Origin of the sequence: Azonexus caeni (assembly GCF_048146105.1) — a bacterium.
Lineage (GTDB): Bacteria > Pseudomonadota > Gammaproteobacteria > Burkholderiales > Rhodocyclaceae > Azonexus > Azonexus aromaticus_B.
Window position 1 is genome coordinate 57,146 of sequence record NZ_JBKJAD010000011.1, and the last position, 54,554, is coordinate 111,699.

Here is a 54,554-nt window from a genome sequence, read left to right on the forward strand (position 1 = left end):
GTTGAACTGTCACAGAATTGCCTGAATTTGTGCTTCTGGTTGCTGGCAAGTCTCTTGCTTAATAGCGTTTCGGATTAACCGAGATTTACGATTGTGAACGACCAGGCATCTTCCCCCGGCTTTCTTCCCGTACTGCGCAAACGCCGCGAATCGGCCTGGAACAGGATCGACAGCGAGCGCGTCTTGCAGGTGCTGGTCCACAACCTCGAAGGCATGGTCTTCCGCTGCGCCATCGACGAGCATTGGACGATGCATTTCGTCAGCGACGGCAGCCGCGAGTTGACCGGCTACTGCCCGGATGAACTCGAGTACAACAAGGTGGTGTCGTACGAGGCGATCACCCATCCGGAGGATCGTCTGCCGGTGCGTCAGCGCATCGTCGAAGCGATGAACGGCGTCGCCCGTTACCGGGTGCAATACCGGATCGTGCACCGCGATGGTTCGGAGAAATGGGTACTCGAACGCGGCGCCATCGTGCTCGACGAAGAGGGGCGCCGGGTGCTCGAAGGCTTCGTCGAAGACATCACCGACCAGGTTCTCAGCCAGCGCCAGTTGAGCGATGCCGAGCAGCGTTACCGCAGCATCTTCGAGGATTCCGTGGTCGGCATGTTCCAGACCTCGATCGACGGCCGCTACATCGCCGCCAACCGCGCGCTGGCGCAGCTTTATGGTTACGCCGGGGCGGCCGAACTGATCGCCGGTCTGTCCGACATCGCAGGCGATCTCTATGTCGAATCAGGGCGTCGCGACGAGTTCGAGACGCTGATGCGCGAGCACGGCCGCGTCAGCGATTTCGAATCCGAGGTCTATCGGCGCGACGGCAGCCGCATCTGGATTTCCGAGCACGCCCACGTCGTCCGCAGCCCCGGCGGCGAGCCGCTGTATTACGAGGGTACGGTCGAGGACATCACCGCCCAGTACCACTATCGCCAGCAACTGGAGTACCAGGCGACGCATGATCCGCTGACCGGCCTGCCCAACCGCAACCTGTTGCAGGACCGCCTGCAGCAGGTGGTGCGTCTGGCCAGCCGGCGTGGCACCAAGGGCAGCCTGGCCTTTGTCGATGTCGATAACTTCAAGCTGGTCAACGACAGTCTCGGCCATGGCGCCGGCGACAAGCTGCTGGTCGAAGTCGCTCGTCGCCTCAAATCCTGCTTGCGCGATTCGGATACCGTCGCTCGCTACGGCGGCGACGAGTTCGTCCTCATCCTCGGCGACTACGACGGCCTTGCCGAGACCCTGCACATCCTGCACCGCATCCAGGACGCCATCGCCGAGCCGATCACCCTGGACGGCCAGGAGGTCCGCGTCAATTGCAGCATCGGCGTCAGCATCTTCCCCGACGACGGCGTCGACCTCGATGTCCTGCTGCGCCACGCCGACGCCGCGATGCACCATGCCAAGAAGCTGGGCAAGGGGCAGTTCCAGTTCTACACCGAAACCCTCAACGTTGAGGCCCGCGAACGCCTGGCGCTGGATTCGGCCTTGCGCCGGGCGATCGAGGAGGAGGCGCTGAGCGTGGTTTATCAGCCGAAGGTCAATGCCCGCGGTCGCGCCTGCGGCTTCGAGGCATTGGTGCGCTGGGAGAGCGCCGAATTCGGCAGCGTTTCGCCGGTACGTTTCATTCCGCTGGCCGAGGAAAATGGCCTGATCGGCCAGCTCACCTGGTTCGTCCTGCGCCAGGCCTGCCATCAGGCCGCCGCCTGGCGTGCCGCCGGCCACCCCGACTTGCGCATCGCCGTCAATATTTCGCCCAGCCTGTTCCGCGAAAAGGATCTTGCCGCGCTGGTCGGCGCCGTCCTTGAGGAAGCCGGGCTGCCGGCCGCCAACCTCGAGCTGGAGATTACCGAGGGCATGCTGATGGGCGACGTTCAGCGCAGCCTGGCGGTGCTTGGCGAACTGAAGGCGATGGGCGTCGATATCGCGGTGGATGACTTCGGTACCGGCTATTCCTCGCTCGCTTACCTGAAGCGTTTCCCGATCGACATTCTCAAGGTGGACCGCTCCTTCGTCCTCGAATGCGACAGCGGCAACGGCGGTCTTGCCATCACCCGCGCCATCGTCTCGCTGGCGCACAGCCTCAACCTGCGCGTCGTCGCCGAAGGGGTCGAGCAACAGACCCAGCTCGCCGTGCTCAATGCGCTCGGTTGCGAGGAATTCCAGGGCTACTATTTCGCGCGGCCGATGCCGGCCGGGCAGGTTGCCGCTTATCTGGCAGGGCGCTGAAAAAAATACCGGAATCCCGCGACGAAGTGCGAGATTCCGGCAAAGGCCGGCGTAGCGGAGCACCGGCCGGGGGTTCAGCCCTTACTCAGGCTGAGGATGCTCGATTTACGGTATTCCTCGTTGGGGAAGACGCGACCGCTCAGCATGGTCTCGAAAATATGATCGAAGACGACACCGGGCTGTCCCTTCTTGAGCCCGGAGCGGAAGTAGGAATGGCCCTTGGGCGGGTCGTAGAGCGTATTCACGTCGTCGCAGTCGATGGCATACACATTCTTCGGCGTCCGCTCCAGGTCTTCCGGGCCGGAGTGGCCGAGCCGGCGCGAAGCTTCTCCATTCTTGACGTTGCTCACCTTGCTGGCGCGTAGCGCCAGATCGTCGGAAGCGTAATACACCACCACGTTGCGCGAGGCGTGGCTGATCAGTTCGCCTGGCTGGCCCTTGTGCAGCGATTCGTTGACGATGTCGGCGGCGGCCATGAAGGTGTTGCGAAAAAGTAGCGGCAGGCCCTGCGGCTGGTCGTAGCGACGCCAGTTTTCCAGCGTCTGGCGCAGTACCCGGTTGCCCATCGAATGGGCGAGCAGGTTGATGCGTTTCAGGCAGGGATCGTCTTCCGGATTGAACTCCTCGGAGTTCCGCCATTCCATGAACTTCTGCATTACCCGGGCAAAGGTGAAGGCGCTCTGATCGGCCGCCTTCTGGTCGTCCCAGTAATCCTTGATGATGCCGAGGTCGGCGTCGCACGGCCAGACCAGCGGCAGAACCAGGACTTCCCCCGCTTTTTTCTTGTCGCACAACTTCTGCAATTCCTCGGTTGCCGCGAAGACGTCCTCGGGCAGGTTGGCGAAGCCGTGGATATACACCAGTACCTGCCTTACCTTCGCCGCCTTCAGCGTCTTGAGCAGGTTCATGCTGCCGATTTCCTCGTACTTGCCCTTCTTGTGCCGGACGCAGCAGAAGAAGCTGCGGCTCGACGAGTTGTTCTTGAGGTCGAAGACGAAATTCTTGTTCAGCTCGGGTTCCGTGTTGACCGTCGGCATGCGGCTGGTGATGAACAGCATGAGGCTCCTCCTGTGGGTGTCGACGTGGCGCCTCAGCGGGCGATTGCTGTCAAGCTTAGTAGTTCAATGGAATATGTCAATCGGTTTGTCTGCTGTCAGTGCAGGCAAAAATGCTGCCTTCCTGGCGCGGCCCGGGGTGGCTCAGAAGCGCCGGATCAGCAACTGTCGCCCGTCGAGTTCGCTGTCGCGGATCGCCTCGAAACCATGGTCCCTGAAGCGCCGGGGTTTGGCGGCTGAAACAAGGAGGCGGCCGGATTTGAAATTGCCGGTCACCCAGTCCACCCGCGCCCTGATCATCGCCCGTCCCAGTCCTCGGCCGCGCTTTTCGGGCGCTACCGCCGACAGGTAGAGGATGTGGGTTCGGCTGGCCCAGTCGGCGGCCTTGACGCCGCCGAAGGCGAGCACTTGTCCGTCCGCTTCGGCGACGAAGAACTTGCGGTAGAACACCGGGTCTGCCGTCTGCAGTTCCAGTCGCAGGCGTTCGGCTCCGTAACGCAGCGGATCGCCGAAGGCATCGACGAGCAGCGCGATGCTGGCGTCGAGTTGCGCTGGACAGTCGGTATCCAGGGGCGTGATGCGGATTCCGGCGAGGTCGCCGGCGACCAGGTCAGGACTCGGCAAGTTGTCGCAGGCGCCAGTTGTGTTCCGCAGCGCGCCGGGCAGTTTCGCGGTTGAGCGCCGTCTGTTGCCGACCGAAGGCGTCGCGTTCGCCGTGGTCGCGGCGGGCGGCTTCGATGCTGCGCAGGCAACGCCAGCGGTAGCCGTGACGGGTCCGGAACAGGCGCATCTCGTTCTTGGCATGATGCACACGGCAGCAGTAGCAGAACAGCATTTCTGTCATCACAACCTCGCGGGAAAGGTCTCGTTGCCAGAACAGCTTGCCGGTGGCGTGTTACGGCAGGATGAAGGCGGCGCGCGTGGGCGCCGCCAGCTGCCGACAGGGTGCCTCAACGGGCGGCGGCGCCGTCCTTGATCGCCGCCAGCTTGACGTACAACGTGCTGCGGGCGATGCCCAGGGCGCGCGCGGCGCGCGAGAGGTTGCCGTTGGCGCGGCTGATGGCGAGCTGGATCGCCTCCTGCTCGAGGTCCTCCAGCCGTCCGGGCAAGGCGGGCAGGGCGGCGGCGGGCGGTGCGGCCAGCATGTCGGCGGCGATGTGCGGCGGCAGCAGGCTGTCGTCGATGGCCTCACCCTCGCTCAGGGCGAACATCGCTTCGAAGACGTTCTGCAGTTCGCGGATGTTGCCCGGCCAGCGGTAGCGCAACAGGGCTTCGCGGGCGCCCGGCGAAAGCTGTTTCGGCGGGCAACCGTACTTGCCGGCCAGGCGTTCGTTGAGATGGGCGATCACCGCCTCGATGTCGCCCGGGCGCTCGCGCAGGGCGGGCAGTTTCAGGCTGACCACGCACAGGCGGTGGAAGAGGTCCTCGCGGAAGCGCCCGGCCTCGACTTCGGCCAGCAGGTCCCGGTTGGTGGCGGCGACGATGCGTACCGCAACCTTGCGTTCGCGGGTGTCGCCGAGGCGGACGACGATGCCGTCCTGCAGCACGCGCAGCAGGTGCGGTTGCATGTCGAGCGGCATTTCGCCGATTTCGTCGAGGAACAGGGTGCCGCCGTCGGCCTGCTCGAACTTGCCGGGCAGGCCGCCCTTGCGCGCGCCGGTGAAGGCGCCCTCGCTGTAGCCGAACAGCTCGCTGGCCAGCAGTTCGCGGGTCAGGGCGCCGCAATTGACGGCGACGAAGGGCCCGCCCGGACGGCTGCCCGAGCGATGCACGGCGCGGGCGAACAATTCCTTGCCGGCGCCGGTTTCGCCGAGCAGCAGCACCGGCAGGTCGAGCGGGGCGATGCGCCGGGCGCGGCTCTTGGCCATGCGCAGGCTCTCGCTGCTGCCGATGATTTCGGCGAAGGGATCGGTTTCCTCCGGTGCAGCCGCCGGTTTTACGCTGCTCGGTGCCGGCGGCCGGCGCGCGGCGCCGAGCGGGATCACCAGCAGGGTGCCGAGTTCGCCGTCTTCGTCGCGGATCAGGCGCTGCCATTCCGGGCGCAGCCACTCCGGGCGCTGCTGGCGGCGGTCGAGTTCGGGCTGCGCCAGGTTCAGCCCCGGTACCTGGCCACCGATCTCGAAAGGCAGGCGGACGCCGTGCTGTTCGCGGGCGCTCTGGACGCTGCCGGTCGTTTTGACCACCCGGCCGCGATGATCGAAGAGGACGACGCAGTCGCTCGCGTAGCGGGAAAAGTCGTCGATCGCCCGGGCCAGCAGGCGGCCGTGCAGCAGGCCGTCGTGGCGCGCCAGTTCGCCTTCGATCTGCTTGGCGGCGGCCATCACCAGGGCCAGGGTATGGCCGTGGAAACTTTCCTTGACGCCGGAGACGTCGACCACGCCGAGCAGGGTGCGCGCCAGCGGGTCGAGGATGGGCGCTGCGGCGCAGGTCCAGCGCTTGACGTCCATGCAGAAATGCTCGCTGGCGTAGATCTGCACCGGGGCGGCGGTGGCGATCGCGGTGCCGATGGCGTTGGTGCCGATCACCGCTTCGCTCCAGCAACCGCCGGTCGCCAGGTTGATGTCCTCGCCGGCGCTACGGGCTCGGGTTTCGCCGTTGAGGTCGATGATGGTGCCGCTCTGGTCGCACAGCATGATCAGGGTGCCGCATTCGCGCAGGATGTCGCGCAAGCCGTCGAGTACCGGGCGTGCCGCCGCGCACAGGTCGCGGTTCTGCCATTGCAACTGGCGCAGGCGTTCGCTGGCGGCGCCCGGCGCGCTGCGCAGCGCCGGGTCGACGGCTTCCGAGCGGCAGCGCTGCCAGGAATCGAGAACCACGTCGCGCACGCCGCCGCCGGACCACGGCCGATCTTGCAGGAAACGTTCCCAGGCGGTGGCGACGACGTTCTCGTCGCCAATCCGGGGAACCAGTGAGCCGCATTGGGAAAAAGGCATGGGGCGTCGATCTCGTTGGCTGTTGGTTTTTTGATTAGGTGAAGCGATAAACCATTGCGTAACCCTAGTCGGCTTGTCGGGATATGTCAATAAATTCCTTATGGATCAATGGCTTGTGCGGCGCAGCACGGGGCCGGAAAAGTGTCCGGATTCCGGACAGCGGCGTCCGTTCGTCGTGAAAACGGACAGTGGCGGACAGTCGGCGCGGGGGGCTGGGCGGCATCCAGTCGGTGCTTTCAAGCCACTGATTCGCAAACGGATTTTCGCCTGGCGGATGGCCGTGTGCAGGGCCTGGCCCGGCCCTTGCCATAAGGGAAGCGTGGGGAAGCCCCCCATGCACACACCAAATACAGGAGGCAACATGCAACAACAATCCACCGTCCAGGTGATGGGAATCGATGCCGGCGGCACGATGACTGACACCTTCTTTGTCCGTGCCGACGGCCGTTTCGTCGTCGGTAAGGCGCAAAGCAATCCGGGCGACGAGTCGCTCGCCATCTTCAACTCGTCGCAGGACGCGCTGGCGCACTGGAACCGCAGCGTCGACGACGTCTACCCGGAACTGGCGACCTGCGTCTATTCCGGCACCGCGATGTTGAACCGCATCCTGATGCGCAAGGGGCTCGACGTCGGCCTGATCTGCAACAAGGGTTTCGAGCAGATTCACTCGATGGGCCGCGCCCTGCAGAGCTACCTCGGCTACGCGCTGGAAGATCGCATCCACCTCAACACCCACCGCTACGACGAGCCGCTGGTGCCGGTTTCGCGCACCCGCGGCGTCACCGAGCGCACCGACGTGCAGGGCAAGGTAGTCATTCCGCTGCGCGAGGACGAAGTGCGCCAGGCCGTCCGCGAACTGGTCGAGGCCGGCTCGCAAGCGATCGTCATCTGCCTGCTCCAGTCGCACAAGAACGAAAGCAGCGAGCAGCGTGCCCGCGACGTGGCGAGGGACGAACTGCAGAAGCTCAAGGTCGACATCCCGGTCTTCGCCTCGGTGGATTACTACCCGTCGCGCAAGGAAAGCCACCGGATGAACACCACCATCCTCGAAGCCTACGGCGCCGAACCGTCGCGCCAGACGCTGAAGAAGGTCAGCGACCGCTTCAAGAAGCACGGTGCCAAGTTCGACCTGCGGGTGATGGCCACGCACGGCGGCACGATCAGCTGGAAGGCCAAGGAACTGGCGCGCACCATCGTCTCCGGGCCGATTGGCGGCGTCATCGGCTCCAAGCTCTTGGGCGAGGCGCTCGGCGACGAGAACATCGCCTGTTCCGACATCGGCGGCACCAGCTTCGACGTGGCGCTGATCACCAAGGGCAACTTCGCGATCAAGTCCGACCCCGACATGGCCCGCCTGGTGCTGTCGCTGCCGCTGGTCGCCATGGATTCGGTCGGCGCCGGTGCCGGCAGCTTCGTTCGCCTCGATCCGTACAGCAAGTCGATCAAGCTCGGCCCGGATTCCGCCGGTTATCGCGTCGGTACCTGCTGGCCGGAAAGCGGGCTGGACACGGTTTCCGTCTCCGACTGCCACGTCGTGCTCGGCTACCTGAACCCGGAAAACTTCCTGGGCGGCGCGATCAAGCTCGACGTGCAGCGCGCCCGCGACCACATCAAGGCGCAGATCGCCGACCCACTCGGCCTGTCGGTCGAAGACGCGGCGGCCGGCGTCATCGAACTGCTCGACCTGACCCTGTCCGAATACCTGCGCGCCAACATCAGCGCCAAGGGCTACAACCCGGCCGAGTTCACCTGCTTCTCCTACGGCGGCGCCGGCCCGGTGCATACCTACGGCTACACCGAGGGCGTCGGCTTCAAGGACGTCGTGGTCCCCGCCTGGGCCGCCGGCTTCTCGGCTTTCGGCTGCGCCTGCGCCGACTTCGAGTACCGCTACGACAAGTCGGTCGACCTCGGCGTCGCCCAGCTCGCCGCCCCCGAAACCAAGGCGGCCGCCTGCCGGACGCTGCAGGAAGCCTGGGGCGAACTGGCGGTCAAGGTCATCGACGAGTTCGTGTTGAACGGCTACAAGCCCGCGGACGTCATCCTGATCCCCGGCTACAAGATGCAGTACATGGGCCAGTTGAACGACCTGGAAATCGTCTCGCCGGTGACCAGCGCCGCCACCGCCGCCGACTGGGACCAGATCGTCGATGCCTTCGAGACCACCTACGGCCGGGTTTACGCCAACAGCGCGCGCTCGCCGGAACTCGGCTTCTCGATCACCGGCGCCATCCTGCGCGGCATGGTCGTCACGCAAAAACCGGTGCTGCCGGAAGACCCGGACGCCGGCCCGACGCCGCCCAAGGAAGCCTACCTCGGCACGCGCCCCTTCTACCGCCACAAGCGCTGGGTCGACGCCGCGCTGTGGAAGATGGAAAGCCTGAAGGCCGGCAACCACATCGTCGGCCCCGCGATCATCGAATCCGACGCCACCACCTTCGTCGTGCCGGACGGTTTCGAGACCACGGTGGACAAGCATCGGCTGTTCCACCTCAAGGAAGTGAAATAAGGAGACCCACCATGAACATGATGAGCAAAAAGGAAATCGGTTTCGCCGACCTGCTGCAGAACGGCCAGACCCTCAAGCAGTACCGCGACGGCATCATCGCGCGGACCAAGGCCAGTGGCTGCTACAACGGCCTGGAAAAGCTGGAATTCCGCGACAGCGACCCGATCGGCTATGAAAAGCTGTTCTCCAAGCTGCGCGGCGGGCTGGTGCATGCCCGCGAAACCGCCAAGAAGATCGCTGCCAGCCCCATCGTCGAGCAGGAAGGCGAACTCTGCTTCACGCTCTACAACGCGGCCGGCGACTGCGTGCTGACCTCGACCGGGATCATCATCCACGTCGGCACCATGGGCGCAGCGATCAAGTACATGATCGAGAACAACTGGGAAGCCAACCCCGGCATCAACCCGGGCGACATGTTCACGACCAACGACTGCGCCATCGGCAACGTTCACCCCTGCGACATCGCCACCATCGTGCCGATCTTCTGGGACGGCAAGCTGATCGGCTGGGTCGGCGGCGTCACCCACGTCATCGACACCGGCTCGGTGACGCCGGGTTCGATGTCCACCGGCCAGACCCAGCGCTTCGGCGACGGCTACATGATCACCTGCCGCAAGACCGGCATCAACGACGAGCCGCTGCGCGACTGGCTGCACGAATCGCAACGCTCGGTACGCACGCCGAAGTACTGGATTCTCGACGAGAAGACCCGCATCGCCGGCTGCCACATGATCCGCGAACTGGTCGAGGAAGTGATCCGCGCCGACGGCATCGAGGCCTACGAGAAGTTCGCCTTCGAAGTCATCGAGGAAGGCCGCCGCGGCCTGATGAGCCGGATCAAGGCGATGACCCTGCCCGGCAAGTACCGCAAGGTCTCGTTCGTCGATGTGCCGTACAAGCACGACGACGTACAGGTCTCCAACGCCTTCGCCAAGCTCGACTCGATCATGCACTCGCCGTGCGAGATGACGATCAAGCCAGACGGCAAGTGGCGCCTCGACTTCGAGGGCGCCAGCCGCTGGGGCTGGCATACCTTCAACGCCCACCAGGTCGCCTTCACCTCCGGCATCTGGGTGATGATGTGCCAGACCCTGGTCCCGACCCAGCGCATCAACGACGGCGCCTACTACGCCACCGAGTTCCGCCTGCCCAAGGGCACCTGGTGCAACCCGGACGACCGCCGCACCGGCCACGCCTATGCCTGGCACTTCCTGGTCTCCGGCTGGGCGGCGCTGTGGCGCGGTTTGAGCCAGTCCTACTTCAGCCGGGGTTACCTGGAAGAGGTCAATGCCGGCAACGCCAACACCTCGAACTGGCTGCAGGGCGGCGGCATCAACCAGGACGGCGAAATCCACGCGGTGAACAGCTTCGAGGCTTCGAGCTGCGGGACCGGCGCCTGCGCCGTCAAGGACGGCCTGAACCACGCCGCCGCCATCTGGAACCCGGAAGGCGACATGGGCGACATCGAGATCTGGGAAATGGCCGAGCCGCTTCTCTACCTCGGCCGCAACGTCAAGGCCAACTCCGGCGGCTACGGCAAGTATCGCGGCGGCTGCGGCTTCGAGACGCTGCGCATGGTGTGGAACGCCCAGGACTGGACGATGTTCTTCATGGGCAACGGCTTCATGAACAGCGACTGGGGCATGATGGGCGGTTACCCGTCGGCCACCGGCTACCGTTTCGAAGCGCACAAGACCGGGCTGGAAAACCGCATCGCCATCGGCGATTCGCTGCCGCTGGGCGCCGACCTCGACCCGTCCAACCCGGACTACGAGCGCCACCTCGACGCCACCGCCACGGTCAAGCGCGACAAGCAGTGCATCACCACCGAGGACTGCTACGCCAACCACGACCTCTACCTCAACTACCTGCGCGGCGGCCCCGGCTTCGGCGATCCGATCGACCGCGAGCCGAAGGCGATCGAGGCCGATCTCAACCAGAAGTTCCTGCTCCCGGAATACGCCCAGAAGGTCTATGGCGCGGTGTTCAGCGAAGACAACGGCGTGTTCACCGTCGATGTCGCCAAGACCGCCGAACGCCGTACCCAGATCCGCAAGGAACGCCTGGCCCGCGCGCTGCCGACCCGCGAATGGATGAAGGCGGAACGCGAGCGCATCCTCAACAAGCACGCCTCGACCCAGGTCAAGCACATGTTCGCCACCAGCTTCGCGCTGTCCGAGAAGTTCACCAAGCAGTTCAAGGACTTCTGGCATCTGCCGGCCGACTGGCAACTGCTCGAGGACGAGCTGGACGTGCCTACCTACGGTTCCAAGCACCGCATGGACCTGTCGCTGCTGCCGGACGTCACTACCGTCGTCCAGGTCGAAGAGTAATCACCGTATCAAGGAGTCAGAAATGTCTACATACACCAACGAACAGGTCGCCCACCTCGTCGAGGGCACGCTGGACTGGGAAACCACCTTCCGCATGCTGTCGATGCCCAAGGACCACGGTCGCTTCGAGCAATACCTGGCGGCGCTGCAGGCCAAGGTCGATTTCCCGGACCGCATCATCCTGCCGCTCGGCCCGCATCTCTACATCGTGCAGCAGGTCCAGACCAAGAAGTGGGTGACCCAGTGCGACTGCGGCCACGTCTTCGGCGACTACCGCGAAAACTGGAAGCTCAACGCCCTGGTCTACGTGCGCCGCACCGAAGAGGCGATGACCGAGGTCTATCCCAAGCTGATGGCCCCGGACACCGAGTGGCAGGTGTACCGCGAGTACTACTGCCCGCAATGCGGCGCCATGCACGACGTCGAGGCCCCGACCCCGTGGTACCCGGTGATCCATGACTTCGAGCCGGATATCGAAGCCTTCTACAAGGAATGGATGCACCTGCCGGTGCCGGAACGCGCCGACTAAGCGGCGCTGCCCCGGGGGCGGGTGATGGCCGCCCCCGGGGCTTTTTCGACGATTTCGGAGCAGCAACGCAATGAGCAAAGTCTATGAAAATGCCGCCGCCGCCCTCGACGGGCTGCTGTTCGACGGCATGACCCTGGCCGCCGGCGGTTTCGGCCTGTGCGGCATCCCGGAGAACCTGATCGGCGCGCTGCGCGAATCGGGGACCCGCAACCTGACCATCGTCGGCAACAACGCCGGCGTCGACGACTTCGGCATGGGGCCGCTGTTGAAGACGCGGCAGGTGAAGAAGGTGATCGCCTCGTATGTCGGCGAGAACAAGGAATTCGAACGCCAGGTGCTGGCCGGCGAGCTGGACCTCGAACTGGTGCCGCAAGGCACGCTGGCCGAGCGCCTGCGCGCCGGTGGCGCCGGCATCCCCGGCTTCTACACCCGGACGGCGGCCGGCACGCTGCTCGCCGAAGGCAAGGAGACGCGCCGCTTCGACGGCCGCGAATACGTACTGGAACCGGCGATCCGCGCCGATGTCGCCATCGTCAAGGCATGGAAGGGCGACCGCGACGGCAACCTGGTCTTTCGCAAGACGGCGCGCAACTTCAACCCGATGATCGCCACCTGCGGCCGCCTGACCGTCGCCGAGGTCGAGGAACTGGTTGAACCCGGCGAACTCGATCCCGACCACATCCACACGCCCGGCATCTACGTCGACCGCATCGTCCAGGGCGAGCGCTACGAGAAGCGCATCGAGTTCCGTACCGTCGCCGGTGCCGCCTCGCCAGTGCGCGCCGACCCGGTACGCGACGCGATGGCACGGCGGGCGGCGCGCGAACTGCGCGACGGCTACTACGTCAATCTCGGCATCGGCATTCCGACCCTGGTCGCCAACCACATCCCGGCCGGTATGCGGGTCACCCTGCAATCGGAGAACGGCCTGCTCGGCATCGGCCCCTTTCCGCCGCCCGATGCCATCGACGCCGATCTGATCAACGCCGGCAAGCAGACCATCAGCAGCCTGCCGGGCAGCAGCTTCTTTTCCAGCGCCGACTCCTTCGCAATGATCCGCGGCGGTCATATCGACCTCTCGATCCTCGGCGCGCTCGAAGTCTCGCAGTACGGCGACCTCGCCAACTGGATGGTGCCGGGCAAGATGGTCAAGGGACCAGGCGGCGCCATGGACCTGGTGTCCGGCGTCGGCCGCGTGATCGTGCTGATGGAGCATTGCGCCAAGGACGGTTCGCCGAAGATCCTGGCGCAATGCACGCTGCCGCTGACCGGGCGCGGCGTCGTCGACATGATCGTCACCGATCTCGCCGTTTTTTCCGTTGGCGACGACGGTTTGACCCTGCTCGAACTGCAGCCCGGCGCGACGCTGGCCGAGGTGCGCAACAAAACGGCCTGTCCGTTCGCCGTCGCGCCCGGCGTGTCCGAACTGGCGCCGGAGGAGGCTGCGGCATGATCGATCCGGACTATCGGCGCGGTCTCGCCATCCGCCGCCAGGTGATGGGCGCTGCCCATGTCGACCGGGCGCTCGGCGAAGTCAGCGACTTCGCCGCCCCGCTGCAGGAGTTCATCACCCGCTGCGCCTGGGGCAGCATCTGGAGCCGGCCGGGGCTCGACCTGAAAAGCCGCAGCCTGGTCACCCTGGCTTTCCTCACCGCGCAGGGCCGCAGCCACGAACTGGCCGGGCACCTGCGCGGCGCCCGCAACAACGGCGCCAGCATTGAGGAAATCCGCGAAGTCCTGCTGCAGGCCGCCGTCTACTGCGGCGTCCCGCTCGCCGCCGAAGCGCTGCGCGTGGCGGAAAGCGTGCTGCTGGCCGGTGAGGCGGGGTAGGGGCGGGCGGTTGCTGTCAGCAGGGACCGGTTTCGCAAGGCCGGCCGTCGTTGTCACCGTCCATTATTACGTTCGGACAGTAACGCAGGAAATACTCCGCTTCGGCGCACGAGGTCATCTGTGAACAGTGCTGGCGCCCGTCGCAGCGGAAGCTTTGGGCGGCGGGTTCGGGGATTGCGCTCCGGGGTACAGCGGTTTCCCGCCGAGGCGCAGGGTCCGCCGATGTGGCGAACTGCTGGCGCTGGAGGTAGGTGTTATAGCCGTAGTAGCCGACCCCGGCGATCAGCAGCGCCGGCAACAGCCGTCCGAGCCAGCTCGTCCCGCCGGGTTTTTCAGCGCGCCGCGGCGGCCGGGCGCGCTGCGCCGCTTGTCCGACCGTCGTCCGATCATGACAGAGCAGCCGTTTCGCCTGCTTCTTGCCGTCGGCGCCAGTTTCGATCTCGAAGCTCAGGCGCTCGCCGATGCGCGGGCGGATGCCGTCGCGCGGGAAGGCCGAGATGTGCACGAACACTTCCGGACCGCCGCCATTCGGCGCGATGAAGCCGAATCCACGGTCGTCATTCCATTGTTTGAGCTTGCCTTCGATGCGCATGCTGGTTCAGCTGGTTCAGGACGGCCGATTATGGCGAGCGGGTTTGCGTCGCGCAATTGTTTTTCCAGAACCCCGCGAGCACGCCGGACAGACGACTACTCCAGATACTCGATCATCAACTGCGGCGTCTCGACGCCCATGTATTCGTTGACCGACAGCCGGTAGGCGGCGCGGGTGTTGTAGCCGGGCTGGCTGGCGAAGTTGAACTGGATCGCCTCGATCCGGCTGTTGCCCTTCTTCAGACGTAGCTTCAGGTGTTTTTCCTTGAGCACGCGCTGTTGTTCGACTTCGAACTCGTCGCAGAACAGTGGTGCCGGGAAGCCCTGGCCCCAGATTTCGTTTTCCAGCAGCTTGGCGGTTTCCAGGCTGATGTAGCCGCCTTCGAGCGGGCCGTCGGTTTCCAGCGTGCGGGTGAGGTCGGACGGGGCGAGGAGTTCGCCGGCGACTTCGGCGAACAGCGCCTGAAAGCGCTCGAAATCGCCGGCTTTGATGGTGGCGCCGGCGGCCATGGCGTGGCCGCCGAAGCGGACGAGCAGGCCGGGGGCGCGCTTGGCGACGAGGTCGAGTGCGTCGCGCAGGTGCAGGCCGGGGATCGAGCGGCCGGAGCCCTTGACGATGCCACCCTCGCTTTGCGCGAAGGCGAACACCGGCCGGTGCAGCTTATCCTTGATGCGCGAGGCGAGGATGCCGACGACGCCCTCGTGCCAGTCCGGGTCGAAGAGGGCGACGCCGGGCGCGGCGGCGTCGACGTCCATCGTTTCCAGCAGCGCCAGCGCCTGTTCCTGCATGCCGGACTCGATTTCGCGGCGTTCGCGGTTCAGGTTGTCGAGTTCCTGGGCGATGTTGAGCGCCCGCGCCGGGTCGTCGGTGAGCAGGCATTCGACGCCCAGGCGCATGTCGGCGAGCCGGCCGGCGGCGTTCAGGCGCGGCCCGATCAGGAAGCCGAGGTCGAAGGCGGTGGCCTTGCGCGCATCGCGCCCGGCGGCCTTGAACAGCGCCGCGATGCCCGGTTGCAGGCGGCCGGCGCGCATGCGCTTCAAACCCTGGCTGACCAGGATGCGGTTGTTGCGGTCGAGCTTGACGACGTCGGCGACGGTGCCGAGCGCGACCAGATCGAGCAGATCGGCGAAGTTGGGCTCGGGGCGCTCGGCGAACCAGCCGCGCTCGCGCAGTTCGGCGCGCAGCGCCAGCATCACGTAGAACATCACGCCGACGCCGGCGATGCACTTCGACGGGAAGTCGCAGCCGGGCTGGTTGGGATTGACGATGCAGTCGGCGTCAGGGAGTGATTCGCCGGGCAGGTGATGGTCGGTGATCAGCGTGGCGATGCCGTGCTGCTGGGCGCGGGCGACGCCTTCGAGGCTGGCGATGCCGTTGTCGACGGTGATGATCAGGTCGGGCGATTGCTGCGCGGCGACATCGACGATCTCCGGCGACAGCCCGTAGCCGAGCTTGAAGCGGTCGGGCAGCAGGAAATCGACATCGGCACCGAGCGCCTTCAAGGCGCGCATGCCGACGGCGGTGGCGGTGGCGCCGTCGCAGTCGTAGTCGCCGATGATCAGCAGCTTTGCCTCGGCCTCGATGGCGTCGGCGAGCAGGCTGGCGGCGTCGGTCGCGTGGGTCAGCGCGGCCGGCGGCAACAGCGATTTCAGTTCGTAGTCGAGTTCGGCCTTGTCGGTGACGCCGCGCGCGGCGTAGAGCCGGGCGAGCAGGGGATGCAGGCCTTGCTGTTCAAGTTGCCAGACGGTGCGCGGCGGCGCGCTGCGGGTGACGATACGGGTCAAGATGCTTTTCCTTGCGGCCCGGCCAGCGCCAGGGCGACTTGTTGCGGGCTGCGGCCGGATTTCCAGAACTTCCAGCGCTCGCCAGCGGCGAGCGTCCATTGCAGGCGGCCGTAGATGGTCGGCGCGACGACGACGAGCTCCCTGACGGTCTTGCCGAGACGCTTCTGGATCGGCGCCAGCCAGTCGGCGTCGAAGCGTTCGCAGGCGCGCCGCCAGCCGTCCGGGTCTTCGTAGAGCACGGTCGGCAGCAGCGTGTCGACGACGACCAGCGGCCGTTGTGCGCCGCTGCCGAGGACGGCTTCGGCGTCGGCCGGCAGCGCCTGTGCGGCAACGCCGGCGGCGCGGGCGAGGCCGCGCGCCAGCGGGTCGTCGGCGAAAACGGCGTCCGGGCCGCTGGCCGGCGTCGCCGCCGGGCCGTTGCCCCACAGCCAGAGGCTGTTGATCGCCGGCTTGCCGGCGGCGGCGCGCGCGGCGTTGACCGGGTGCAGGTGGAGGAACATCTGCACCTCGTTGAGCCAGCGGTGCAGCGGCGAAGTCTTGTCGCTCAGGTCGCTGTCCATGCGCCGGCCGGCGACCGCGGAGAGCGGTGCGGCAACGTGGTCGACCGCGGCATGCAGGCGCAGGTACCAGCGCCGCGGCGTCGCCGCGTGGAAGACGCCGATCTCGGCGAACTCGGTGTTGAGCGCGCCGACCAGCGCCTGCGCCTCGGCGGCGTCGATGTCGAAGGCGCCGGCGTCGGCGAGCACGATGCGTTCGTGGTGAAAGCGCAGGTGCACCGGGTCGGCGCACAGCCAGTGGCCGTCTTCCTGGTTGGCGTCGGTTTCGCCGAGGCGGCGGAAAGCGGCACTGCCGGCGTCGGCGATGCCGAATTGTTCGAGCAGCGCGGATTCGACGGCCAGCGGCTCGCCGCGGCTGAAGGCGGCGTGCCCGTCGAGCCAGGCGAAGGCCGGGGTGCTCAGCTCGGCGAGGGTTTGCGTGTCGCCCGGTTCGGGCCAGATCAGTTCGGGGACGAGCAGGGTGAGGCGCACGGCGAAACTCGGGGCAGGGGAAGCCGCGAGTTTACCACCGCGCGGCGGCCGGCCGGCTCAGTTCGCGGCGTCGTCGGCCGATTTGCCGCGGCGGCCGCCGAGCATCAGCAAGAGGCGCAGGACGACGACGGCGGCGAAGGCGCTGCCGAGCACCGTCGGCCAGCCCCAGTCAGGGAACAGGGTAGCGGCGAGTGCCGCCAGGATCAGGAAGAGAAGGGCGAAATGCATCGCCGCATGGTAAGCCCCCGGCTACGCTGCTGACAATCCCGCGCTACCGGTCCGCCACCTTGCCGCGTATCCTTGGCGTCCCCCGCAATCCTGCCCGCCGATGACGACTGAACTGACTCCGCGCAACGAACGCCTGCTCCTGCTGGTCCTGGCCGCCATCCAGTTCGGCCATATCCTCGATTTCATGATCATGATGCCGCTCGGGCCGATCCTGATGCGGGCTTTCGCCATCAACGCGGGCGAGTTCGGCTTCCTGGTCGCCTCTTACAGCTTCAGCGCGGCGGCGGCCGGCCTGCTCGGCGCCACTTTTGTTGACCGTTTCGAACGCAAGCGCCTGCTGCTCGTCGTCGTCGCGCTGTTCGGGCTGGCAACGCTGGCCTGCGCGCTGGCGCCGGGTTACGCCACGCTGCTGGTGGCGCGCGGGCTGGCCGGGACCTTCGGCGGCCTGCTCGGGGCGCTGGTGCAGACGATGATCGGCGACGCCGTTCCCTTTTCCCGCCGGGCCCAGGCGACCGGCGTCGTCGCCAGCGCCTTCTCGATCTCGACCATCGCCGGCGTGCCGCTGTCGCTGTGGCTGGCCAACCACCTCGGCTGGCACGCGCCCTTCGTGCTGGTGGCGGCGATCGCCGCCGTCTGCATCGCCGTCGGCCGACGCTGCCTGCCGGAACTGCATGGCCATCTCGGCGCGCGGGCGCATCCGCTGGCGGCGGCCGGCGAGGTGATGAAGGAAGGCAACCATAGACGCGCCCTGCTGTTTTCGGCGCTGGTCATCTTTTCCGGGTTCATGGTGATTCCCTACATCACGATCCAGGCGGTCGGCAACGTCGGCATCGCCCAGTCCGAGATTCCCCTCGTTTACCTGGTCGGTGGCGCCGCCACTTTCTTCAGCGCCCGCGCCATCGGCCGCTGGGCCGACCGCCGCGGCAAGGTGGCGGTCTATCGCCGGCTGGCCTTGGCGGCGCTGTTGCCGCTGCTGCTCGTCACCCACGCCGGACACTTGCCGCTGTGGGGCTGGCTGGTCTGCTCGACCAGCTTCTTCGTGCTGATCTCGGGACGCATGATTCCCGCCATGGCGATCGTCACCTCGGCGGCCCAGCCGCGCCTGCGCGGCACCTTCATGTCGCTCAACGGCACCGTCCAGGCATTGGCGATGGGCCTGGCGACCACCCTTGGCGGCGCCCTGATCGAGGTCGATGCGGCGGGCCACTTGAGCGGCTACCGGCTGGTGGGCTACATTGCGATGGCGGCCAACCTGCTGGCGGTCGCCTGGGTTGCCCGCATCGCCATGCATACGCGGGCCGCGAGCTGAAGCCGGGGACGCCGGACTGCGTCCTTTCCTCGACCACGTTTCACCCTCCTGCGGAGTCCTCCATGAGCCGTCCTTTCCTGACCGGTGCCGTCTTCGGTGCCGCCCTGCTGGGCGCCGCCTTCTTGCTCAACCCGTCGGCCGATCGGCATCGCGACAAGATCAAGGCTGCGCTCGCCGAGCGCAGCCAACTCAACGCCGTACTCGGCGTCGGTACGCTGGTGGCCTTCGCTTCCAACTACCACAGCCTGGGCGTCGCTTCCTACACCACGGCGGGCGACCAGACCTTGTCGTTCGGCGTGCTCGGCATGGTTTTCGTCCTCGACTAGGCACGCTCCGGGGAGTGCGGCATGGCAGCCGCTGTCGTTTCCTTTCGGGGTTTTCAAACGGCATAATCCGCATCGCAGAGTGCCGGGTGGCGCAGTCGCGTTGCCGCAAACATTTGCTGGAATCCCATGACATCCCCTACCGCATTGACCGTGTTTTTCCGGGAGCACGCGCTGCGTTCGCTGCCGATCGTTTTCGCTTTCTTCATCCTCGCCGGCTGCGGCAGCAAGCACGAAGCCGATAGCCAGGCGTCAGTCGAGCGCGCCCCTGCTGAGCAAAGCGTACCGGCAGCCGCCGACAGTCCGCGTCGCTACATGGCCTACGAGCACACCATCAAACTTGAGGTGGCCGAGGAACGCGTCGCCGCAGTGCACCAGCAGGCCGAAGCCGCCTGTCTGGCTGCGGCGGCCGAGCAATGCGTCATCCTCGAATCGCGCATCGGCACGGGGCGAGGTAGTTATGCGCAGATCACCCTGCGCGCCAAGCCGGCCGGCATCCGGCAACTGATGAGCGCCCTGAGCGCCCAGGGCAGGGTCGCCAGCCAGTCGACGACGGCGGAGGACCTGGCCGGTCCGCTTGAAGATTCGGCCAAGAAGCTGGCCATGTTGAACGACTATCGCGGCAAGCTCGAAGCCCTGCGCAACAAGGCGAGCGGCGATATCGACGCGATGATCACGGTGAACCGGGAACTGGCCCAGACGCAGGCACAAATCGAGGAAATCAGCGGCGCCCGCGCCCACGACCTGCAACGCGTGAATACCGAGGTGCTGCGCCTGTCGATTTCGGCGACCGGTGTCACCTCGTCCTGGCGGCCGGTGCGCGACGCGCTGGACGAGTTTGTCGATAACCTGGCGCGCGGCATGTCGGGCGCGATCACGGCGATTGCCTACCTCATTCCGTGGAGCATCGCCTTCCTGTTGCTCGGCGGGCTGGCCCGCCTGCTCTGGCGGCGTTTCCGGAAGTCGGCGCCGAAGGCGGCGGCTTGAGCGCCGCCGCGTTAAACTTCCAGCCCTTTTTCCCCGGAGTCGAGCGATGAACGAGGCCGTTTACTGGATACTGCGTTGCCAGCACCGTTTGTTCACCGTGCCCGGCGACTGGCCTTTTCCTTTCGGTACGGCGGCGGATTTCGGTCTGCCGGCCAGCGGGCTGGCGGTCGGCGAAATCGCCGGCCGGCCCTGTCGGGCGCTCGATGTCGCCGACTGGCCGGCGCTCGCTGGCGGCGAACCGGTCTCCCTGCGGGCGCTGCACGGCCTGGCCGGGATGGAGGTGTTCGCTTTTGCCGGGCGGGCGACGCAACTCCTCGACTGGCAGGCCAACCACCGTCATTGCGGCAGTTGCGGCACGCCGACCGCGCGCCTCGGCGAGGAATTCGCGATGCGCTGCCCGGCCTGCGGGCTGGTCGTCTATCCGCGGCTGTCGCCGGCGGTGATGGTGCTGGTGCGCGACGGCGAACGCCTGCTGCTGGCGCGCAGCCCGCATTTCAAGGAAGGCGTCTACAGCGCGCTGGCCGGTTTTGTCGAACCCGGGGAAACGCTGGAGCAATGCGCGGCGCGCGAGGTGCGCGAGGAAGTCGGGCTTGAGATCGCAAACCTTCGCTACTTCGCCAGCCAGCCGTGGCCTTTCCCGAATTCGCTGATGATCGCCTTTTTCGCCGATTACGCGGGCGGCGACATCGTTCCCCAGCCGGACGAGATCGAGGACGCCGCCTGGTTCGCGCCGGACGCGCTGCCGGCCTTGCCGGACCCGGTGAGCATCGCCCGCCGGCTGATCGACGCGGCGCTGGCTGCCTAGGGCGTGTTCACAGTAAGCAGCGGGACGGCGTTTGTCTCGTGGTCGCGGTGCGAGCGCAGCGCGGCAAAGTACTCCAGCCAGAAATCGACGCAGGCGCGGACCTTGGGCAGGCGGTGGCGTTCCTGCAGCATCACCGCGTAGACGGGGAGGAGTTCGCGTTCCGTGTATTCCTCCAGAACTGGACGGAGGCGGTCAGCGCGTACCAGTGGCGAGACCAGCAGCTCGTTGAGGCGGGCGATGCCGATGCCGGCCAGGGCCAGTTCGAGGACGATCGCGGTGCTGTCGGCCCGGGTGTGTCCCTTGACCTGCAGGATTCCGCCAGCGGCGCCGGGCGTTCGCTCGCGGCTCGGCTTGAGCCAGTGGCCGGCCTTGCTGTCCCAGGGCGTCGGGCTCGGCGCAAAGGCACGGAAGGGCCAGCGGTTGAGTGACTGGCTGGCGCTGTTGGCGATCAGGCGATGTCCGGCGAGATCGGCGGGTGTTGCCGGTGTGCCGAAAGCTGCCAGATAGGCCGGGGCCGCGTAGAGGCTGCGTCCGTGTTCGCCGAGCTGGCGGACGACCAGGCTTTCCGCGTTGTCGACGCCGGCGCGGATGGCGAGGTCAATGCCGTCGCGGGCGAGGTCGGTGACACGGTCGTCGGCCAGGATGTCGACCTGCAGGCCGGGGTGGCGCCGGTAAAGCCCGGGCAGCGCGGGGACGATGACCAGCTGGGCGAGAATCGGGCTGACGCTGATGCGTACCAGGCCGCTCGGTCCGGCCAGGCGACCGGTGAACTGGCCTTCCATCTCGGCTGCGATGTCGAGCATGCGGCGCGCGTGTTCGAGGAAGCTGTCGCCCTCGTCGGTCAGCGAGAGGCCGTGCGTCGTCCGGTGCAGCAGGCGCACGCCAAGTGCCGATTCGATGCGGGCAATCGCCCGCGATACCTGGCTGACCGGTTCGTTGCGTTCGCGCGCCGCGGCCGACAGCGTGCCGAGTTCGGCAACGCGGATGAACAGGTCGGCATCGTCAAGATTGAGCTGCATGCCGACAAGTATGGTCGGCATGAACTGCTTTTGCAAATAATGCAAAAGCAATCAGCGATTTCATCGGTTTCCGGGTGTCGGTTTGCACAATAGAGTTCAAACCGTCATCACGCCTGGAGTCAATCATGTCCGATTCCCCAATCTCACGGCCGTCACCCGAACAGCTTGACCGCATCTACGCGGCGGCGCTGATCGAGGCTGCGGCGCTGCGTCGCGCCGCGATCGATGCGGCGCTCGACTGGCTGCTGGCCGGTCCGGGGCGTATGCGGCGGCGCTTGTTTTCCGGCTTCCTTCACTCCGCGCGCATGAAGGCGGGCAGGGGGCGTGCCGCCGATGGCGTCTGAGCGGCGTGTGCTGCGGCGAAGGTGCGGATTGCCGCGATGCGTTTTTCGGTGTCCGGATGCGTCTGCAGCAGCGTCGGCCCGGACGGCATCGACTGCCGGCGGGCGACTTGCTCGAAGAAGGCGGCGGCATCGCCGACATGCCCGTAACGCTGCAGTACCGCCTGCAGCGCGGCGGCATCGGCGGCTTCTTCCTGAGCACGGCTGAACGACAGGATGGGCAGCATGCCGACGCCGCCCAGCCATTGCTGCAGGACGCCGTCGCCGACGCCGGAAAAACTGGCCAGCGCCAGGGCGACGGCGAAGCCGCGCCCCATGGCGACGACCGGATCGCGGTGCCGGACGTGGGCGATTTCATGGGCCAGCACCATGGCCAGCGCGTTCTCGCTGGGCAGGGTGTCGATCAGCCCTTGGAAGACGACGATGTGGCCGCCCAGCGTCGCCATTGCATTGACCGTGTCGGTGTCGGCGTAATGGACGGTCAGCGTCATTTCCGGCGGCAGCCGCATGTCGGCCGCCAGCCCGTCGGCGAGCGCCTGCAGGTAGTCGTGCCGCTGGCGCTCGCCCGGCTTTGCCGGGGCCGCCGGCAGCCAGCGGCCGAGGCTGGCGGCGAGCGCCCGTTCCTGGGCGAACGGGATGTGCCGGGCAAGCTGGCCGGCGAGCAGCGATAGCGCGAGCACGGCAACCAGGATGACGGCGCTGCTGCCACCGACGAGCAGCGCGAAATCCTTCAGCGGATGCGTCGGGCTGACGTTGATGCCTTCCGGCACCTCGCGGTTTTCGTACTCGCTCATGCTTCAGCGGCGCTCCCGGACGGCGGTGCCGTAGGCGACGACTTCGACGGCGCCGACGCTTTGTGCCGCCCCCTTGTAGATCGACGCGGTTTCCAGGCGCAGGTTCCAGATGCCGCTCGCCCCCTTGCGTCGCGCTTCTTCCTTCATGCGCAGGACGGCTTCGCGGCGGGCGCGTTCGAGCAGCGATTCGTAGGAACTGACGCGGCCGCCGACCAGGTTGCGCAGGTTGGCGACGAAGCGCTTGAAGAAATCGACCGAGACGACGACGCTGCCGCAGACCAGGATGCCTTCCAGGCGTTCTTCGTCCGGGATGCGCCGTTCGGAGAAGACGAGGATGTCGCGCAGCGTCTTCTCGCGCTCGATGATCGACTTGAAATGTCGCTTTTCGGCGATCTGTCCGAAGACGAAGCCGAGCAGCAGCAGGACCAGAAACAGGATCAGGTCGAACATCGCGTCATTCCACGACGACGGCGGTGCCGTAGGCGAACAGTTCGGCGGCGCCGGCGGCGACCGACGAGGTCGAGAAGCGGACATTGACCACGGCGTTGGCGCCGATCGCCTTGGCCTGGTCGAGCATGCGCTGCAGCGCTTCCTCGCGCGATTCGGTGAGCAGTTCGGTGTAGCCCTTCAGTTCGCCGCCGAAGATGTTCTTCAGGCCGGCCATCAGGTCGCGGCCGACGTGCTTGGAGCGGACCGTGCTGCCGTTGACCAGGCCGAGGTGCTTGACGATGGTTTTGCCGGGAACGGTCTCGATATTGGTGACGATCATTGCGAATTTCCTCAACAGGTTGCTGGGCCGGGCTTTCCGGGTGCGTGTACCATAGCGGTTTTGTTGCGTTGCGGGAACACGCATGTCATTACCCTACGAGTTGCTGATCGGCTTGCGCTACACGCGCGCCAAGCGTCGCAACCACTTCATTTCCTTCATCTCGATGATCTCGATGGCCGGCATCGGTCTTGGTGTCGCTGCGTTGATCGTCGTCCTCTCGGTGATGAACGGTTTCCAGAAGGAACTGCGCACGCGCATCCTCGGCGTCGCCTCGCACATCCAGGTCACCGGCATCGACGGCGGGCTCGACCACTGGCAGTCGATCGCCGCCGGCGTCGAGAAACACCCGGAAGTGCGGGCGACGGCGCCCTTCGTCCAGTCGCAGGGGATGTTCTCGGTTGACGGCGAGGTCAAGGGCGCGCTGATCCGCGGCATCGTCCCCGAACTCGAGGACCGCGTCGCCGACTTCCGCAGCACGATCAAGAGCGGCAGCCTTGACGACCTCAAGCCCGGCGAGTTCGGCGTCGTCCTCGGCGCCGACCTGGCGCGCTCGCTGCACGTGTTCACCGGCGACAAGGTGACGCTGATCGCGCCGCAGGGAACGGTGACGCCGGCCGGCGTGGTGCCGCGCGTGCGCTCGTTCAAGGTGGTCGGCATCTTCGAGGTCGGCATGTACGAGTACGACTCGGGGCTGGCGCTGATCCACCTGCAGGACGCGCAGCGCCTGTACCAGATGGGCGAGCAGGTGAGCGGCGTGCGTCTGAAGGTCGATGACCTGTTCAAGGCACCGCGCATCGCCCGCGAGCTGGTCGCCTACATCAACGCCGACGCCTACATCCACGACTGGACCAAGAGCCACGCCAACTTCTTCCGCGCCGTGCAGATCGAGAAGACGATGATGTTCATCATCCTCTCGCTGATCGTCGCCGTCGCCGCCTTCAACCTGGTGTCCACGCTGGTCATGGCGGTCACCGACAAGCAGGCCGACATCGCCATCCTGCGCACGCTCGGCGCCCGGCCGCGCTCGATCATGGCGGTGTTCATGATCCAGGGCGCGCTGGTCGGCTGCATCGGCCTGGCGCTCGGCGTCGCCGGCGGCGTCGCGCTGGCGCTCAACGTCGACGTCGTGGTGCCGGCGCTCGAGCGCCTGCTCGGCATCCAGTTCCTGGCCAAGGACGTCTATTACATTTCCGACCTGCCGTCCGAACTGCTGTGGAGCGACGTCTGGGGCGTCACCCTGATCGCCTTCGTGCTCTCGTTGCTGGCGACGCTCTACCCGAGTTGGCGGGCGGCGCGGGTCAATCCGGCGGAGGCGCTGCGCTATGAGTGAAATCATCCTGCAGGCCGAGGGCCTGGCCAAGACCTTCCGTGGCGGCGGGCTCGACGTGGCGGTGCTGGCCGGCATCGACCTCAGCGTTGCCGCCGGCACCACGCTGGCCGTGGTCGGCGCTTCCGGCTCCGGCAAGAGCACCTTGCTGCATCTGCTGGGCGGGCTGGATGCGCCGAGCGCCGGCACGGTGTCGCTGATGGGGCGCGATTTCTCGGCCTTGAACGAGGTCGATCGCGGCGACTGGCGCAACCGCCACCTCGGTTTCGTTTACCAGTTCCACCACCTGCTGCCCGAGTTCTCGGCGCTGGAGAACGTCGCCATGCCGCTGCTGATCCGCCGCTGCGAACGCGGCACGGCGCTTGAACAGGCGGCGGCGATGCTCGCCGCGGTCGGCCTCGGCCACCGCCTGGAACACCGGCCGGGGGAGCTTTCCGGTGGCGAAAGGCAGCGCGCGGCAATCGCCCGCGCGCTGGTCAGTCGGCCGTCGTGCATCCTTGCCGATGAACCGACCGGCAATCTCGACAGTCATACCGCTGCCGGCGTCTTCGAACTGCTGCTCGAGCACGTGCGGCGTCAGGGCGCCAGCCTGGTCATGGTCACCCATGACCGCGGGCTGGCCGCCAGGGCCGATGCGATGATCGAACTGAACGACGGGAAATTGCTCTCCGCTTGATATTCATTGGACATTTTTCGGTCTCTGGCTATTCTGGTCGCGTCCGTAGCCTGGGGGTTGAAAAATGCGTGCCTTGTTCCTGCCGGCAGTGGCTTTGATGAATCGCCTGCATTTCCGCGCCAAGTTCATTTTTCTTGGCAGCGCGCTGGTGGTCGTGTTGTTGGTGCTGCTCTACACGCTGTACGACAACCTCAGCCGCGACATCCGGACCGCCGAGCACGAACTGGCCGGCCTGCAGATGCTCAAGCCGATGAACCGCGCGGTGCAGTTCATGCAACAACATCGCGGGCTGTCGTCGGGCGTGCTCAATGGCAACGCGGCGATGCAGGAAAAGCGGGCGGCAGTGGCGAAGGAAGTCGAGCAGGCGCTGGAGGAAACCGAGGCGACCCTCAGCCCCGGGTTGCGGAACAGCCCGCGCTGGCAGGCGATCCGCGGCGAATGGACGGCAATCAGCCGCCAGGGGCTGAACTGGTCGGCCCCGGAAAATCTCGCAAGGCACAGCCGGACGATCGCCGGCATCCTCGGTTTCATGGTCGACCTGGCCGACGAAACCGAACTGACGCTGGACCCGGCGATCGACACCTACTATTTCATGGATACCGTCGTCGACAAGATGCCGGCCATGCTCGAGCCGCTCGGCATCATGCGCGCCCGGGGGACGGGAGCGCTCAGTTCGCAGGAGCTGACGCTCGATACGCGGCGCGAGATCGTCGCCCTGCTTGAACGCCTGAGCGGAACCTTGCGGGAGCAGAACGCCAACCTCGAAAAGACGATGAAGTACGCGCCGGAACTGCGCGCCGTGCTGGGCGGGCCGGGCAGCGAATTCGCCACCGCCAGCGAGAAGCTGTTCAAACTGGTGCGGGAAGACATTCTCGAGGAGCGTTTCCAGACCTCTGCCGCCGACTATTTCGCGCTGACGACGCAGGTCATCGATCTCGGCTACCGGATCATGTACGACACGCTGATTCCGCAGTTCGAGAAGCAACTGGAGAAACGCAAGGCGGATGCCCAGCGCGTCCTGCTCCTGCAGGGCGTGCTGGCGACCCTGGTGACGCTGCTCGTCGCCTATTTCGGGATTGGCACCTATTACTCGGTGATCGGCACGGTCGAAGTGTTTTCGGCAGGCGCCCGGCGCATGGCCGACGGCGACATGACGGTGCATTTCGCGAGCGCCGGCAGCGACGAATTGCACGCCGCCGGCCGCGACCTCAACGACATGGCGGCGTCGATCCGCGCCTTGCTGGCGCGCATTCAGGACGATGTCGGCGAGTTGCGCAACGCCGCCGGCGAACTGGCGAGCTCGAGCCACCAGATTTCGCGCAGCGCCGGCGCGCAAAGCGATTCTGCGTCGAGCATGGCGGCCTCGGTCGAGGAAATGACGGTCGGTGTCGATCACATTGCCAGGAACGCCCAGGATGCCGAGTCCTATTCCCGCGAGTCGGACCGCGTCGCCGGCGAGGGCGGCGACACCGTGCGCCGGGTGGTCGCCGAAATCCAGGGCATCGCCGAGTCGGTCAATCATTCGGCGGCCAGCGTCGAGGCGCTCGGGCAGCAGTCCGACCAGATTTCGACCATCGTCGGCACGATCAAGGATATCGCCGACCAGACCAACCTGCTGGCGCTCAACGCCGCCATCGAGGCGGCGCGGGCCGGCGAGTCGGGGCGCGGCTTCGCCGTGGTCGCCGACGAGGTGCGCAAGCTGGCCGAGCGGACGGCGAAATCGACCCAGGAAATCGCCGGCATGATCGCCGCCATCCAGTCCGGGACGACGACCGCGGTCGATAGCATGAAGCGCGGCGTGGCGCGCGTCGGGCTCGGTGTCGTCGAGGCGCAGCGGGCTGGCGAATCGATCGGCCTGGTCCAGGAGCATGCGCGGCGGGTGGTCGAGGCAGTGTCCGAGATCACCGTCGCCCTGCGCGAGCAGGCGGCGGCGAGCACCGAGATTGCGCAGAATGTCGAGCGCATCGCCCAGATGGCCGAAGAGAACAACGCCGCCGCCGGCAGCAATGCGCATACTGCAGACGGTTTGCGCCAACTGGCCGAAACGCTCAACGGCGAGGTCGGCCGCTTCCATACCTGAAACCGCCGACGCGCGCGCCGGCGCCGGCCGGCGTATCATTTCTCCCTTTGACAACAATAGAAAGCAACCAGGGAGGAAGCTTCATGATTTTCGACATCGAGAACGAGACCTTGCCACGGGAAGAGCTCGAGGCCTTGCAGTTGCGCCGGCTGCGCAACACGGTCGAGCGCTGCTACGCGACGGTCAAGTTCTACCGCGAGGCGATGGATGAACTGGAGGTCAAGCCGCACCACATCCAGTCGCTGGCCGATGCCCGTCTGCTGCCCTTCACCAAGAAGGAACAACTGCGCGACAACTATCCTTTCGGCATGTTTGCCGTGCCCACCGAGCAGGTCGTCCGCGTCCATGCCTCGTCCGGCACCACCGGCAAGCCGACCGTCGTTGGTTATACCCGCCGCGACATCGCCAACTGGGCGCAACTGGTTGCGCGCAGCCTGGCTTCCGCCGGTCTACATCCCGGCGACCGCCTGCACAACGCCTACGGCTACGGCCTGTTTACCGGCGGCCTCGGCCTGCATTATGGGGCCGAGGAACTGGGCGTGCTGACCGTGCCGATGTCCGGCGGCCAGACGCAGAAGCAGGTCATGCTGCTCTCCGATTTCGAAGCCACCGCGCTGTGCTGCACGCCGTCCTACTCGCTGAATATCGCCGAGGAAGCCGAGAGCATCGGCATCGACCTGCGCAAGCTGCCGCTGCGCGTCGGTATTTTCGGCGCCGAGCCGTGGACCGAGGAAATGCGCTACGAGATCGAGGCACGCCTCGGGCTGGAAGCGATCGACATCTACGGCCTGTCCGAAGTCATGGGGCCGGGCGTCGGTGTCGAGTGCATCGAGGCGAAGAAAGGCCTGCACGTCTGGGAAGACCACTTCCTCGTCGAATGCGTTGACGTGACGACCGGGTTGCCGGTGCCGGACGGTGAGGAGGGCGAGATCGTGTTCACCTCGCTGACCAAGGAAGCCTTCCCGATCCTGCGTTACCGCACCCGCGACATTTCGGTGATCGACCGCACGCCGTGCAAGTGCGGCCGCACCCATGCGCGCATCCGGCGCATCTCCGGACGTTCCGACGACATGCTGATCATCCGCGGGGTCAACGTCTTCCCGACCCAGGTCGAGGCGGTGCTGATGCGTACCGAAACCTTGTCACCCTTCTACCAGATCGAGGTGTTCCGCGAAGGCTTCATGGATTCGATGGTGGTCAATGTCGAAGCCAGCCCGCCGCTGTTCGCCAAGGGCCAGGAGGCGATGGACCGCATCGCCGCCAAGGTGCAGAAGGACATCAAGGACTTCATCGGCGTTTCCTGCCAGGTCATCGTCAAACCGACCGGCGCCATCGAGCGTTCGATGGGCAAGGCGGTGCGCGTCATCGACCACCGCAAGAAGTCAGGCTGAAGCAGTTCGCCGGCGGCGCCGGTGCCAGTGGCGAACGAGGTAGAGCCGCCAGGCGCCGCGCGTCAGCAGGTAGCCGGCCAGCGCCAGGCCGTCGGCAAGAACGATCAGGCCGACGGCGAGTGGCCGGGCGACGGCCAGCATCCAGGTGTGCATGGCTTCCGTCCAGGCGCCGAACTCGGCAAAGCTGAACGTCGGCGGCAACAGGAAGCCGGCCGTATCGCCGATCAGCAGGCGGCCGGTCTGGTAGGCCAGCAGGTAGAGCGGGACGATGGTGAACGGGTTGCTGTAGAGCGTCACGACGAGCGCCAGCGGCAGGTTGGCGCGGAACAGGATGGCGCACAACGCGGCGCCGGGCATCTGGAATGGCCCGGGAATCAGCCCGCAGAACAGCCCGGCGGCAACGGCGCCGGCCGCCGAGCGGCGGTTCAGATGCCACAGCCGCGGATGCAGCAGTGAATTCTCGAACGGCCGCAACCAGGGGTTGCGGCGTATCGTTTCGTGGTCCGGCAGGTAAGGTTTGAGCAGGCGGCGCATGGGCTGATTATCGCAAAGGCCGGGCTCGCCGTCGGTAACGCTTCGTGCCATGATATTGGCATGAAATCCGCCGCGCTTGCTTTCGCGCTGGGTGTGTTCCTGCTGCAGACCCAGGCGCTGCTGCCCGATCCCTTGCTGTGGTCGCTGCCGGCGCTTGTCCTGTGCCTGCCGGCCTGGCGCTGGCGTCGCTGGCCGGCGCAACTGTTGCTGCTGATCGGCGCCTGCGGCCTCGGTTTCGGCTGGGCGGCGTGGCGTGCCGAACTGCGCCTGGCCGACCAGCTGGACGCGGCGTGGGAGGGCAGGGACATCGCTGTGGTCGGCGTGGTTGCAGGCCTGCCGCAGGATTTCGAGCGCGGTGTGCGTTTCGAGTTTGCCATCGAGCGCCGCCTCGACGCCGAAGCCGTCGTTCCGCAGCGCGTGCAACTGGCCTGGTACGACGACGGCGCGACGCGCCACCCGGTCAATCCCGGTGAACGCTGGCAATTCGCCGTCCGCCTCAAGCGACCGCACGGCGCCGCCAATCCCGGTGGTTTCGATTACGAACTGTGGCTGCTCGAACGCGGCATCCGCGCCACCGGCTACGTGCGGCCGGCGCCGGCGCAGCGTCTCGACGCTTTCGTCGCGCGTCCGGCCTATGTCGTCGAGCGGCTGCGGGCGGCGGTCCGCCAGCGTTTCGAAAGCGCCCTGCCGGCGGCCAGCCATCCCTGGCGCGGCATTCTGACGGCGCTCGCGGTGGGCGACCAGAAGGCGGTCGACGGCGAGCTATGGACGGTCTTCAACCGCAGCGGCGTGACGCACGCGATGGCGATCAGCGGCATGCACATCACCCTCGTCGCCGGTCTCTGTGGTGCACTGCTGGCCGGGCTGTGGCGCCGTTTACCCGGTCTGGCGCTGCGCTGGCCGGCGCAGAAGGTCGGCGTGCTGACGGCGGCGCTGGCGGCGTTCGGGTACACCGCGCTGGCCGGTTTCGGGGTGCCGGCGCAACGCACCCTGTACATGCTGCTGGTCGCCGTCCTGGCCATGCTTTCCAGCCGCATCGTCGCGCCCGGCCGGGTGCTGGCGCTGGCGCTGCTTGTCGTTCTCGTCGTCGATCCCTGGGCGGTGCTGGCGCCGGGTTTCTGGTTGTCCTTCGGCGTTGTCGCCGCCTTGCTCCACGTCGGCGCGGCGCTGGTCGGCGCCGGGCGCGGCTGGCGCGAGCGCCTGCGCGGCTGGGGAACGGTGCAATTGGCGGCGACGCTCGCCTCGTTGCCGATCCTGCTGCTGGTGTTCGGCCAGTTTCCGCTGGTTTCGCCGCTTGCCAACCTGGTCGCGATCCCGGTGATCAGCCTGCTGGTGACGCCGCTGGCGCTGCTCGCCGCCGTCCTGCCGTGGACCTTCCTGCTGCAGGCGGCGCACGCCGTGCTCGAGCCGTTGATGCAGTTCCTCATTTGGTGCGCGGCCTGGCCCTTGTGGCAGGTGCCGGCGCCGCATCCGGCGGCGGTGCTGCTGGCCGCCATCGGTGTCGTCGTCTGCCTGTTGCCGCGTGGCGTGCCTGGGCGCTGGCTGGGGCTGACCTTGCTCTTGCCGCTGCTGTTCTGGCCAGCCCCGGAAATTCCCGATGGCGAGGCGCGCATCGCTGTGCTCGACGTCGGCCAGGGACTGGCGGTGACGGTACGAACCCGCCAGCACCTGCTGGTCTACGACACCGGCCCGCGCTACGGCAGCGACGCCGATGCCGGGCAACGGGTGGTCGTGCCCTATCTGCGCTGGCTGGGGGCGACGCACATCGATCGTCTGCTCGTCACCCACGGCGACGCCGACCATGCTGGCGGTGCAGATTCGCTGCGCGCGGCGCTGCCGGTCGATGAGAACATTTCGTCGGACGCGGCGCTGGGGCGGCGCTGCGCCGCTGGCGAGAGCTGGCGCTGGGAAGGCGTCGATTTCGCGATCCTGCATCCGGCGGACGAGGCCTATGCCGACAACGGCCGGCGCAATGCGCTGTCCTGCGTGCTGGCGGTGACGGTCGGCGGCGAACGACTGCTGCTCACCGGAGACATCGGCGCCCGCGAGGAGACGGCGATGCTGGCACGCGATGCCGCGGCGCTGCGCAGCACGGTTCTGCTGGCGCCGCACCACGGCGCCAAGGGCTCGTCGACGGCGGAATTTCTCGCAGCAGTCGCAGCGCGGGAGGTGCTGTTTTCGGTCGGTCATCGTAACCGTTTCGGCCATCCGCGTCCGGAGGTGCTGGAACGCCACGCGGCGACTGGCGCCCGGCTGTGGCGCACCGATCGGGACGGTGCCTTGCTGCTGACGCTAGGTCCGGCAGGGCGGGAAATTGCCGCCTGGCGACAGTTGCGCCAACGTTACTGGCAGGGACGGTGATACATTCCTGCCGAGGAGGAAGGCGCAATGACGATAAAACAACGCAGCGTCCGCTGTCTCAGTCCTTCGGGGCTGCACCGGATGAGTTATTACGAATGGGGCGAGCGCGACAATCCGCGGGTGCTGGTCTGTGTCCATGGGCTGACCCGCAACGCGCGCGATTTCGATCGCCTGGCGCAGGCTTTGTCCGGCCACTACCGGGTCGTCTGTCCGGATGTCGTCGGGCGCGGCCTCAGCGGCTGGCTGCGCGATCCCGCCGCCTATGCGATTCCCCAGTACGTCGCCGACATGGTCACGCTACTCGCCCGCCTCGATGTCGAGACGGTGCATTGGCTGGGCACTTCGATGGGCGGCCTGATCGGCATGGCGCTGGCGGCGCAGGAAAATTCGCCGGTGATGCGCCTGGTCCTCAACGATGTCGGGCCGTCGATCACCCGTGCTTCGCTGCAGCGCATCGCCGCCTATGTCGGCGCCGATCCGGACTGGGCCACCCCGGCCGAGGCGCTTGCTTATCTGCGCCAGATCAGTGCGCCGTTCGGCGCGCTGAGCGAGGCGCAATGGCTTGAGCTGACCGAAAGCAGCATCCGCCAGCGTGCCGACGGTCGTTGGGGCTTTCGTTACGATCCGCGCATCGCCGAGCCGTTCCGGGCCGCCTTCGGCGATGGCGACATCGCGCTGTGGCCGCTCTACGAAGCGATCCGCTGCCCGACGCTGGCCATCCGCGGCGCCGATTCCGACCTGCTGGCGCGCGACACCTGGCAGCGCATGGGTGAATCCGGGCCGCGCGCGGAACTGGCCGAGATTCCCGGGGTCGGACACGCCCCGATGTTCCTTTCCGACGACCAGATCGACGTCGTCCGCAACTTTCTCCTGCATGCATGAAGACTGTCGAAATTCCCGGTTATCGCATCGAAACCCTTGATCTTCCCGCCACCCGTCCCGGCCTGCCGACCCTGGTCCTGCTGCACGAAGGGCTGGGCTGCGTCGCCATGTGGCGCGATTTCCCGCAGCAGCTGGCGGCGGCGACCGGTTGCCGGACCATCGTCTATTCGCGTCCCGGGTATGGCGCTTCCGATCCGCATCCGGAAGCGCGCCAGCCGGACTACATGCACCGCGAGGCGCAACACATCCTGCCGGCTTTGCTGGCGGCCATGGCGGTCGAGCGGCCGTTGCTGGTCGGCCATAGCGACGGCGGCAGCATTGCGCTGATCTTTGCCGGTAGTTTTCCCGAACGGCCGGTCGGCGTGGTGGTCATGGCGCCGCACGAGTTCGTCGAGGCGGAAACCCTGGCCGGCATCCGTGCCGCGCGTGAGCTCTGGCTCGACAGCGACTGGCCGCAGAAGCTGGCGCGCTATCACCGCGATGCGCCGCGGGTCTTTGCCGACTGGAACGATTGCTGGCTGGCGCCGGCCTTTCGCGACTGGAACATCGAGGATTACCTGCCGGCGATCCGTTGCCCGGTGCTGGCGATCCAGGGCGAGGACGACGAATACGCGACGCTGCGCCAGATCGAGGTGATTGCCGAGCAGGTGCCGGAGACACGCCTGCTCAAGCTGGCGCGCTGCGGACACACGCCGCAGCGCGACCAGCCGGCCGCCGTGCTGGCGGCGATCGCCGAATTCGTCAGTCGGCGGTGAACTGCTCGCGGGCGATCCGCCATTGCCCCTGGTCGCGGACCAGTTGCAGCTGCTTGACGCCTTCGTCCTCGAAGCGCTTCGACCGGTAATTCATCGGGAAGGTCAGGGTGGCGCGGTCCTTGCCGTCCATCGCAATCGTCGCTTCGCCGAAACTGAGGTCGATCAGGCCGGCCTGCTCGATGATGCGGCGCCGGCTGGCCTGCCAGGCCGCCGGGCTGTCGGCGTTACCAGCGTAGTCGGCGGCGTAGAACGAGAAATAGGCTTCGACGTCGCGGTTGGCCCAAGCCTTGCGCCAGGCTTCCAGCGTGCGTAACAGTTCGTCGCGGCTTTGCGCTGAATTGTCGGCGACCACCGGCGGCGCTGCGGCAACGGCAGTTTCGTCGGCCGGGGTGACGACGGCGACGACCGGAGCGGCGCTGAGCGTTTCCGTCGGCAGTGGCGCAGTTGCTTCCGTCGGTGCAGTTACCGCTGGCGGCGCCACTTCGGCCGCGCCGGGTACCGGCAAGGCGGCCGTCGGCTGACTTTCCACGAATTGTTCCGGCGAAGGCGGCGTCGGTGCGCTGAGGTCACCGTATAGGCTCATCAATGCAACTGCACACAGAGCCCCGATCGAGACTGCTGCAATCAGGTAAGTGCTAAATCCCGTGTTCCCCTTGTCCATGCTGGCTCCCTATTTATGTTCATGAATCGCAACATTATTCTGATCGACCTGCGAGAAACGATTCTTTCATGATAAATAAGAAGATTTGTAAAGAAAGGTGTATTACTTTTGTATAATTGTTGCCGGAAACGCTTGCAGCATCTGGGAATATCGTTTGGCATTCTCGACATAATGGCTAGCTGAATGTTTTAAACGGGAAATTTCGTCGTCGGACAGTTCACGCACCACTTTTCCCGGTGAGCCGACGATCAGCACGCCATCCGGAAAAATCTTGCCTTCCGGGATCAGCGTATTGGCGCCGACGATGCTTGAGCTGCCGATCACCGCCCGGTTGAGGATGATCGAGCCGATGCCGATCAGGCTGCCGTCGCCGACCGTGCAGCCGTGCAGCATGACCAGGTGACCGACGGTGACGTCGTTGCCGATATGCATCGGAACGCCCTCGTCGGTGTGCAGCACCGAGCCGTCCTGGATGTTGCTGCGCTCGCCGATGTGGATCGGGTCGTTGTCGCCGCGCAAGGTGGCGTTCCACCAGATCGAGGCCTGGGCGCCGAGGCGGACGTCGCCGATGACCGTGGCGTTGGGGGCGATCCAGCTCTGCTCGCCGAGTTGCGGGGTTTTTGTACCGAGTTGATAGATGGGCATGGGTTTTCTCCGTGTAGGGCAGGTGTGCCGAGCGATTTTCTCATGTTACGCTTCGCCACCGAGCGGGCTGCGGGGCCGGCCAAGCAAAGAGACAGCATGCCATTTCCGAAACTCAAATCCGGTCACTGGGTCCTCATCGTCATCGCCCTGCTGGTCGCCCTCGACTGGGCGATCCGCCGGCCAGACGGCCAGACCCGCCAGCTCAACGACGTCCTGGCCACGCAGGGCAGCCCGGAACTGCAGAACTATCCCTACCGTTTCCAGGTGTTGCGCGTCGAGCAGGGGATGGCGGTGCTGAGCACGCCGCGCAATGTCGAGGTGCCGGCGTTCCGGGTGCTCGGTGTGCTGCACCCGGAAATCAATGTCAAGGATCCGAACAATCCGGCCTTCATCGCCATCGAGAAGGAACTGGCCCGGGTGCAGTCCGAAGCCGCCGAGCTGGTCCGGACACAGCCCGGGATCAAGGGGGTGCGCTGGGAACTCGACCGTCAGTGGTTGCGTCGCCAGGGTATCGAGCTGATGGAGCGCTGAACGGCTGGGCTGTGGCATGATGCCGCGCTTGGCAGGCTTAAACGGGACGCCGAATGGACGACTTTTCCAGTTTGACCGCCGCCGTGTGCGAATTTCGTGATGCGCGCGACTGGCGGCAGTTTCATACCCTGCGCAACCTGATCGTCTCGCTCAACCTGGAAGCCGGCGAGCTGCTCGAACTGATGCAGTGGAAGAGCGACGCCGAGGTCGAGGCGCTGCCGGGCGAGGCGACGACGCGCGAGGCGCTGGCCGACGAATGCGCCGACGTGCTGCTCTACCTGCTGCTGATCGCCGAGCGCAGCGGCATCGACCTGGCGGCGGCGACCCGCGCCAAGCTGCAGAAGAACGCCGCCAAGTACCCGGTCGACAAGGCGCGCGGCTCGCGCGCCAAATACACCGAACTCGGCTGAGGCGATGGCCGATTCCGGCTTCTACCGCGACCTGCCGGCCGCGCCGTCGTTCGCGGCGGCGATCGATACGCGCCACCACGTCGATTTGCCCGACGACTGGTGGGTGGTGATCGCCGACATCGTCGATTCGACCCGGGCGATCGCCGACGGCGCCTACAAGAAGGTCAATACCGTCGGCGTCGCCTGCATCGCGGCGATCGCCAACCTCGACCGCAGCATCGAACTGCCTTTCCTGTTCGGTGGCGACGGTGCCACCTTCGCCATTCCCGAACGTCTCTGCGCACCGGCGGTGATCGCCTTGCGCGGTGCCCAGCAACTGGCGGCCGACAGTTTCGGCCTGCACTTGCGCGCCGGCCTGATCCGCGTCGGCGAACTGCGCGCGGCCGGGCACTGGGTGCGGGTGGGCAAGCTGGCGTTGTCGGAACAGATCAACCAGCCCTTCTTTTCCGGGCGTGGCTGGGAGGAGGCCGAGCGCCGGATCAAGCGCGGCGATCCCGGCGTGCAGCACGTCCGTCTGGGCGAGGGGCCGGCCAGCGCCAGCTTCGAGGGTTTCGAGTGCCGCTGGCAGAACGTGCCGAGTTTCCGCGACGTCAAGCTGGCGCTGATCGTCGTCGCCACGGCGCTCGATCCGGCGCTCAACCAGGCGACCTACGCCCGGGTGCTGGCGCGGATCGGCGAGATTTTCGGCGATCCTGGCAGTCATCATCCGCTGCATGCCGGGGCGCTGCAGTTGTCCTTCTCGCCGCTACATCTCGCCGGCGAGACCAGGGTGCGCAGCGCCGGGCGCGGCTTCCTCGCCGGCCTCGCCTACGCTTGCCGCCTGCTGCTGCAGAATGTCGCCGGCTGGTGGCTGTTCCGCCACGACCTCGACACGGCGTCGGTCGCCTGGAGCCGCTACCGCGACGATCTTGTCCGGCACAGCGATTTCCGCAAGTTCGACGGCGCCCTGCGCATGCTGCTCGACGCCGGCGAGGCGCAGATCGCCGAACTCGCCGCCTGGCTCGACGCCGAGCGGGCGGCCGGAAACCTGGCCTGGGGCATGCACCGCTCGCGCGAGGCACTGATCACCTGCCTGGTCGAATCGCACGCCGGCAAGCACCTGCATTTCGTCGATGGCAGTGACGGCGGCTATGCGCTGGCGGCGCGTCAGCTCAAGGCGCAACTCGGCGAGCGCCGCGCCTGAATCTCAGTTGCCTGGGTAGGCGGCGTCCAGGCTCTGCAGCAACTGTTCGTAGAAGCTGTCGGGGACGATCGGCTTGGCGATGAAGGCGTTCATGCCGCAGGCGCGGCAGCGCTCGCGGTCCTCGACGAAGGCGTTGGCAGTCATGGCGACGATCGGTACGGCAGCGTAGCCGGGCAGGCGGCGGATGCGCCGGGTGGCTTCGAGGCCGTCGAGATTCGGCATCTGCAGGTCCATCAGGATCAGGTCGTAATGGCCGGTGCTCGCCATCGCCACCGCCTGCAGGCCATCCTCGGCGAGGTCGGCGGTGAGCCCGGCGTCGAGCAGCAGCATCTGGGCGATCTCGCGGTTGACCGGTTCGTCCTCGACCAGCAGCAGGTGGCGCTTGCCGTGCCGTGCCGCGAGGCCGGCCTCGCTCTGCTCGATGCTGTCGCTCGTGGTCGGGGACAGCGCTTCGCCGCGTTCCAGCCAGGCGGTGAACCAGAAGCTGCTGCCCTGGCCCGGCAGGCTGTCGGCGCCGGCTTCGCCGCCCATCGCCTCGGCGATCTTGCGGGTGATCGCCAGCCCCAGCCCGGTACCGCCGTACTTGCGCGAAGTCGAATGGTCGGCCTGTTCGAAGGCATTGAACAGGCGGTCGATCGCTTCCGGCGCAATGCCGATGCCGGTGTCGCTGACTTCGAAACGGACCAGCACCGTCGCCGCCTGGGCGTCGACGACCCGGGCGCGCAGCAGGACGCTGCCGTGCTCGGTGAATTTGAGCGCGTTGCCTGCGTAGTTGAGCAGCGCCTGTTGCAGACGCGTGCTGTCGCCGCGCAGCCAGCGCAGGTCGGCAGGGTATTCGCGGCGCAGTTCGATGCCCTTGGCTTCGGCGCGTTCCTGCAGCATCGAGCAGATGTTCTCGAACAGGCCGGGCAGGGCGAATGCGCTGCTTTCCAGTTGCAGCTTGCCGGCTTCGATCTTCGACAGGTCGAGCACGTCGTTGATGATTTCGAGGAGGTGCCGGCTGGCCGCTTCCAGCTTGTCGAGACGGGCCAGTTGCTCGTCGGGCAGTCCGGCGCGGCGGATCAGGTGGGCCATCCCGGAGATGGCGTTGAGCGGGGTGCGGATTTCGTGGCTCATGTTGGCAAGGAAGGCGCTCTTGGCCAGTGTCGCGCTTTCGGCCAGGCGTTTTGCCTGGTCGAGCTCAGCGGTGCGCGCGCTGACCCGTGCCTCGAGTTCGGCGTTCAGCTCGCGGATTCGCGCCTCAGCCGCCTTCTGGGCGGAGATGTCGGTGTGCGTGCCGAGCATGCGCAGCGGCGTGCCGTCAGCCTGGCGCGACTGGATGCTGGCTTGCGAGAGCAGCCATTTCCACTGGCCGTCCTTGGTCCGCATGCGGAATTCGACCCGGTACCGGGGAGTCCGGCCAGCCACGTAATCCTGGTAGGCCTGCAGTGTCGGTTCCCGGTCGTCCGGATGGAGAAGCGCCGCCCAGCCGGTGAAATCGAGGTCGGCAAAGGTTTTGGGCGGATAGCCGAGCATTTCAGCATATTCGGGGCTGACCCGGACTCGGCCGCTGCGCATGTCAAGGTCGTAGAGGCCCTGGTTGGCGCCGGCCAGCGCCAGTCGCTGGCGCTCCTCGCTGTCGCTGAGCGCCTGCTGGGTATCCTGGAGCGCCCGCAGCGCGGCGAAGACTTCGGCCACCTCGAGGTTGCGCGCCACCGGCAAGGGAGCGGCCGGCTGGCCGTTCGGGCGCATCGCCGCGAGCTGACCGGAGACCGCCAGCAAGGGGTCGATCAACTGCAGCTTGAGCAGACGCAGCAGGGCGATCAGGGCAAACGAGAGCAGCGCGCAGAAGGCCAGCGCCTGCCACAGCATCTGCCGCGCCGACTGGGCGGCGGTCTCGGCGAGGCTGCTGCTGTAGGCGATCATGCTGCCCGAGGTTTCCTCGGCGGCGCGGGTCAGCGTTGCCCGGCGGTTTTCCCAGGCGGCCTCGACATCCGTCGCCGTGGCGCCGCTTTCGCGCAGGACGAGCAGGCGTTCGGCGACCTGGAAACTGTCGGCGACCGCCGGATCGTCAGCGACCAGGCCTTGCAGCGATGGATGCCGGCTGAGCGCCTGGAAGGCACGGCCGGCGGCCTGCCAGCTTTCCGCCTCCGGGCTGCCGCTCAACTGGTCGCCGAGCAGGATCAGGCGCTCGATGTTGCTGACCAGGCGCACCTTTTCGCTCAGTCCGATGGCGGCTTGCCGACGATGCTCCACCGCCAGGCGTTGCAATTCCAGCATTTGCCGCGCCAGCAGGATGCCGGCGGCGCACAGGATCAGGATCAGCAGCCCCAGGACGAGCGCCGAGATGCGGCGCAGGCTGGGTGGCTGGCGTTCGGGCATGGGCGCTTACAGGATGCTGTAGGGAAAATGTCGCCGCGACAGGCGATCGTGGGTGCCATCGCGGATCAGGGCGTCGAGCGCGTTGTCGACCTCGGCCTTGAGGCTGTCGTTGCCGGGGCGCAGGACCATATGGACATCGCCGCCGAGGCCGCTTTCGGCGAGTGGGGCGCCGATGTAGGCGAAGGCCTGGCCTTCCTTGCCCTGCAGGAAAACCAGTGCCTGCTGCGTCGGCATCAGGGCGAGCGCGCACTGGTTCTGGCCGAGCAGCTTGAGCAGTTCCTGGTTGCCGCTGGCGGCCAGCGGCGGCGTCTGGGTATTCTCGCCGAGCCAGGTGAACTGGCGGGTGCCGGCGATGGCGCAGGTGGTTTCCCGCTTCAGCAGCGCGCTCGGCGGCGAGCCGCCGAGTTCGCGGTGGCCGATCAGGCTCGACGTCGAGCGCCAGATGACGCGGCTGAAACGGACCAGTTTTTCGCGTTCCGGCGTGCGCAAGGTGTTGGCGACGCCGAGGTCGTAGCGGCCGCCGCCGACGGCGGGAATCACTTCCGGGAAGCGCAGCACCTCGATCTTGCACTGACGCTGCAGGCGCTGGCACAGCGCGTACACCAGATCGACGTTGAACCCCTTCAGGGCACCCTTGTCGTCACGATAGGCGAAGGGTGGCGCGGTATCGGTGATTGCCACCTGCAGCACTTCCTCGGCCGGGGCGCCGGCACTGGCAGCCATCGCCAGCAGCGTTGCTGCCATCCGCACAATCCGTCCCGCCACGACCTCACCCCTGAGCGCTGATTAGAAACGCGGCTGACTTTATTACTTAAGTAATAGATGTGCAAGCAAACGATCTATGCTGTTTCGGTCGTTCGCTAAACCGACTGGCTTTCCAGTGTGTGCCGGGCGCCGTCGCCCTGGGCAAGCAGCGAAGCCAGGGTGGGCAGGGTCTCGTGCAGGGTCTTTTCCAGCGTCCACGGCGGGTTGATGATGAACATGCCGCTGCCGTACATGCCGAAGCCGTCGCGTGGCGGCGCCTTGACTTCGAGCGTCACGTTCAGCCAGTTGGCGGCGCCGAGCCGTTTCAGGCGGTCCGGCAACTGGCGCGATTCGGGTTTCAGCAGCATTGGATACCACAGCGCGTAGGTGCCGGTCGGGAAGCGTTTCATGGCTTCCTGCAGGGCCTTGATCACGTTGCTGTAGTCGGCCTTGGTCTCGTAGGAGGGGTCGATCAGGACGAGGGCGCGGCGCGGCGGCGGCGGCAGCAGCGCCTTGAGGCCGGCGAAACCGTCGCCGGCGGTGATGTTGACCTGGCGGCCGGCGCCTTTGAAACAGGCCTCGAGCAGCGGCACGTCGCTGCTGTGCATCTCGTACAGGCGCAGGCGGTCGGCCTCGCGCAGCATCTGGCGGGCCAGCCAGGGTGAGCCGGGATAGTGTCGCAACTGGCCGTCCGGGTTGAGCATGCGGACGAAATCGAGGTAATCGGCGGCGGCCGGTGGCAGTCCCGGCGCTTCCCAGAGGCGGCCGATGCCGTCGCGCCATTCGGCGAGCTTGCTGGCATGGGCCGATTCGAGCGCATAGCGGCCGGCGCCGGCGTGGGTGTCGATGATCCAGAAGGGCGCGGGTTTTTCGCCCATGTACTGCGCGATCTGCAGCAGGATCAGGTGTTTGAGCACATCGGCGTGGTTGCCGGCGTGGTAGGCATGGCGGTAACTGAGCATGGCAGGCAGTATACTTCGACGCCATGCCTATCTACGAAAGCATTTTCATCCTCGTCATCGGCGCCCTCATCTGGTTCTGGCTCGATTCGCTGAAAGCGCGCGAAATCGGCGTGCGCGCGGCGCAGGCCGCCTGCAGCGAAGAGGGATTGCAGTTCCTCGACGAAAGCGTCGCCGGCCGTCTCGAAGGCTTCGGCCGCGACGACGCCGGGCATCTGCGCCTGCGCCGTTCCTACCTTTTCGAATACAGCGATACCGGCGACAACCGCCGGCGCGGCAGTGTCACCCTGCTCGGTCACGAGATCGTCCTGCTGCATGTCCGCCCCCAACTCTACGTCATCCCGAAAACGCATGAAACCTTGCATTGAAGACTTCGAATTCCACGGTATTCCGGCTCTGCGCGTGAATGGGCCGCAGGGCAGCAGCGCGGTGGTCAGCCGTCTTGGCGGCCAGGTCCTGTCGTGGACCACGCCCGACGGGCGCGAACGCCTCTATCTTTCCGAGCGGGCAGTGTACGACGGCAGCTCGGCGATCCGCGGTGGCATCCCGGTCTGCTTCCCGCAGTTCGCCGAGCGCGGCGACTTGCCCAAGCACGGCTTCGTCCGTACCCGGGAATGGGAAGTCAGCGCCCGGCGCAGTGGCGACGATTACGCGCTGGTCACCTTGGAGATCGGTGACGACGCAGAAACGCACGCCCTCTGGCCGCATCGCTTTCGCCTCGAGCTGACGCTGATGATCGAAGCCGACCGCATCGACCTCGAACTCTGCGTGGCCAACACCGGTGAGTTGCCCTTTGAATTCACCGCCGCGCTGCATACCTACCTGCGCGTCGTCCAGGTCGAGGATGTCGCTGTCGAAGGCCTTTACGGCCACGACTACCGGGATGCCACCGACGGCAACAAGGTGGTTCGCGACAGCGGTACCGAATTGCTGATCGAAGGCGAAACCGACCGCGTCTATCGCCACGTCCGCCGCCCGCAGATGCTGCGCGCCGGCAACCTCAGCCTGGGCATCCAGCAGCAGGGTTTTCCGGACACCGTGGTGTGGAACCCCTGGGTGGAAAAGTGCGCCGCACTGGCCGACATGCCGGACGATGACTGGCGCCACATGCTCTGCATCGAAGCCGCCGCTGCCGACGTCGTTCAGGAACTTGGCGCCGGCGACGAGTGGTACGGCCGCCAGACCCTGGTTGCCTTGTAGCGGATTGTCGCGCTTGCGACAGCTCGGGACATTGTCACGGCACTGATCGCAAAGGGTTTTTTTCTGGTCCTCGTCTTGCTTGAGTCTGGGCATGGACATTGTCGACACTCATCCCGGCCCGCTGCCCAACGCCGTTGCCGGCATTCCGCCCAGCCTGCTCGAAGGCTTCGTGGCGCACGAAGTGGCGCGCGGTACGCTGTTTGCGACGCCGGGCGACGCGCGCGACCAGGTGCTGATCGTCGGCCAGGGCCGGTTGCGCGTCTATCTGGCTGGCGAGAACCGCGAGCTGAGCCTGAGTTATCTCGAAGCCGGCGACATCTACACGACGCATACACCGACCTATCTGGAGGCGGTGACGCCGTGCACGCTGTGGCTGATGGACACTCGCGCCTTCGCCCGCAAGCTGGCCAGCGACCCCTCGGTGACGCCGGCGATGATGCGTGTGCTTGGTCGTCTGCTGGCCAATGCCGTGACCCTGATCGAGGATCTGGCTTTCCGTGACGTACCGGCGCGCCTGGCGCGTTTCATCACCTGCCTGACCGAACGGCGTGGTCGGCCGATCGACGGCGGCATCTGGCTGGTGCCGCTCGAACTGGGTACGGAAGACATCGCCAGCCTGCTCGGCACGACCCGGCAGACGGTCTCGTCGCTGCTCAACCAGTGGGAGCGCGACGGCATCCTGAGCCGCCAGGGGCGGCGCGTCCTCTTCATCCACGCGCTGGACACGTTGCGCCGGCTTGGCGCCGAAGCTTGAGCGAACTGTCGGCCAGCCGACGGACGGGAATAACGCCGACCGCTACCATGGTCGCGTTATCGCTTGAGGAGCAAGACCATGGAACCGAACCTGGAAGCCGCCGCCGATTGTCCGTGCCGCAAGGGCAACGACCGCTACGTCAGTTTTGACGGGATCGATTGCGACGGCAACGCCCGGCGCCTGATGGAATTCATCCTGCGCAACGTCGAAGCGCAAGGCGGCGACAATCCTTTCTGGAACTACTTCCTGGCCAAGCGCACGCCGAAAAGCGGGCCGGCGCCGGATGACCTGTTCCTGGTCCATGCCCACATCAACCAGATCCGCGATTTCTTCGAAGCCTGTGGCGACGAGGAAGCGATGGCCTTGCTGGTCCAGGTCGAGGAAGAGTGCTGCTGACGCGCCAGCCGCGCGTTGAACTTTTTCCAGCGGGTGGTTTCAGAGCGTCCGTGACTCGTTTATAGTTGCCGCATGAAATCCATCCGCTGCCTGCTGGCGCGCTGCCTCCTGCTGATCGTCGTCGCCTCCGTGCTGTTCCCGGCGACCTTGCCGCGCGCGCTGGCGCAAGGCGTCGGCGAGGCGGTGGCAATGCAGGAAGGCGGGCACGACCACCATGCCGGCGCAATGGCGCAGATGCATGCCGCGATGGACGACGCTTGCGACGCTTGTCCCGATCACGATCAGGCACCGGCGCCCTGCGACGATGTCCAGCACCAATGCTGTCCCGGACATCTCTCCGGCTACCCGGCAACCCCCGCTGTCGTCGCCTTGCTTCCGGCACCGGCCGCCACGCCGGTCGTCGACCGCCGACCGGACGGTTTTCCGTCGCGCGTCCCCGAAGGTCTCGAACGACCACCACGCACCGTCTCCGCCTGAGCGCCGGCGGCTGACCGTTAACTCCCTGTAGTCCAGGCTCCCCGCGAGCCGAAAACGGCAACTCGCCGGCTTGTTCCATCCAGCCGGAGATTTCCCATGCGCCCTGTTGCGCGAATCCTTGTCTTGCTGGCGCTGTTACCGGTTACCCCGGTTGGCGCCGAAACCGTCGTCACCTTGCCGCAGGCGTTTGCCGCGGCCTGGACGCGACATTCCCTGTCGCAAACCCTGCCGCTGCAGCGCGAGGCGGTTGCCGCCCGGCGGGACGCCGCTGCGGCCTGGACCCCGGAGCCGGCAGCCATCGAAATTGGCGGACGAAGCGACCGTTTCAACGCCGATCGCGGTGCCGAAGAGATCGAGCTCGGTCTGGCCTTGCCGCTGTGGCTGCCCGGTGAGCGTCAGGCCAGCCAGGCGTTGGCCGAGGCCGAAGGTGCCCGCCTCGAAGGACGGGCGGCGGCGCAACGCCTGCAACTGGCCGGCGAACTGCGCAGCGCCTGGTGGGAATGGCGGCTCGCCCGCGACGAAGTCGCGCTCAGCGACAATGCGCTCGATAGTGCCAGGCGGCTGCGCGACGACGTGGCAAGGCGGGTCGCCGCCGGCGATCTGGCGCGCGCCGACCTGCACCAGGCCGCCGCTGCCCTGGCCTTGGCGCAAGCCGAGCAGGCCGATGTCGCGGTTCGCCTGGAAGCCGCGGCAGCCCGCCTGCAGTGGCTGACCGGACAGCGGCCCGCGGCCCTGAACGGCGACGGCGAAGCGGCCCCGGCCAAGGCGGTCGAGGCCGACTGGCTGAGCGCCCATCCCGAACTGCAGGCCGCCCAGGCCCGCTTCGAACAGGCGCGTCAGGCGCAGGCGCTGGCCCGATCGCGCAGTCGGGCGAATCCCGAACTGACCGTGTCCACCCGGCGCGAGCGCGGGGCCAGCGGCGAGGCCGCCGAACGCAGCTGGGCGCTCGGGCTGCGCATTCCGCTCTCCTCGTCGGCCCGCCATGGCGCGGCGATTGCCGAAGCCGGTGCCGAGCGTGTCGAGGCCGAAATCGACCTGGAACGCGAGCGCGAGCGCCTGCAACAGACGGCGCAGCTTGCCCGCAGCCAGTGGCAGGCGGCCGAACGCCGCCGTCAGGCGAGCGAAGAACGGGCGCAACTGGCGCGTGAGACGCAGCGCTTTTTCGACAAGGCCTTCCGCCTCGGCGAAAGCGATCTGCCAACGCGTCTGCGCATTGGCCAGGAAACTTTCGCCGCCGAACGCGCCGCCAACCGCGCGCGCATCCAGGAATCGGCTGCGCTGTCTGCCTATCGTCAGGCCCTCGGCCTGTTACCGGAATGAACACGATGAAACTGAAAAACCTGTTGATTGCCGGCGCCACCGTAGCCGTGCTGCTGCCGGCGCAGGCCGCTGAAACCATCACGCCCGTCGTGCCGCTGCCGGTGGTCGTCGCCGAGAGCGAGGCCTTCGAGATCGTCGGCCGGCTCGATGAAAATTCGCTGCTTTTCCATGTCGACCGGGCGCCGACCAACGCGCCGGTGCTCGGTGCGACGCTGTCGGTCGAGGCCGGCGGCAAGGAAGTTGCCGCGCCCTTCGACGCCGCCAGCGGCGCTTACCGGATCAGCGATGCCACCTGGTTGCAGCCGCTGCGGGCAGTGGGCGAACACGCGCTGTCCTTTACCTTGCTGGCCGGCGACGAAGCCGACCTGCTGGCCGGCACCTTGAGCGTTGCGGCTGGCGCGCCGCCGGCCGTCGCGGCCGGCTGGCGTCTTTCGCCGGTGAGCGGCGGCCTGCTGCTGGCCGGCATCGGTCTGGTCGGCGCCGCCTTGGTGTGGCGCCGGGTCAAACAACGGCAGGGAGGTGTGGCATGAAACGCAGTCTTCTGATCGGCTGCCTGGCCGCCGCGTTTTCCCTCCCGCTGACGGCGCACGAGGGGCATGACCATGGCGATGAAAAGGCCGCCTTGCCCAACCTCGGCAACACGCCGCAGCGGCTGGCCGATGGCACTGTTTTCCTGCCCAAGACGGCGCAGCGCCAGCTCGCCGTGCGTACCGCACCGGTGGCCGCTGCCGACGCGGCGCGGGCGGTCGAATTGTCCGGCCAGGTCGTCATCGACCCGCAGCGCGGCGGTCGCGTCCAGGCGATGCTGGCCGGTCGCATCGAAGCCGGCCCGCAGGGGCTGCCGGCGGTCGGCAGCCGGGTGCGCAAGGGCCAGGTCCTGGCCTGGGTGGTGCCCGCCGCCGGTCAGCTCGAACGCGCCGACCTCGCCGCGCAACTGGCTGAATTGCAGGCGGCACGCCAATTGGCGGAAAAACGCCTGGCCCGTTTGCGCGAATTGGCCGATACCGTACCCGGCAAGGAGATTGAAGCGGCCGAAAGCGAGCTGGCCAGCCTCAAGGGACGGGTCGCCGCACTCGGTCACGGGGTCAGCGGGCGCGATGCGCTGGTGGCGCCGGTTGCTGGCGTCGTGGCTGCCGCCAACGCGGTGGTCGGCCAGGTCGTCGATGCGCGCGACGTGGTGTTCGAGATCGTCGATCCCGATGGCCTGCAGGTCGAGGCATTGGCCTACGAGGCGCTGGCGACCGACGAGGTGGTCGCGGCGACGCTTGCCGTCGGCGAGCGCAGCGTCGAACTCGATTTCCTCGGTGCGGCCCGCCGCTTGCGCGAGCAGGCGCTGCCGTTGCAGTTCGGCAAGCGCGGCGCCGGTCTCGGCCTGCTGCTGCCGCTTGGCCAGCCGGTGAAAATCCAGGTCAAACTGAAGTCGACCGCACAGGGCTGGCCGGTGCCGCAGCGCGCCGTGGTGCGTAGTCCGGCCAACGTTGCCATGGTTTGGGTCAAGACCTCGCCCGAGCGCTTCACGCCGAAACCGGTGCGCAGCCAGCCGCTCGACGGCAGCCGCGTGCTGGTCATCGACGGGCTGGCCGATGGCGACCGCGTCGTCGTCGACGGCGCGACCCTGATCAGCCAGATTCGTTGAGCGAGGCCACACCATGTTCCAGTGGTTATTGAAGCGAAGTCTGGGCAGCCGCCTGCCGGTGCTGGTCACCGCCGTGCTGCTGATGCTCTACGGCGCCTTCGAGGCGCAGCGCCTGCCGGTCGACGTCTTTCCCGACCTCAACAAGCCGACCGTGACGCTGATGACCGAATCCGGCGGCATGGCCGCCGAGGAAGTCGAACAACTGGTCAGCTTCCCGCTCGAGACGGCGCTCAACGGCCTGCCCGGCGTGGCCGGCGTGCGTTCGGTATCGAGCCCGGGCCTGTCCATCGTCTATCTCTCGTTCGACTGGGGCGTCGATCTCTATCGCGCCCGCCAGATGGTGGCCGAGCGGCTGACCGCGCTGCAGGGCACGCTGCCGCCCGGCGTCGTACCGCACATGGGGCCGGTGTCGTCGATCATGGGCGAGGTGATGATGCTGGCGATCCCGCTCGATGCATCGCGGGGCGACGCCATGGCAGCGCGCGAGTACGCCGACTGGGTGCTCCGGCCGCGCCTGATGGCGGTGGCCGGCGTCGCCCAGGTCATCCCGATCGGCGGCGAGGTACGCCAGTTCCAGGTCCAGCCGGACACCCAGCGGATGGCCGCGCTGGGTATTTCGCTGGATGGGCTGGAGAGCGCGCTGGCCGGCTATTCGGCCAATACCTCGGGTGGTTTTCTTGAGGTGAACGGGCGCGAGTACCTGATCCGCCACATCGGCCGCAGTGCCAGCCTGGAAGATTTGCGCAACCTGGCCCTGAGCGCGCGCAACGGGCAGGCGATACTGCTCCGCCAGGTCGCCGAGGTCAATTTCGCCGCCGCCATCAAGCGCGGCGACGCCGGTTTCAACGGCGGGGCAGCGGTCATCCTGAGCATCCAGAAGCAGCCCACGGCCGATACCGTCGACCTCACCCGGCGCCTGGAAAGCGCCCTGGCCGACATGGAGAAAAGCCTGCCGGCCGGCGTGCTGGCGCCGCAGGTGATCTTCCGCCAGGCCGATTTCATCCAGGCGTCGATCGACAACCTGCAGGCCAAGCTGCTGCTCGCCGCTTGCCTGGTTGCTGCGGTGCTGTTCTTCTTCCTCGGCAACCTGCGCACGATGCTGATCTCCCTGACCGCGATCCCGCTTTCCATCCTGATCGCGGTGCTGGTCTTCAAGTGGCTCGGCCTGTCGATCAACACGATGACGTTGGGCGGGCTGGCGATCGCCATCGGCGAACTGGTGGACGACGCCGTCGTCGATGTCGAGAACATCCTGCGCCGCCTGCGCGGTGCGGCGGCGCGCGGCACGCCGTTCAAGCTGACCGAACTGGTCGTCGCCGCCTCGCTCGAAGTGCGCTCGGCGATCGTCTATGCGACGCTGATCATCGCCCTGGTCTTTGTGCCGCTATTCGCGCTGCCGGGGATCGAGGGGCGGCTGTTCGTGCCGCTCGGCATCGCCTACATCGTCGCCATCCTGGCTTCCTTGCTGGTCTCGGTGACGGTGACGCCGGTGCTCTCGTGGTATCTGCTGCCGAAACTGGCGGCCACCCGGCACGGCGACACGCGGTTGGTCGAATGGCTGAAGCGCCACTACCGGCGGGCGCTTGAAGTCGTCCTGCGGGCGCCGCAGCGGCCGGTCGCCCTGGCCGCTGCTGCCGTGCTGCTCGCCGCCGCTGCCGTGCCCTTCTTCCCGACCACCTTCCTGCCGCCGTTCAACGAAGGGTCGATGACGGTGACGCTGCGCCTGAATCCGGGCATCACCTTGGCCGAATCGGTACGCGTCGCCAGCCAGGCCGAGCGCCTGCTGCTCGGTGTGCCGGAGGTCGAGCACATCGGTCGCCGCTCCGGGCGGGCCGAACTCGACGAGCATGCCGAGGGCGTTCACGTCTCGGAACTGGAAATCCGCCTCAAGCCCGGCGGGCGCAACAAGGAAGCGCTCTACGCCGACATCCGCCAACGCCTGAAGGACCTGCCGGGCAGCCTCAACCTCGGCCAGCCGATCTCGCACCGCATCGACCACATGCTGTCCGGGGTGCGCGCCCAGGTGGCGATCAAGGTCTTCGGCGACGATCTCGACGTCCTGCGCGCCCAGGCAGCGGCGCTACAGCAGCGCCTGCAGCAGATTCCCGGCGTTGCCGATCTGGAGATCGAAAAGCAGGTGCTGGCGCCGCAGATCAAGGTGCAGGTCGATTTCGCCGCCGCCGCGCGTTACGGGCTGTCGTCCGGCCAGTTGCTGCGCAACCTGCAGATGCTGGTCGATGGCGAGAAGATCGCCCAGATCGTCGACGGCAACCGTCGCTTCGATCTGCTTGTCCGGCTGCCGGAAGGCGCGCGCGGCATCGACGGTCTGCGCGGGTTGTTGATCGAGACGCCGGCCGGGCCGGTGGCGCTGGCGCAACTGGCGCGCATCGAGGACGGCGACGGGCCGAACCAGATCGTCCGCGATGACGGCCGGCGGCGCATCGTCCTCTCGCTCAACGCGCAGGGCAGGGCGCTCTCGGAAGTCGTCGCCGACCTGCGCGCGGCGGTGGCCGAACAGCCGCTGCCGGAAGGCTACTTCATCACCCTCGGCGGCCAGTTCCAGGCCCAGGAGGAAGCGGCGCGATTGATTTCGGTGCTCGCCATCGGCTCGGCGATCCTCATCTTCATGGTCCTCTACGGCCGTTACCGTTCGGCGCTGCTCGCCGCGCTGATCATGGCCAACGTGCCGCTGGCGCTGGTCGGCGCGGTCTTCGGGCTGTGGCTGTCCGGGCAGCCGCTGTCGATCGCGGCGCTGATCGGCTTCATCACGCTGGCCGGCATCGCCACCCGCAACGGCATCCTCAAGGTCAGCCACTGGCTCAACCTGATGCGCTTCGAAGGCGAAAAGTTCGATACCGCGATGATCATCCGCGGTTCGCTCGAACGCCTGACGCCGGTGCTGATGACCGCGCTGGTCGCCGCCTTCGCGCTGGCGCCGCTGCTCTTCGAAGCCGAGCAGCCGGGCACGGAAATCCTGCATCCGGTCGCCGTCGTGATCTTTTCCGGCCTGGTCGGCGCGACGCTGCTCGACACCTTCATCACCCCCGCGCTGTTCTGGCTGTTCGGTCGTCAAGCGGCCGAGCGTCTGCAACGCGAGGATTTCAACGAAGCCCTCTGATTTTTCATCGCAAGGAGTATCACCATGAATCGACTGTTATCCGTTCTCTGCCTGTCCGCCCTGTTCGCCGCCGGTCCGCTGCTTGCCCACGAAATGCATGGCCAGCCCATGCACGGCGGCGTCGTCGCCGAGGCCGGCCACGCCCAGTTCGAAATCGTTGCCCGGGACGGTGTGCTGACCGTGTATGCCAGCAACCACGGTGAAGCACTTTCGACGGCCGGCGCGACCGGCAAGCTGACCGTGTTGTCCGGTAGCGCCAAGCGCGAGATCGAGCTGAAGTCGTCCGGCGTCGATCTGCTGCAAGGGAAGGGCACGCTCGCCGCCGGCGACAAGTTGTTGCTCAACGTCGTCTGGCCGGGCCAGAGTCCGCTGACCGCGCGTGCCGTCGTCAAGTAAGGAGTACGTCATGATCAATATCGAACGCCGTCGTCTGCTGCTCGCCTCGCTCGCCCTCGGCCTGCCCGGGCTGGCGCTGGCGGCCCCGGCCAAGGTCAAGGTCGAGGTCTGGAAAAGCCCGTACTGCGGTTGCTGCAAGGATTGGGTGGCGCACCTCGAAAGCTCGGGTTTCGCCGTCAGCGTGCATGAGGTCGGCGACCTCGACGGTGCCCGGCGCCAGCTCGGCATGCCGGAACGCTACGCTTCCTGCCATACGGCGAAGGTTGCCGGCTACCTGCTCGAAGGTCATGTGCCGGCCGCCGATATCCGTCGCTTGCTGACCGACAAACCGAAGGCCATCGGTCTCGCCGTACCCGGCATGCCGGTCGGCTCGCCGGGCATGGACGGGCCGGTCTACAACGGCCGGCGCGATCCTTACGACGTCCTGCTGGTACAGGGCGATGGTCTGGCCAGCGTGTTCGCCAGTTACCGCTGAGCGGCGCTCAGCCACTTCAGCAGCATGGCGAACAGGTGCTCGGGGACGAAGGGCTTGGCGATGAAATCGTTCATGCCCGCCGCCTCGCAGCGCTGTCTATCCTCGGCGAAGGCGTTGGCGGTCATCGCCAGGATTGGCGTCCGCGCGTGCCCGGGCAGCCCGCGAATCCGGCGGGTGGCTTCGAGGCCGTCCATGCGCGGCATCTGCATGTCCATCAGGATCAGCCGGTAGTTGCCGCTGCTTGCGAGTTCGAGGGCCTCCTTACCGTCGTTGGCGAGGTCGACGCAAAGGCCGACGTCTTCGAGCATGGCGAGGGTGATTTCCTGGTTGATCGGTTCGTCTTCGACCAGCAGCAGCGGCGTTCCGGCGTGCTCGTTCCTCAGCTTGGCCTCGGCCGTGGCGTCGGCTGACGGCAGGTTGCGCTGCAGGTTCGGGTTGCCCTTGCTCAGGCGGGCGGTGAACCAGAAGGTGCTGCCGACGTCCGGGGTGCTGCTGGCGCCGGCTTCGCCGCCCATCAGTTCGGCGATGCGGCGGGTGATGGCGAGCCCCAATCCGGTGCCGCCGTAGCGTCGGGTCATCGAGTTGTCGGCCTGTTCAAAGGGGGCGAACAGGCGGGGGAGGACGGCCTGGTCGATGCCGATGCCGCTGTCCTCGACCGCGAAGCGCAGCAGCGCGCTGACGGAATTTTCCTCAACCTGGCTGACGCGCAGCGTGATGCCGCCGTGTTCGGTGAACTTGATCGCGTTGGTCGCCAGGTTGAGCAGCGCCTGCTGCAGGCGGGTCGGGTCGCCGAGCAGGTGGCGGCAGAGCGGGCCGATGTCGCACTGGATGGCCAGCCCCTTGCTGCGTGCCCGTTCGTGCAACAGCGAGGCGACGTTGCCGAGCAGGCTTTCCGGCTGCACCGGCAGGCGCTCCAGTTCAAAGCGCCCGGCTTCGATCTTCGACAGGTCGAGTACCGCGTTGAGGATTTCCAGCAGGTGCTGGCTGGCCGCTTCGAGCTTGCCGAGGCGGTCCATCTGGCGCGGCTCGAGGCCGTTCTGGCGGATCAGGTGGGCGAGGCCGGTGATGGCGTTGAGCGGCGTCCGGATCTCGTGCGACATGTTGGCGAGGAAGGCGCTCTTGGCGATGCTGGCTGCCTCCGCCGCTTCCTTGGCCTGGGTCAGCTCGGCGGTACGGGCGGCAACCAGCGATTCGAGTTCCTGCGAATAGCGTTGCAGTTCCTCCGCCTGCTTCAGCTCCTCGGTGATGTCGAGGCTGAGACCGACCAGGGCGATCGGCTCGCCCCGGCCATTGCGCTTGACCGCCTTGATCACCTGCAGTTCGTGCACCTGCCCGTCGACGAACAACTGCTGCTCGTGCGAAACGACGATCCCCTCGTTGCGCAGGGCGGCGGCATCGGAATCGAGGCATTGCTGGCAGTAGGGCGCCGGCAACAGTTCGCGGTAATGGGCGGCGGCCAGGAAGCGTTCCTCGCTGATCCCGGTCGAGTCGCAGAAGCACTTGTTGACGAAGACCAGATGCCCTTTTTCGTCCTGCAGCCAGATGCCGATCGGTGCGTTGTCGAGGATCAGCTGCAGGGTTTCGCGTTCGAGGCGTAGCGTGCGCTCGGCTTCGACCTTGTCCGAGATGTCGCGAGCAACGCCGAACAGGCCGATGATCTGGCCGGCCGCGTCGTGGATCGGATACTTGCGATTGTCCACCCAGCCGGTGCCGCCATCCGGGCGGCGGAACTCCTGGATTTCGCAGGCGATCGCTTCGCCAGCGAAGACCTGTTTCTCCAGCCGGTAGTAGTGGTCGGCGTAGCTCTCGGGAAAAACGTCGTAGTCGGTGAGGCCGAGCAGCTCGGTCCAGTGCCGCCTGGGGTCGGTGATCTTGGTCAGCGTCTGGCTGGCGCCGGTGAAGACGTGGTGGCGATCCTTGAAGTAAATGAAGTCGTCGGTGTTGTCCATCATTGCCCGGAAGTTCACCATCAGGCTGGCGACATCGATCGGCGCAGCGAGGGCCTTGGCGTCGTCGAGGCGGATTTCGCGCAGGTTCGGATCGCCAGCCTCGGGAGCAATGCACTCGCCGTGGCAGCAACGGATGCGGCCATCGGCGTGGCGCAGGCGGATGTTGAAGCGGTAGGGAAGGAGCGTGTCGGCGGCGAACAGGCGGCTGACGATGTCGCCGTCGTCGAAATGGACGATGGCCCCGGCAGCGAAACGACCAGCCAGCAGTTCTGCCTCGCAGACCCCGAGCAGGTCTTCGCAGGCCTCAACCGCGAGCAGTTGCGGCGCCGAGCCGATACGCAGACGGATACGGCAGGTGGCAGGCTGGGGTTGGGACATGGCCATTCTCCTCCTCAAGGCCATCTTATACCGGGCTTTGTGGCGCGTCATCGGTGTTTTGCGCACCGGGTGACGCCGGGGACAAGGGGTATAATCCGCCGTTTTGCGCCTTTCCGAAACGCCGTGAGCCAGCTCGAACAAGAAATCTCCCGCCGTCGCACTTTTGCGATCATTTCCCACCCTGACGCGGGCAAGACCACGCTGACCGAAAAGCTGCTGTGGTTCGGCGGCGCCATCCAGGTGGCTGGCGAAGTGCGGGCGCGCAAGGCCTCGCGCCACGCGACCTCGGACTGGATGGAACTGGAAAAGCAGCGCGGCATCTCGGTGACCTCGTCGGTGATGCAGTTCCCCTACCGGGAATGCATGGTCAACCTGCTCGACACGCCGGGCCACGAGGACTTCTCGGAAGATACCTACCGCACGCTGACCGCCGTCGACTCGGCGGTCATGGTCATCGACTCGGTCAACGGCGTCGAAGCGCAGACGATCAAGCTCCTGAACGTCTGCCGCATGCGCGACACGCCGATCCTGACCTTCATCAACAAGCTCGACCGCGAAGGCAAGGAGCCGATCGACCTGCTCGACGAAATCGAGTCGGTGCTCGGCATCCAGTGCGCGCCGATGACCTGGCCGATCGGCATGGGCAAGCGTTTCCGCGGCGTCTATCACCTCTACGACGACACCATCGCCTTCTTCGATCCGCAGGCCGAGAAGGGCACGGCCGAAATGATCCCGGGCCTCGACAACCCGCGCCTCGACGAACTGATCGGCAGCCAGGCCGACGAGTTGCGCAGCGACATCGAACTGGTGCGCGGCGCGTCGCATCCCTTCGACGCCGAGGCCTATCTGTCGGGCCAGCAGTGCCCGGTGTTCTTCGGCTCGGCGGTCAATAACTTCGGCGTGCAGAGCCTGCTCGACGCCGTCGTCGACCTCTCGCCGGCGCCCAAGGCGCGGCCGGCGGTGACGCGGACGGTGGACGCCTTCGAGCCCAAGTTCTCCGGCTTCGTGTTCAAGATCCAGGCCAACATGGACCCCAAGCACCGCGACCGGATTGCCTTCCTGCGCGTCTGCTCCGGCCGCTTCGACCGCGGCATGAAGGTCAAGCAGGTGGCCACCGGCAAGACCCTGTCGATCAACAACGCGATCACCTTCATGGCGCGCGACCGGTCGACCGCCGACGAAGCCTGGTCGGGCGACATCATCGGTATTCCCAATCACGGCTCGATCCGCCTCGGCGAGACCTTCACCGAGGGCGAGGAACTGCGCTTCACCGGCATCCCGTCGTTCGCGCCTGAACATTTCCGTTTGGCGCGCATTGCAAATCCATTGAAGATCAAGCAGTTACAGAAGGGCCTGCAGCAACTGGCGGAAGAGGGCGCGACCCAGCTGTTCCGTCCGCTGTCGGGCACCGACCTGATCCTCGGCGCGGTCGGCACGCTGCAGTTCGACGTCGTCGCCAGCCGGCTGGAAAACGAGTACGGCGTGCAGGTCATCTTCGAAAGCTACAACTGTTCGACGGCGCGCTGGATTCACGGCGACCCCGGCGAACTCAAGCAGTTGTCCG

General features: G+C 66.7%; 52 protein-coding genes (1 of these 52 cut by a window edge). 33 read left to right on the forward strand and 19 right to left on the reverse strand.

The features are described 5' to 3' along the window. The first annotated feature begins 93 nt into the window (after positions 1–93). Complete coding sequence (locus ACLIIZ_RS12000; RefSeq protein WP_416692372.1) at positions 94–2,226, forward strand: sensor domain-containing protein; 2,133 nt, start codon at positions 94–96, stop codon at positions 2,224–2,226. 74 nt (positions 2,227–2,300) lie between these two features. On the opposite strand, the gene ACLIIZ_RS12005 is transcribed toward ACLIIZ_RS12000, so the two are convergent. From ACLIIZ_RS12005 to ACLIIZ_RS12020, 4 genes are all read right to left on the reverse strand, one after another. Continuing rightward, positions 2,301–3,284: an alpha/beta hydrolase gene (locus ACLIIZ_RS12005; RefSeq protein ID WP_416692373.1), complete on the reverse strand. Its 984-nt coding sequence runs from the start codon at positions 3,282–3,284 to the stop codon at positions 2,301–2,303. A 141-nt stretch (positions 3,285–3,425) separates the two neighbouring features. Beyond that, on the reverse strand, positions 3,426–3,905 hold the full coding sequence (locus tag ACLIIZ_RS12010) for a GNAT family N-acetyltransferase (protein WP_416692375.1): 480 nt from the start codon (positions 3,903–3,905) through the stop codon (positions 3,426–3,428). Next, positions 3,892–4,125, reverse strand: coding sequence for a hypothetical protein (locus tag ACLIIZ_RS12015; RefSeq protein WP_416692376.1), 234 nt, complete (start codon positions 4,123–4,125; stop codon positions 3,892–3,894). The genes ACLIIZ_RS12010 and ACLIIZ_RS12015 overlap by 14 nt, the downstream gene beginning before the upstream one ends. A 106-nt stretch (positions 4,126–4,231) precedes the next feature. Next, on the reverse strand, positions 4,232–6,214 hold the full coding sequence (locus tag ACLIIZ_RS12020) for a sigma-54-dependent Fis family transcriptional regulator (protein WP_416692378.1): 1,983 nt from the start codon (positions 6,212–6,214) through the stop codon (positions 4,232–4,234). Between the two features lie 361 nt (positions 6,215–6,575). On the opposite strand from ACLIIZ_RS12020, the gene ACLIIZ_RS12025 reads away from it, so the two are divergent. The 5 genes from ACLIIZ_RS12025 (at position 6,576) to pcaC (ending at position 13,412) form a co-directional block, all read left to right on the forward strand. After that, on the forward strand, positions 6,576–8,720 hold the full coding sequence (locus ACLIIZ_RS12025) for a hydantoinase/oxoprolinase family protein (protein ID WP_416692379.1): 2,145 nt from the start codon (positions 6,576–6,578) through the stop codon (positions 8,718–8,720). A gap of 11 nt (positions 8,721–8,731) precedes the next feature. After that, positions 8,732–11,053, forward strand: coding sequence for a hydantoinase B/oxoprolinase family protein (locus ACLIIZ_RS12030; protein WP_416692380.1), 2,322 nt, complete (start codon positions 8,732–8,734; stop codon positions 11,051–11,053). 22 nt (positions 11,054–11,075) lie between these two features. Next, a complete protein-coding gene (locus tag ACLIIZ_RS12035) occupies positions 11,076–11,582 on the forward strand; it encodes an acetone carboxylase subunit gamma (RefSeq protein WP_416692381.1) in 507 nt (168 codons plus the stop codon). A 70-nt stretch (positions 11,583–11,652) separates the two neighbouring features. Continuing rightward, positions 11,653–13,035 (forward strand): 3-oxoacid CoA-transferase, encoded by a 1,383-nt coding sequence (locus ACLIIZ_RS21235; protein WP_465221446.1) that lies wholly within the window; start codon positions 11,653–11,655, stop codon positions 13,033–13,035. After that, on the forward strand, positions 13,032–13,412 hold the full coding sequence (gene pcaC, locus ACLIIZ_RS12050; RefSeq protein ID WP_416692382.1) for a 4-carboxymuconolactone decarboxylase: 381 nt from the start codon (positions 13,032–13,034) through the stop codon (positions 13,410–13,412). The genes ACLIIZ_RS21235 and pcaC overlap by 4 nt, the downstream gene beginning before the upstream one ends. A gap of 16 nt (positions 13,413–13,428) precedes the next feature. On the opposite strand, the gene ACLIIZ_RS12055 is transcribed toward pcaC, so the two are convergent. The 4 genes from ACLIIZ_RS12055 to ACLIIZ_RS12070 form a co-directional block, all read right to left on the reverse strand. Beyond that, positions 13,429–14,004: a cold shock domain-containing protein gene (locus ACLIIZ_RS12055; RefSeq protein ID WP_416692383.1), complete on the reverse strand. Its 576-nt coding sequence runs from the start codon at positions 14,002–14,004 to the stop codon at positions 13,429–13,431. Positions 14,005–14,099: 95 nt separating this feature from the next. Further along, the gene (recJ, locus tag ACLIIZ_RS12060) at positions 14,100–15,788 is read right to left on the reverse strand and encodes a single-stranded-DNA-specific exonuclease RecJ (protein ID WP_416692385.1); all 1,689 of its coding nucleotides are present in this window, start codon (positions 15,786–15,788) and stop codon (positions 14,100–14,102) included. Beyond that, complete coding sequence (locus ACLIIZ_RS12065) at positions 15,785–16,816, reverse strand: hypothetical protein (protein ID WP_416692386.1); 1,032 nt, start codon at positions 16,814–16,816, stop codon at positions 15,785–15,787. Before ACLIIZ_RS12065 ends, recJ begins: the two co-directional genes overlap by 4 nt. A 57-nt stretch (positions 16,817–16,873) precedes the next feature. Continuing rightward, positions 16,874–17,044, reverse strand: a complete 171-nt coding sequence (locus tag ACLIIZ_RS12070; RefSeq protein WP_416692387.1) for a hypothetical protein — start codon at positions 17,042–17,044, stop codon at positions 16,874–16,876. 100 nt (positions 17,045–17,144) lie between these two features. Here ACLIIZ_RS12070 and ACLIIZ_RS12075 point away from each other — a divergent pair, with 100 nt between their 5' ends. The 4 genes from ACLIIZ_RS12075 to nudC all read left to right on the forward strand — a co-directional run bounded on the left by ACLIIZ_RS12075 (position 17,145) and on the right by nudC (position 20,468). Further along, the gene (locus tag ACLIIZ_RS12075) at positions 17,145–18,353 is read left to right on the forward strand and encodes an MFS transporter (protein ID WP_416692389.1); all 1,209 of its coding nucleotides are present in this window, start codon (positions 17,145–17,147) and stop codon (positions 18,351–18,353) included. Between the two features lie 62 nt (positions 18,354–18,415). Next, positions 18,416–18,679: a hypothetical protein gene (locus ACLIIZ_RS12080; protein ID WP_416692390.1), complete on the forward strand. Its 264-nt coding sequence runs from the start codon at positions 18,416–18,418 to the stop codon at positions 18,677–18,679. Positions 18,680–18,805: 126 nt separating this feature from the next. After that, positions 18,806–19,663: a DUF4349 domain-containing protein gene (locus tag ACLIIZ_RS12085; RefSeq protein WP_416692391.1), complete on the forward strand. Its 858-nt coding sequence runs from the start codon at positions 18,806–18,808 to the stop codon at positions 19,661–19,663. 46 nt (positions 19,664–19,709) lie between these two features. Then, positions 19,710–20,468: an NAD(+) diphosphatase gene (gene nudC, locus ACLIIZ_RS12090; protein ID WP_416692392.1), complete on the forward strand. Its 759-nt coding sequence runs from the start codon at positions 19,710–19,712 to the stop codon at positions 20,466–20,468. Here nudC and ACLIIZ_RS12095 read toward each other — a convergent pair. Then, positions 20,465–21,508 carry a LysR family transcriptional regulator gene (locus tag ACLIIZ_RS12095; protein ID WP_416692393.1) on the reverse strand — a complete coding sequence of 348 codons (1,044 nt, stop codon included), beginning with the start codon at positions 21,506–21,508 and terminating at the stop codon, positions 20,465–20,467. The genes nudC and ACLIIZ_RS12095 overlap by 4 nt on opposite strands. A gap of 104 nt (positions 21,509–21,612) precedes the next feature. Here ACLIIZ_RS12095 and ACLIIZ_RS12100 point away from each other — a divergent pair, with 104 nt between their 5' ends. Further along, positions 21,613–21,831, forward strand: coding sequence for a hypothetical protein (locus ACLIIZ_RS12100; RefSeq protein ID WP_416692394.1), 219 nt, complete (start codon positions 21,613–21,615; stop codon positions 21,829–21,831). Here ACLIIZ_RS12100 and ACLIIZ_RS12105 read toward each other — a convergent pair. From ACLIIZ_RS12105 to ACLIIZ_RS12115, 3 genes are read right to left on the reverse strand one after another with little or no spacing between them, the layout of a single operon-like run. After that, positions 21,780–22,622, reverse strand: a complete 843-nt coding sequence (locus ACLIIZ_RS12105; protein WP_416692395.1) for a M48 family metallopeptidase — start codon at positions 22,620–22,622, stop codon at positions 21,780–21,782. The genes ACLIIZ_RS12100 and ACLIIZ_RS12105 overlap by 52 nt on opposite strands. A 3-nt stretch (positions 22,623–22,625) precedes the next feature. Continuing rightward, positions 22,626–23,072 carry a YbjQ family protein gene (locus tag ACLIIZ_RS12110; RefSeq protein WP_416692396.1) on the reverse strand — a complete coding sequence of 149 codons (447 nt, stop codon included), beginning with the start codon at positions 23,070–23,072 and terminating at the stop codon, positions 22,626–22,628. A 4-nt stretch (positions 23,073–23,076) separates the two neighbouring features. Then, a complete protein-coding gene (locus tag ACLIIZ_RS12115; protein WP_416692398.1) occupies positions 23,077–23,391 on the reverse strand; it encodes a YbjQ family protein in 315 nt (104 codons plus the stop codon). Between the two features lie 82 nt (positions 23,392–23,473). Between ACLIIZ_RS12115 and ACLIIZ_RS12120 the strand changes: the two genes are divergently transcribed. The 4 genes from ACLIIZ_RS12120 to ACLIIZ_RS12135 all read left to right on the forward strand — a co-directional run bounded on the left by ACLIIZ_RS12120 (position 23,474) and on the right by ACLIIZ_RS12135 (position 28,865). Next, positions 23,474–24,721: a lipoprotein-releasing ABC transporter permease subunit gene (locus ACLIIZ_RS12120; RefSeq protein ID WP_416692399.1), complete on the forward strand. Its 1,248-nt coding sequence runs from the start codon at positions 23,474–23,476 to the stop codon at positions 24,719–24,721. Next, on the forward strand, positions 24,714–25,394 hold the full coding sequence (gene lolD / locus ACLIIZ_RS12125) for a lipoprotein-releasing ABC transporter ATP-binding protein LolD (RefSeq protein ID WP_416692400.1): 681 nt from the start codon (positions 24,714–24,716) through the stop codon (positions 25,392–25,394). Before ACLIIZ_RS12120 ends, lolD begins: the two co-directional genes overlap by 8 nt. 64 nt (positions 25,395–25,458) lie before the next feature. Beyond that, on the forward strand, positions 25,459–27,474 hold the full coding sequence (locus ACLIIZ_RS12130; RefSeq protein WP_416692401.1) for a methyl-accepting chemotaxis protein: 2,016 nt from the start codon (positions 25,459–25,461) through the stop codon (positions 27,472–27,474). Between the two features lie 83 nt (positions 27,475–27,557). Continuing rightward, a complete protein-coding gene (locus tag ACLIIZ_RS12135; RefSeq protein WP_416692402.1) occupies positions 27,558–28,865 on the forward strand; it encodes a phenylacetate--CoA ligase family protein in 1,308 nt (435 codons plus the stop codon). Here ACLIIZ_RS12135 and ACLIIZ_RS12140 read toward each other — a convergent pair. Then, entirely contained in the window at positions 28,857–29,399 is a 543-nt protein-coding gene (locus tag ACLIIZ_RS12140; protein WP_416692403.1) for a DUF2062 domain-containing protein, read from the reverse strand. The two genes, ACLIIZ_RS12135 and ACLIIZ_RS12140, sit on opposite strands and share 9 nt — an antisense overlap. Positions 29,400–29,459: 60 nt before the next feature. Between ACLIIZ_RS12140 and ACLIIZ_RS12145 the strand changes: the two genes are divergently transcribed. From ACLIIZ_RS12145 to ACLIIZ_RS12155, 3 genes are read left to right on the forward strand one after another with little or no spacing between them, the layout of a single operon-like run. Further along, a complete protein-coding gene (locus tag ACLIIZ_RS12145; protein WP_416692405.1) occupies positions 29,460–31,760 on the forward strand; it encodes a DNA internalization-related competence protein ComEC/Rec2 in 2,301 nt (766 codons plus the stop codon). Positions 31,761–31,787: 27 nt separating this feature from the next. Next, entirely contained in the window at positions 31,788–32,642 is an 855-nt protein-coding gene (locus ACLIIZ_RS12150; RefSeq protein WP_416692406.1) for an alpha/beta fold hydrolase, read from the forward strand. Then, positions 32,639–33,397, forward strand: a complete 759-nt coding sequence (locus ACLIIZ_RS12155; RefSeq protein WP_416692407.1) for an alpha/beta fold hydrolase — start codon at positions 32,639–32,641, stop codon at positions 33,395–33,397. Before ACLIIZ_RS12150 ends, ACLIIZ_RS12155 begins: the two co-directional genes overlap by 4 nt. On the opposite strand, the gene ACLIIZ_RS12160 is transcribed toward ACLIIZ_RS12155, so the two are convergent. Both ACLIIZ_RS12160 and ACLIIZ_RS12165 read right to left on the reverse strand, forming a co-directional pair. Next, positions 33,384–33,980 (reverse strand): YybH family protein, encoded by a 597-nt coding sequence (locus tag ACLIIZ_RS12160; RefSeq protein WP_416692409.1) that lies wholly within the window; start codon positions 33,978–33,980, stop codon positions 33,384–33,386. The two genes, ACLIIZ_RS12155 and ACLIIZ_RS12160, sit on opposite strands and share 14 nt — an antisense overlap. A 180-nt stretch (positions 33,981–34,160) precedes the next feature. Next, positions 34,161–34,703 (reverse strand): gamma carbonic anhydrase family protein, encoded by a 543-nt coding sequence (locus tag ACLIIZ_RS12165; protein WP_416692411.1) that lies wholly within the window; start codon positions 34,701–34,703, stop codon positions 34,161–34,163. 96 nt (positions 34,704–34,799) lie between these two features. On the opposite strand from ACLIIZ_RS12165, the gene ACLIIZ_RS12170 reads away from it, so the two are divergent. Genes ACLIIZ_RS12170 through ACLIIZ_RS12180 form a run of 3 tightly spaced genes read left to right on the forward strand, consistent with a single transcriptional unit; the run spans position 34,800 to position 36,827 of the window. Further along, positions 34,800–35,234 carry a hypothetical protein gene (locus ACLIIZ_RS12170; RefSeq protein WP_416692413.1) on the forward strand — a complete coding sequence of 145 codons (435 nt, stop codon included), beginning with the start codon at positions 34,800–34,802 and terminating at the stop codon, positions 35,232–35,234. A 53-nt stretch (positions 35,235–35,287) separates the two neighbouring features. After that, positions 35,288–35,644: a nucleotide pyrophosphohydrolase gene (locus tag ACLIIZ_RS12175; protein WP_416692415.1), complete on the forward strand. Its 357-nt coding sequence runs from the start codon at positions 35,288–35,290 to the stop codon at positions 35,642–35,644. A gap of 4 nt (positions 35,645–35,648) precedes the next feature. Further along, the gene (locus ACLIIZ_RS12180; RefSeq protein ID WP_416692417.1) at positions 35,649–36,827 is read left to right on the forward strand and encodes a DUF3095 domain-containing protein; all 1,179 of its coding nucleotides are present in this window, start codon (positions 35,649–35,651) and stop codon (positions 36,825–36,827) included. Between the two features lie 3 nt (positions 36,828–36,830). Here ACLIIZ_RS12180 and ACLIIZ_RS12185 read toward each other — a convergent pair whose 3' ends face one another. The 3 genes from ACLIIZ_RS12185 to ACLIIZ_RS12195 all read right to left on the reverse strand — a co-directional run bounded on the left by ACLIIZ_RS12185 (position 36,831) and on the right by ACLIIZ_RS12195 (position 40,894). Further along, complete coding sequence (locus tag ACLIIZ_RS12185; protein WP_416692419.1) at positions 36,831–39,188, reverse strand: PAS domain-containing hybrid sensor histidine kinase/response regulator; 2,358 nt, start codon at positions 39,186–39,188, stop codon at positions 36,831–36,833. A 6-nt stretch (positions 39,189–39,194) separates the two neighbouring features. Next, positions 39,195–39,932, reverse strand: coding sequence for a substrate-binding periplasmic protein (locus tag ACLIIZ_RS12190; RefSeq protein ID WP_416692421.1), 738 nt, complete (start codon positions 39,930–39,932; stop codon positions 39,195–39,197). Positions 39,933–40,048: 116 nt separating this feature from the next. Beyond that, positions 40,049–40,894 carry a 23S rRNA (adenine(2030)-N(6))-methyltransferase RlmJ gene (locus ACLIIZ_RS12195; protein ID WP_416692422.1) on the reverse strand — a complete coding sequence of 282 codons (846 nt, stop codon included), beginning with the start codon at positions 40,892–40,894 and terminating at the stop codon, positions 40,049–40,051. Between the two features lie 23 nt (positions 40,895–40,917). On the opposite strand from ACLIIZ_RS12195, the gene ACLIIZ_RS12200 reads away from it, so the two are divergent. The 11 genes from ACLIIZ_RS12200 (at position 40,918) to ACLIIZ_RS12250 (ending at position 50,663) form a co-directional block, all read left to right on the forward strand. Continuing rightward, the gene (locus tag ACLIIZ_RS12200; protein WP_416692423.1) at positions 40,918–41,259 is read left to right on the forward strand and encodes a DUF3301 domain-containing protein; all 342 of its coding nucleotides are present in this window, start codon (positions 40,918–40,920) and stop codon (positions 41,257–41,259) included. Next, complete coding sequence (locus ACLIIZ_RS12205) at positions 41,243–42,091, forward strand: D-hexose-6-phosphate mutarotase (protein ID WP_416692425.1); 849 nt, start codon at positions 41,243–41,245, stop codon at positions 42,089–42,091. Before ACLIIZ_RS12200 ends, ACLIIZ_RS12205 begins: the two co-directional genes overlap by 17 nt. A 91-nt stretch (positions 42,092–42,182) precedes the next feature. Further along, on the forward strand, positions 42,183–42,845 hold the full coding sequence (locus tag ACLIIZ_RS12210; RefSeq protein ID WP_416692426.1) for a Crp/Fnr family transcriptional regulator: 663 nt from the start codon (positions 42,183–42,185) through the stop codon (positions 42,843–42,845). A 78-nt stretch (positions 42,846–42,923) separates the two neighbouring features. Further along, positions 42,924–43,241, forward strand: coding sequence for a N(2)-fixation sustaining protein CowN (gene cowN / locus ACLIIZ_RS12215; protein WP_416692428.1), 318 nt, complete (start codon positions 42,924–42,926; stop codon positions 43,239–43,241). A gap of 72 nt (positions 43,242–43,313) precedes the next feature. Then, entirely contained in the window at positions 43,314–43,718 is a 405-nt protein-coding gene (locus tag ACLIIZ_RS12220) for a hypothetical protein (RefSeq protein WP_416692430.1), read from the forward strand. 96 nt (positions 43,719–43,814) lie between these two features. Beyond that, a complete protein-coding gene (locus tag ACLIIZ_RS12225) occupies positions 43,815–45,038 on the forward strand; it encodes a TolC family protein (protein WP_416692432.1) in 1,224 nt (407 codons plus the stop codon). 5 nt (positions 45,039–45,043) lie between these two features. Continuing rightward, positions 45,044–45,568: a hypothetical protein gene (locus ACLIIZ_RS12230; protein ID WP_416692434.1), complete on the forward strand. Its 525-nt coding sequence runs from the start codon at positions 45,044–45,046 to the stop codon at positions 45,566–45,568. Then, the gene (locus ACLIIZ_RS12235) at positions 45,565–46,674 is read left to right on the forward strand and encodes a permuted SH3 domain-containing protein (protein WP_416692436.1); all 1,110 of its coding nucleotides are present in this window, start codon (positions 45,565–45,567) and stop codon (positions 46,672–46,674) included. Before ACLIIZ_RS12230 ends, ACLIIZ_RS12235 begins: the two co-directional genes overlap by 4 nt. A 13-nt stretch (positions 46,675–46,687) precedes the next feature. Continuing rightward, on the forward strand, positions 46,688–49,792 hold the full coding sequence (locus ACLIIZ_RS12240; protein WP_416692438.1) for an efflux RND transporter permease subunit: 3,105 nt from the start codon (positions 46,688–46,690) through the stop codon (positions 49,790–49,792). A 24-nt stretch (positions 49,793–49,816) separates the two neighbouring features. Continuing rightward, positions 49,817–50,188 carry a hypothetical protein gene (locus ACLIIZ_RS12245; RefSeq protein ID WP_416692440.1) on the forward strand — a complete coding sequence of 124 codons (372 nt, stop codon included), beginning with the start codon at positions 49,817–49,819 and terminating at the stop codon, positions 50,186–50,188. A 10-nt stretch (positions 50,189–50,198) separates the two neighbouring features. Further along, entirely contained in the window at positions 50,199–50,663 is a 465-nt protein-coding gene (locus ACLIIZ_RS12250) for a DUF411 domain-containing protein (protein ID WP_416692441.1), read from the forward strand. Here ACLIIZ_RS12250 and ACLIIZ_RS12255 read toward each other — a convergent pair. Then, positions 50,654–52,990, reverse strand: coding sequence for an ATP-binding protein (locus tag ACLIIZ_RS12255; RefSeq protein WP_416692443.1), 2,337 nt, complete (start codon positions 52,988–52,990; stop codon positions 50,654–50,656). The two genes, ACLIIZ_RS12250 and ACLIIZ_RS12255, sit on opposite strands and share 10 nt — an antisense overlap. 123 nt (positions 52,991–53,113) lie before the next feature. Here ACLIIZ_RS12255 and ACLIIZ_RS12260 point away from each other — a divergent pair, with 123 nt between their 5' ends. After that, positions 53,114–54,554, forward strand: partial view of a peptide chain release factor 3 gene (locus ACLIIZ_RS12260; RefSeq protein WP_416692445.1) — the 5' portion only. 134 nt of this gene lie beyond the right edge of the window; the window shows 1,441 of its 1,575 coding nt (coding positions 1–1,441); its start codon is at positions 53,114–53,116; its stop codon lies beyond the right edge, outside the window.

What these genes read in the sequence shown, in the direction of transcription:
- ACLIIZ_RS12145 (WP_416692405.1), top strand. Translation starts at nt 29,460, where the DNA reads ATGAAATCCGCCGCGCTTGCTTTCGCGCTGGGTGTGTTCCTGCTGCAG.
- ACLIIZ_RS12225 (WP_416692432.1), top strand. Translation starts at nt 43,815, where the DNA reads ATGCGCCCTGTTGCGCGAATCCTTGTCTTGCTGGCGCTGTTACCGGTT.
- ACLIIZ_RS12080 (WP_416692390.1), top strand. Translation starts at nt 18,416, where the DNA reads ATGAGCCGTCCTTTCCTGACCGGTGCCGTCTTCGGTGCCGCCCTGCTG.
- ACLIIZ_RS12180 (WP_416692417.1), top strand. Translation starts at nt 35,649, where the DNA reads ATGGCCGATTCCGGCTTCTACCGCGACCTGCCGGCCGCGCCGTCGTTC.
- ACLIIZ_RS12110 (WP_416692396.1), bottom strand. Translation starts at nt 23,072, where the DNA reads ATGTTCGACCTGATCCTGTTTCTGGTCCTGCTGCTGCTCGGCTTCGTC.
- ACLIIZ_RS12190 (WP_416692421.1), bottom strand. Translation starts at nt 39,932, where the DNA reads ATGGCAGCAACGCTGCTGGCGATGGCTGCCAGTGCCGGCGCCCCGGCC.
- lolD (WP_416692400.1), top strand. Translation starts at nt 24,714, where the DNA reads ATGAGTGAAATCATCCTGCAGGCCGAGGGCCTGGCCAAGACCTTCCGT.
- ACLIIZ_RS12030 (WP_416692380.1), top strand. Translation starts at nt 8,732, where the DNA reads ATGAACATGATGAGCAAAAAGGAAATCGGTTTCGCCGACCTGCTGCAG.
- ACLIIZ_RS12240 (WP_416692438.1), top strand. Translation starts at nt 46,688, where the DNA reads ATGTTCCAGTGGTTATTGAAGCGAAGTCTGGGCAGCCGCCTGCCGGTG.
- ACLIIZ_RS12035 (WP_416692381.1), top strand. Translation starts at nt 11,076, where the DNA reads ATGTCTACATACACCAACGAACAGGTCGCCCACCTCGTCGAGGGCACG.
- ACLIIZ_RS12205 (WP_416692425.1), top strand. Translation starts at nt 41,243, where the DNA reads ATGAAACCTTGCATTGAAGACTTCGAATTCCACGGTATTCCGGCTCTG.
- ACLIIZ_RS12175 (WP_416692415.1), top strand. Translation starts at nt 35,288, where the DNA reads ATGGACGACTTTTCCAGTTTGACCGCCGCCGTGTGCGAATTTCGTGAT.
- nudC (WP_416692392.1), top strand. Translation starts at nt 19,710, where the DNA reads ATGAACGAGGCCGTTTACTGGATACTGCGTTGCCAGCACCGTTTGTTC.
- ACLIIZ_RS12230 (WP_416692434.1), top strand. Translation starts at nt 45,044, where the DNA reads ATGAAACTGAAAAACCTGTTGATTGCCGGCGCCACCGTAGCCGTGCTG.
- ACLIIZ_RS12015 (WP_416692376.1), bottom strand. Translation starts at nt 4,125, where the DNA reads ATGACAGAAATGCTGTTCTGCTACTGCTGCCGTGTGCATCATGCCAAG.
- ACLIIZ_RS12115 (WP_416692398.1), bottom strand. Translation starts at nt 23,391, where the DNA reads ATGATCGTCACCAATATCGAGACCGTTCCCGGCAAAACCATCGTCAAG.
- ACLIIZ_RS12135 (WP_416692402.1), top strand. Translation starts at nt 27,558, where the DNA reads ATGATTTTCGACATCGAGAACGAGACCTTGCCACGGGAAGAGCTCGAG.
- ACLIIZ_RS12020 (WP_416692378.1), bottom strand. Translation starts at nt 6,214, where the DNA reads ATGCCTTTTTCCCAATGCGGCTCACTGGTTCCCCGGATTGGCGACGAG.
- ACLIIZ_RS12165 (WP_416692411.1), bottom strand. Translation starts at nt 34,703, where the DNA reads ATGCCCATCTATCAACTCGGTACAAAAACCCCGCAACTCGGCGAGCAG.
- ACLIIZ_RS12120 (WP_416692399.1), top strand. Translation starts at nt 23,474, where the DNA reads ATGTCATTACCCTACGAGTTGCTGATCGGCTTGCGCTACACGCGCGCC.
- ACLIIZ_RS12250 (WP_416692441.1), top strand. Translation starts at nt 50,199, where the DNA reads ATGATCAATATCGAACGCCGTCGTCTGCTGCTCGCCTCGCTCGCCCTC.
- ACLIIZ_RS12130 (WP_416692401.1), top strand. Translation starts at nt 25,459, where the DNA reads ATGCGTGCCTTGTTCCTGCCGGCAGTGGCTTTGATGAATCGCCTGCAT.
- ACLIIZ_RS12005 (WP_416692373.1), bottom strand. Translation starts at nt 3,284, where the DNA reads ATGCTGTTCATCACCAGCCGCATGCCGACGGTCAACACGGAACCCGAG.
- ACLIIZ_RS12105 (WP_416692395.1), bottom strand. Translation starts at nt 22,622, where the DNA reads ATGAGCGAGTACGAAAACCGCGAGGTGCCGGAAGGCATCAACGTCAGC.
- ACLIIZ_RS21235 (WP_465221446.1), top strand. Translation starts at nt 11,653, where the DNA reads ATGAGCAAAGTCTATGAAAATGCCGCCGCCGCCCTCGACGGGCTGCTG.
- ACLIIZ_RS12100 (WP_416692394.1), top strand. Translation starts at nt 21,613, where the DNA reads ATGTCCGATTCCCCAATCTCACGGCCGTCACCCGAACAGCTTGACCGC.
- ACLIIZ_RS12200 (WP_416692423.1), top strand. Translation starts at nt 40,918, where the DNA reads ATGCCTATCTACGAAAGCATTTTCATCCTCGTCATCGGCGCCCTCATC.
- cowN (WP_416692428.1), top strand. Translation starts at nt 42,924, where the DNA reads ATGGAACCGAACCTGGAAGCCGCCGCCGATTGTCCGTGCCGCAAGGGC.
- ACLIIZ_RS12095 (WP_416692393.1), bottom strand. Translation starts at nt 21,508, where the DNA reads ATGCCGACCATACTTGTCGGCATGCAGCTCAATCTTGACGATGCCGAC.
- ACLIIZ_RS12140 (WP_416692403.1), bottom strand. Translation starts at nt 29,399, where the DNA reads ATGCGCCGCCTGCTCAAACCTTACCTGCCGGACCACGAAACGATACGC.
- ACLIIZ_RS12070 (WP_416692387.1), bottom strand. Translation starts at nt 17,044, where the DNA reads ATGCATTTCGCCCTTCTCTTCCTGATCCTGGCGGCACTCGCCGCTACC.
- ACLIIZ_RS12195 (WP_416692422.1), bottom strand. Translation starts at nt 40,894, where the DNA reads ATGCTCAGTTACCGCCATGCCTACCACGCCGGCAACCACGCCGATGTG.
- ACLIIZ_RS12255 (WP_416692443.1), bottom strand. Translation starts at nt 52,990, where the DNA reads ATGTCCCAACCCCAGCCTGCCACCTGCCGTATCCGTCTGCGTATCGGC.
- ACLIIZ_RS12170 (WP_416692413.1), top strand. Translation starts at nt 34,800, where the DNA reads ATGCCATTTCCGAAACTCAAATCCGGTCACTGGGTCCTCATCGTCATC.
- ACLIIZ_RS12185 (WP_416692419.1), bottom strand. Translation starts at nt 39,188, where the DNA reads ATGCCCGAACGCCAGCCACCCAGCCTGCGCCGCATCTCGGCGCTCGTC.
- ACLIIZ_RS12075 (WP_416692389.1), top strand. Translation starts at nt 17,145, where the DNA reads ATGACGACTGAACTGACTCCGCGCAACGAACGCCTGCTCCTGCTGGTC.
- ACLIIZ_RS12025 (WP_416692379.1), top strand. Translation starts at nt 6,576, where the DNA reads ATGCAACAACAATCCACCGTCCAGGTGATGGGAATCGATGCCGGCGGC.
- ACLIIZ_RS12245 (WP_416692440.1), top strand. Translation starts at nt 49,817, where the DNA reads ATGAATCGACTGTTATCCGTTCTCTGCCTGTCCGCCCTGTTCGCCGCC.
- ACLIIZ_RS12150 (WP_416692406.1), top strand. Translation starts at nt 31,788, where the DNA reads ATGACGATAAAACAACGCAGCGTCCGCTGTCTCAGTCCTTCGGGGCTG.
- ACLIIZ_RS12210 (WP_416692426.1), top strand. Translation starts at nt 42,183, where the DNA reads ATGGACATTGTCGACACTCATCCCGGCCCGCTGCCCAACGCCGTTGCC.
- ACLIIZ_RS12155 (WP_416692407.1), top strand. Translation starts at nt 32,639, where the DNA reads ATGAAGACTGTCGAAATTCCCGGTTATCGCATCGAAACCCTTGATCTT.
- ACLIIZ_RS12160 (WP_416692409.1), bottom strand. Translation starts at nt 33,980, where the DNA reads ATGAGCCTATACGGTGACCTCAGCGCACCGACGCCGCCTTCGCCGGAA.
- pcaC (WP_416692382.1), top strand. Translation starts at nt 13,032, where the DNA reads ATGATCGATCCGGACTATCGGCGCGGTCTCGCCATCCGCCGCCAGGTG.
- ACLIIZ_RS12055 (WP_416692383.1), bottom strand. Translation starts at nt 14,004, where the DNA reads ATGCGCATCGAAGGCAAGCTCAAACAATGGAATGACGACCGTGGATTC.
- ACLIIZ_RS12085 (WP_416692391.1), top strand. Translation starts at nt 18,806, where the DNA reads ATGACATCCCCTACCGCATTGACCGTGTTTTTCCGGGAGCACGCGCTG.
- ACLIIZ_RS12235 (WP_416692436.1), top strand. Translation starts at nt 45,565, where the DNA reads ATGAAACGCAGTCTTCTGATCGGCTGCCTGGCCGCCGCGTTTTCCCTC.
- ACLIIZ_RS12220 (WP_416692430.1), top strand. Translation starts at nt 43,314, where the DNA reads ATGAAATCCATCCGCTGCCTGCTGGCGCGCTGCCTCCTGCTGATCGTC.